The organism is Trinickia sp. LjRoot230 (assembly GCF_964253315.1).
Taxonomy (GTDB): domain Bacteria; phylum Pseudomonadota; class Gammaproteobacteria; order Burkholderiales; family Burkholderiaceae; genus Trinickia.
Genome location: NZ_CAXUQX020000002.1, coordinates 287,807 through 345,477, shown reverse-complemented (window position 1 = coordinate 345,477; position 57,671 = coordinate 287,807). Strand labels below are relative to the sequence as shown.

Sequence of the window (57,671 nt, the reverse complement as noted above, 5' to 3'; positions counted from 1 at the left end):
GACGAGCAAGCCAGCGCCGAAATGACGCTGCCGCGTTTCTGTCGTGCCCGCGAAGATTTCGGCGCAGTGCGTCGTGCGACTGATCACAACGTCGGCCGCACGCGTGCGCAAAGCACGGACATCGAGGCGCGGCGAGATCGGCAGCGCTGCGCCGTTGATGAGCAGCTGCGTCGAGCCGCTCAGGCCTCGCGTGCTGATGCCCTGGTGCCCCCCATCGCTCAAGTGCAGGCGATGGCCCGATTGCAGTCCTTCGACCACTTCCTTGAGCGTCGCATGTACTCCGTCGATGCTTTGTGCGTCTTTGACGCTCGTCGACGGGTGCGCCAGCGACATCAGATCTTCAATGAGCGGCCAAAATGCGTCATCGTCTGGCACGCCGGCCACTTTGCCCCACGCTGCGAGCCGCTCGATGCTGAACGATTGACGCGCTATCCGGCTAAACGGTTTGATATCGACCAATTCTTCGCCGGTCCTGCTTTGCCATTGAGCTGTAGCGTCGAGCATGCGTTCGATTTTGCGCGACATGCGTACGCTTTGCTTGCCTGTGCTGCTCGAGGCCGCCAATTGTTCGGCGATTTCGCGCGCGCGCTTCGCAATCGCGGCGAGTGCTGCCGCATTGGGCCGCCCGTTCGCGAAGCCGCCGCGTTCGAGCCAGATTTGCAGCGCGGCAAGCTCCACGACCGACTGTTGTGCTCGTGCATGCGTGATCAACGCGGATGGACGCATTGCCGACATCCGCATCAGCCGCCACATGGCCTGGCGCATCGTTTCGCGTACCCGGCCTTCGCGCGAGTCATCGTACTGCGCGCCGATTCGTTTCGTCGCGCGCTCGGCCATTTTGCGCGGCACATGGGCGTGAGCCAATACGGAGGACGAGTCCCAACCGATGCTTCGGTCGAAATCGGGTTGCGTCTCGGCCATTTTGTCGCGCAATGCGGCTTGCTCGTGCGCGATCGTTTTGCGCGGTACACCGCGGGTGCCCAGACGCAATGCCGATAGGGCGGACCCGCTCGTACCGCGGAAGACGCGGGGAATGCGCGATTTCCAGCGCGGTTCTTCGACGCGCGGAATCGTCTGAGTCAGAAACTTGTATAGGCGTTCGCGCGCTTGCGCGAGGTCGCTTCCGCGGTTGTCCTCACGAAAACCTTGTCGCCACGCTAATAACGCGCCACATTGGTCCGCTGTTAGCGAATCCGGGCCATCCTCGAGCAACGACACCGCTGCGTCGAATGCGCGCTTGGCAAGGGCGGTTGGCCCGGGCTCGATTGCGGCTAAACGCGATTGGCGCAAAAGGCCCATTCTCGCGGCGATGGCACCGGGCGAGTAATCGTGAATCGACCGCGCGCGCAACTCCTCTTCGGAATAGTCGAGCGCTGCGCCACTTTCGAGCAGCGTTTTCAGCGCTAACCGATGCATGTCGTTAGGGAACGGCATGCCTTCGTTCACACGCAGGCGTTCAAGTATCGAAAAACCACCGCTCGAGCGTGCAAGCAGATTGACGACATGCCAGGCACGGCGTTCACCGTGGTCTGCAAAGACGCGAGTGTGCGGGCGATCGAAATCGAGCTGGCCAATGCGCCGCAGCGTGTCATTGGCCGATGCAGTCTCGGTTGCTCCGGCTTCCCGTAGAGCTTCGATCAGCAAAAGCGCCCGCGATGCGGCCACCGACGGCGTTTCGCCCGTTGACGCGATGTCATACAGGTGGAAGGCAAGGGCGTCGATGTCTTTCGCGTAACCGGACGAACTCGTGAACACTTGCTCTGCGCGGGCAAGCACGTCGCGTTGTTTGCTGGCCGAATCTGATATCCACAAAGCAGGCTTCGCTGGTTTGCCGACACTCGCTTCTTGCTGCCGTGTCGCTTGCGGCGCGCGCACGCGCGCGATGGCAGCCGTCACGAGTTGTCCCGATCGCTTGCGTGGTTTTGCATGTTTCGGCAAAGCGGAAGCGGCATACACATGCGGGGTATCGCGTTCGTGATCATGCCGCGTGAAATGCGAGGGGCTCGACGATCGTCCGTATCGACTGTGCTGAGAGACGGCGCTGTTCAGGTCGACATGACGCGCTTGAAACGCCTTCTTCGAGCGTGCAAATGCCAGCTTGAGCCGCCGCAGCGGCTCGCTCGCGCTGATCGGCGCTGAGGGCGCAGGCGTACCGCCATCTACGTGCGGCTTTTCCGGCGCGTGATCGTACGCGACGACAACGAACGGCAGTGGCTGATCGACGCGGCGGTGTTTCCCCATTGCAATGCGAGAGAGTGAATCTGCATTGCACTATGGCGTTCGGATGTGACAAGCAATGTCACGCGAGACGCATCGGCGCGAAGTCATGCCTTCGAATACGAAGCGCGAGATACGCGCTTGGCATTTTCAACGTGTCGAATGCACACGCTATCGCGATGCCTGTTGTCCTTCCTCGGCTGCGAGCCATGTGGTCGCCGGAGTAGGCTTGGGTAGGCGGATGGTTCGTGTCATCGCATACAAGTAGCTGTCGCCGGCGATCAGACCGATGTTCGGACGCGATTCATAATTCGTCAGCTTCGCCTCGAGCGTAAAGCCAAGCTTTTCCATGAAGCTTTGCGCGGGCCCATCGGTTGCACAGCATGCAGTGACGCGATAGATAGATGGTTGCGCGATCAACCATTTCAGCATGCGGCGCAACATCTTGACCCACGCGCGACGGCGGCGTGTGCCTCCCACGCGGCTCGTGATCAAGCCGATTTCCGCACGTGGCGGCCGCGGCTCGAGTTGGAACAGGCCCGCGAGCTTACCGGTCGCTTTGTCCGCGAGCACCCAGCGCAGCATCGTGCCGCTTTCCCATCCTTGCTTCGATTCTTCAATGTATTCGAGGGTGTCGCTCAGTTCCGCATGGCGCGGAAAGGGCAGAAACCGCATGGTTTCCACATCGCTGAACATTTCATCGAAGAGCGCCTGCGCATCGTCCGGGGTGGGCGGACGCAGAAACAGTTCGTCCGTCTCGATCAGTTGGGGGGCGCGAAAGGGAAGCATCTGACGACTCCTACGAATCACCGGGGTTTGATTGTGCCCGGTGCGCGCGTAAGCTGTCGTTTGTGCGCGAAGCAAAGCGCGAGCCAGCGAATTGCGGATTGCGAGGCGGGCGAGGTGGGCAGTGCGGTGGGGATGAAAACCGCAAATCTCGGTGCTCGGGTTCGCATCGAGGGCCACTGCTTCGCGTTTTGCGGTCGCCATTGGCATCGGTGCAGTAAGGTGCATGACATGCGGACGATTCGTGCCGTGCTTTCTGTTGAAGGAGCATGCTGACTATGAAAGTTGTCGAGGGAACTATTGTTGGAGGCCCCGCGGGGGCCGATGCCGCGAGTCCCGGGTCCGCCCTGGTACCTGCGCGTAGAGGCGGAGCCCCGGGCGCACCTACTGCCATGGCGCGCCGTGCCGAGTTTGATGGAATGCCGGTGGCGGTGATGACGCGCACCGCTGGCGGCGGCGCAAGATTTGGCATTCCGGGTGCGGCGCTTTCACCGGCGCCGGTTGCCGTGGTGGCGATCCCGACATCGAGGGAAGTCAATTCCTATGCCGCATCGAGGGGGACATCCCCGGTGGTGGTGATGCCGATGCCTCTGCGTATGGGAGCAACGCTCGAGCGCATTGACGAGGCCCGTCGTGAAGCTCGCGAGGAGGAGTATACGCGCCGGCATGAAGATCTTGCCGATCGGCAGGAAGAGATGGTCCACGCGCAGCAGGATATGCTCAACGCTGAAATGCAGATGGAGACGATGAGAGCGGAAACTAGAATCGTCGGTATGCTGGCGGAGATTACAAAAGAGGGCTTCCGTAACCTCGCTGACGCGGCTAAGTAAGGCGACTGTCGATAGAGGATGTGCTCGGGGAGGCGGTGGCAGCGTCGCTTCCCCCTATCGCTATTTCGCCGCACCGATTTTAATCACGCCCGCAACCAAACATAATCCCCGGCAACAATCCCTTCGAACATTTCATCGGTCGATTCGATGATGTTCTGCCTCCAATATCGTCCATGCTCGGCGTAATGCGCGAGCAGATCGGCTAATACTCCACCATCGACATCGTGCGTCATCGGCAAACGCAGAATCAGCACGATCCCGCCCGTATCGGTGTCGAGCCCTAGCTGCGCTTGATCTTGCGCGTAGATGAGCAGATTGGCTTCGAGCATCAGGCGAAACACGACCAGCGTACGCCCGGCGGTCACCGTGCCGTAGTGAAAATTCGCGTACATCGCCTCCAGATCGTTTTCGAAATGCTCGAGCCGCACATCGAACCCCTCGACCTCGATCGAACGCGTGCGAAGCACGTGCTCGGCATCGGGAAGCCCGACGGTATAGCAGAGATCGCGAATCAGCTGTGCGTATCGTTCCGAGCTGGACATGGCGTGCGATGAAGTGCCGCCCGACGAGCGCAGATGGGGCAGGCAATAAAAAAGAAAACGGTGCGCGGCATAGCCGCGCACCGGTATCGCTGCTTCGATCGCTATTGTGAGCGAGCAGCGTCTTTGATGTTGTTGGCACCGTTTTTTGCCATACCCGACACAGCTGCGGTCGTAGCCTGACTCACATTCATAAGTGCCGCCGCTTTCGTGGCTTGGTTCGACGCGGCTGTGATAGCCCCCATCGACAAGACGGACTCAGCGGACATTCCACCAGCTGCTGCAGCTACCATAGACAGACCTCCATTGAAAAAATGACACCAATTGCAGCTCCGGGAGATTGAAGCGTCTGACGCGCTCCCGTAAGCAAGCCTCTTCCCGTGCGCTGCATGATCTACCGCTACATGCAACGCACGGGTGCGGCGGCGGCAGTGTCAAGCCGCGCCACGTTTTTCCTGTAGATGCGCAACGATGCGGCTGGCGGCCAGCATGCCGCGATACAGCTGCGCCAGTTGGTTACGCTCCATCTCGTTCGACCCTGTCTCTTTACTGATGTTCGCGGCGGTTGCCTCGAGCGCAGCGCGGATGGTCTCGATGCGCTCGGTGCTCGACGGGTCCGCGAGCATCTTCTGGAATTCGTTGAAGTCCGTCGCGCATGCTTCAATTGGTTCGTACATCTAGGTATCTCCCCCAAAAAAATTCATCTCGGCAGTGGCAGGTAGGCCGTCTTCGGCGGTGCGGGCGCGTGCGCCGGCTTGGACTCGGGCGGCCTGTTGGCGTTGTTGCTTTGCGGCGTCTGCGACGCTGCGGCGAGTGGGGCGGCAGGAGCAGCCGAGACGGCCGCAGCACCCGATGCAGTGCCCGACATCGCAGCGGCAACCGGCGCCGACGCCCCGGTACTCGCAGACGCCGCGGCTACAGCCCCTGGTGCCGCAACAGCACCTGGTGCCGCAACCGCACCCGATGCCGCGGTGGCCGCGTCCGTTGCCGCCGCGGCGCGGGACGCGCCCTCCGCGCTCGCGGCTTCGACATCGGACGCCGCGTCGTCGCCAGGCATGACCAGAATATGCTTCACGCCATCAGGGGTTTGCGCATAACGCACCGACTCCGAAGTCATCAACTCCGAGAACGATTCCGGCGGCGGCCCCCCCTCATCTGACTGCACGACCTGCACGCGCAATTCCTTGATGTTCGGGCTCATGTCATGACGCATACGCACGAGCCGCGCATCGACATCGCGCGGATTGGCCACGGAGCCTGTGATATCGAAGGACCCATGTCCCGCATATTTCACTTGCAATCCAGGGGTGTTGAGCGATTCCTCGAGATTGCGCACATCAATTTGTGCCACGTCGTATTGCCGGACGATCGCGTTCGGCGACAAACGGGCAAGCAGGGCCCGCACCGCGGCGTCGTCGTCCTGCGTCGGCACCATTCCGCTCACGATCACATGCGAGCCTTGAACACGCGCATGCAACTCCCTCATATGCGCCGAAATCAATTCCTGATTCACGCGCTGCGCAAGGTCAGCAGGCTCGTGCGGCAATGCGGCCCGGCTGACCGCCATCGTAATCAACACCGAGCCGATGACGATGATCGCGCCGAGCATCGAACACCCCAGCGCAATGCCAACGACCTTGCGCTTGCTCGATGCTTCAGCTTTCTGCCGGACTTCCTCGGGCTTGCTCAGCAGTGTGGAAAGCAGCTCGAGATCGCTCGGCCAGACCGCATCGGCCGGCCCCACGCACAGCACCGTGTCGTCGAACTGCATCGGCACGAAGTCGACCAACAGGACGGTGCCAGGGTCGATGGCCGCCGCGCCCTCCTGCGATGCTTCGTTCTCCTTAACGGTTCCCGACCCCGATGCTTGCCCCGCCGCATGCTCGCCCGCGACAGCGCCTTCCGAAATCGCTAGCTCCGGCTCAGGCACCAGCCGGTGCGCGCTCACGAGACCGATTTCGTCGATGTTCAACCGTACGTCGATACCGCGCCAGTCGGAGATGCGGATATCGGCATCGTCGTCCGCCCCTACGCGATAGGCGCCCGCGCCCAAGCGCAGTTCGGCGCCTGCATGCATGCCAGTCAGAATTCGCAGCAGTTTCGTCATTTGGCGGACAGGGCTCTCGCATGTTGCCGCGCGCGGATGCCGCGCAGCATGTCGTCATACTCTACCCGCGCTGGGTGGGCGGGCAGGGCGCCATGCGAAGCGGACATCGCATATGCGAATTTGTGCGCATGCTCAGTCGGTACTTCTCACCGCATGACTATCGTTTGCCATGCCGTGCAAGGATTCCGTTACGTATCGTCGTGACGGTATTTTTCGAGTGCTCGATCCGCGACGGCGCGGTCGGCTGGTCGTGGAGTTTTACGAAAAGCGGGAGTAGCAGATTGAACAACCCGATGCGGTCCGGCTCATGTGGCCCGCTCGCGCTGGCCTGCGCGGCCTGTGCAGGCTGTTGCCCCGGGCGCTTCGGCATCGGCTCGACCTGTTCCTTCAGCCACTCGCGCCATTGCTCAGCCCCTTTTGCGGGTGCGCAGCCGTACTCTTCCTGCGCGCGACGCAGATCCAAAACGAGTTCCTGCAACGCAGAATCGATTTCGCAAGTGGGGTTGGCCAGTAACTTTTTGCGTACATCGAGCACCGACGAGAACCATGCTTGGGCCGCCGAGCCGTTTTGTAAGGACTCCTTACCTTCCGCTGCGAGGTGTTTTGAGATTGCGCCGGGCTTGGGCGATGGAACAGGCGGCGTTTTCGGGACCGTCACAGCGAGCGGGGCGCTGTTGCCCGATCCGCCGCCGTGCTCGTCCTGGTGCGAATGGCCACCCGATCCGCCGCCGCCCCCTCCGCCCGCGCCGCCGCCGCGCTCCGCTCGGAGTGTCCCGCTTTGAGAGCCGGCGTCGCCAAAATCGTCAGCGTCATCGTCGCCGCCGCTTACGTTGCGGCGCTGACGCTTCGCGAGCGCCGCCTTGCGCGCCGCGATTTTCGCGAGCTGGCGTGCGCGCAACGAACCGCGGCCATCGTTGACCTGACCGAAGGTGGAATTCCTGAAGACGGTGGTTCCATACAGCACGGCAAATCCCGAGCCGCTCGGCGTTCCGCTGGCGGGCGCGCTGGTGTTCGATTCCGCCGGCCTGACAGACGCGGAATCGACGGGGGCGCCGGGAATACGTGTCATAGCGGGACTGCCGTGCGCATCACTTCGTTGGCAAAATGCAAGATTGCCGCGGCCGAAAACGGGGCGGCAATCACAATGGCAACTGTCACAGCAATGAGCTTGACGGCATGCGAAAGCGTTTGATCCTGCATCGATGTTATGGCCTGCAGAAACGAAACACCGAGACCGACCACTGCCGCAACGATGACGATCGGCAAAGAGACATAAAGGCACAGCAGCATGCCTTGCGTCGTCATGCGAACCAAGGTGTCGACGTCCATACCGGTTTCCTTAGTACTCCTAACGGTAAGTCATTACGAGACCGTGTACAAGCGTGGACCAGCCATCCATCACAACGAACAGCAATAGCTTGAACGGAATCGCGATATTGGTTGGCGTGACCTGATTGAGCCCCATCGCGAGCAGCACGTTCGCGATGATCAGGTCGATGACGATAAATGCGATATAGAGCAGAAAGCCGATCTTGAACGCGTCTGTCAACTCGGTGAGCGTGAACGCCGGCGCGAGTACGATCAGGTCGTCTTCTTTCAGACTGCTGGCCATTTGCTTGGGCCAGACGATATTCGCCGAACGCATGAAAAAGCGCTTTTCGCGTTCATTCGCATGCTTTTTCAGGAAGGTCCGAAACGGTTCGCGCGCGGCTCCAAACAATTGGATCACCGCCTGCGTGGGCTGCGGCGCAAGCGCTTGGCCTTGTAGCGATTGCAGCGCATTCATGCCGACAGGTGCCATGACATAGAGCGAGACGAGAATCGCAATGCCGTTGAGCACCATATTGGGCGGCACCTGCTGTACGCCGAACGCGTTGCGAAGCAGGCCGAACACGACCACGATCTTGGCGTAGGACGTTACCACCATCGCGACAAAGGGCACCAGGCTGATCGCTACGATGACGAGCAGCAGCCCTGTCAGATCACTGAACTGGACCATCGCCGTGTGCCATCCTCAGAATTCGAACGCCGAGATGTTCGCCGACGGTAACAAGTTCGCCAAAGCCGATGGTCTGCCCATGGGCCACGAGTTTCAACTGGGCATCGGCAACCGGTGTTTGCAGCTCGAGCACATAGCCTGGGCGCAGTGCGCAGAGTTGCGAAAGCGGCAGTGCAATCGTATCGACCTCGAACTGCACAGGCAGGTCCAACTCTCCGATGTCGATCGGATCGTCCGGTGAATCGCTTGACAGCGTCTCGTCCTGGTGAGTCGGGTCCAGCTCGTCGGTCATGGTCGGCTCCTTCATGACTAAAAGTTTGAGTCCGTCGATAGTTACCGGCGCTTGCAGCCGCACGAGGCCAGGCGTACCCCACGCGGCGATCGCTGTCGCGGAGGCTTTGGCATGGTGCGCCGCACCGCCGACGAGCGACGACAGGCAATTGGCCAGCGAGCGCAGCAACACGTCGCCGGGTGCTAGAGCATGCAATGTTTCGATAGGGAGGCGCCGCGCACCGAGTACGAGTCGCCCCGGCACGAGATGGTCCGCATACGGCGCGCGCTTGTCGGGCGATACCGCGGCCGACGATGCCACGGCCCATTTCGATGACGTGAAGCGCTGGGTGCGCAGCGTTTCGAGCACGTCGAGCAACGGAGGATCGACGCGCACGATGGCCGCGTGAACTCGCCCCTCGATGGTGAATGAGAGCGTGACGGGTGGCACAGGCGCCGTTTTCGTTGCTTGATCGGACGCCGGTTGCCCGCGCAGCACACGCACGACGCGAAAGTCGCCAAGGCCCACGGCGGCAAGCCGCTTGAGCAACGGTTCGAGTAGTACACCTGCGACGGCCGTGCGCAACGCCTGTTCGGCGTCGGGCGGGGCGGCCTCGCCGCGCGTCCACGCAGCGATATTGAGCGAAGGGTAGGCAGCAAGATCGATGGCCACGCGCATGGCGCCGCGCGGATGCGCGAGCTCGATGATGCCGGGTTCCTCGAAACTCGGCTGCGCGTCATGCTCGTCGGCGTGGAGCCCTGCTTGCCATGCCTCGACTTCGGGCAAGCGCCGCAGCAAGGACATCGTTCGGAGGTCGCCGACGACGCGCGCCGTTCGCGCGACGATCGGGTCGACTGCCGGCAGGGCGAGCTTTTCGATCGGCACGTCGAACGACGCCTGGTCGCCCAAGCGCATTTCGCGCTCGCCAGCATGGTCGGCTCCGCGGCCCTCAGCGGGGTCGACGCCAGGCATTTCAGCGATCGGGAAGCCCATACGTTGGTTTCTACGTTCCAATGAAGTTGCGGGTGCGCGTCACTCGGCGCACGGCTTACCAGACCGTCAATTCGATGTCGCGTGGTGTGCCCCACGCGCGCAGCAGCGAGTCCAGCTCGCGCTCCAAGAACGTGCTGTGGTCCAAGAGTAACTGTCTGGACAGTGCACTTTGGGTATCGAAACGAAGCGAGAGACGGAAAGGCGAAAGAGAGAGGTACAAAACGGTGTCAGGAAGAATGGTGCGATCGAGCGGAAGCTGCGCGTCCCAGTTACCGCTCGCCGTGATCGACGGGTCGCCGCAGAACGACGCCACTTCCGTGGCCAACGTTGCGGCGAGCTTGATAAATTGCCCCTGCGTGCGATACATCGCATCGACGATGGGCAATGTACTGCTCGAGATGCGTTCGGTGAGTTCGATTGCCTTTGCCGCACCGCGGCCATGAGGCAAATCGATGCCGTTGGCGCCACCGCGTTCGTCGTCCAGCCCGTCGTCCGCCGAGTGAAGAAAGAGGTCGGGAATGGGAGACGATTGCGCATCGGAGTCGGCGGACGCACCGTCATCGGCGCTCACCTGTTGAGCGAGCTTCGCGCGCGCACGCCGCGCGAGCGCGGCATAGTCGAAGCGCCGCGTGCTGCTGCGCTCGGCGCGCTCGCGCGCCTCTAATTGAGAGGCGATGATGCGCAACGGGCGGGGTTCGATCACGGGCATGGTCGATGTCGATACGAGCCGATCAGACCGTCACACGGCCAAGCGGCTGAAGTTCGACATGCTCGCCGAGCTCCTGGAACGAATACACCGATAGCCAGCCGAGCCGCGATTCGATCATGCGGCGCACGTAGCGGCGAATGTCCATCGATGTCACGAGCGCCACGCCTTCGCGCGGCACGTCGCCCACATACGATTGAATCTTGTCGATCAGATAGTTGACCTCGTCGGGCGGCAGGGCGAGGAAATTACCGGTCGGCGTTTGCTTGATCGCTTGACGAATATGTTGTTCAACCGGCAGATCGAGTAGCACGGCAGCCAACTGCCGCGCGCCGTTGGCTGCGCGATGCGCGAGCATGCGAGCGAGGTCGCCGCGCACGTACTCGGTGAGCATCAGCATGTCCTTTTCCTTGGCGCCCCAAACGATCAGGCTCTCGAGGATGCTGCGCATGCTGCGGATCGAGATTTGTTCTTCGAGCAGGCGCCGCAGCACATCGGCGATCCGTTGCGGCGGCAGCACTTTCTGCACTTCGGCCACGAGCCCCGGATATTCAGCGTTTTGCTGCTCGAGTATCCATTGCACTTCCTGGATGCCGAGAAAGAGCGATGCATGGCGGCGCAGCATCGCCACCGATGCGTGTGCGATGACTTGCTCGGTGCGCCACGCCGTGACCTTCGGCGGCAACGCTTTTTCGTCGATCCAGTAGGTCGGCCCGGCACTGCCGTCGAGGCCGGGGCGCTGCTCGCAGCGCTCCATCAATTCCAGCATCTCGCGATTCGACGTCAGCAACGCATCGCGCGTCACCGACTCGGCGAGCATGACCTTGCCCGGCGGCAATTCGAACGAGCAGTAGGGCACATCGTGCATCAGCAACTGGCAGGTTGATTCCGGCACAGTGTCGCTGGTCCACATCGTGATGCCGGGAAACGGCAGGCCCAGATACTCTTGCAATTGCGAGCGTTCAGACTCGAAAGATTTCTGAAGCGACGAACTCGATAGACGAGGCACGAGGTCCGGCGCCATTCTCACACCGAGCGGGCACGCGAATTGTGGCGGGCGCGTCAAGATGGCCGGTACGTCCACCTTGGCGCCGGCGCGTTGCATCGCGGTGACGGGCTCGCTGGCGTGCGAAGCCGCCTCCGGCTCGTGTTTGCTGAGCCGATAGCCGCAAAAAGCGAGCGTTGCCGAAAGCAGCAAAAAGAGCCCAGTCGGAAAACCGGGTACCGCCGCAAAGCCGATCAGCAGCAACGCGGCGAAAAAAAGCGCGCGGGAGCTTGCAGACAACTGACGGCTGATTTCATTGCCGAGCGATTGCGGCTTCGAATCGCGATCGTCGGCCACGCGCGTGATCATGACGCCGGCCGCAACCGACAGCAGCAGCGATGGAATTTGCGACACCATTGCATCGCCGATCGAGAGAATCGAAAAACGGTTGGCCGCTTCGCCGGCCGTCATACCGTGATAAGCGACCCCCACCGCAATGCCCGCCACGATATTGACCAACGTGATGATGAGCCCGGCGATCGCGTCGCCCTTGACGAACTTCATCGCGCCGTCCATGCCGCCGTGCAGCTGGCTTTCGATCGCGAGCGTCGCACGTTTGCGGCGTGCCTCTTCGGGCGTCAGCAAATTGGCGCGCAAGTCCGCGTCGATACTCATTTGCTTGCCGGGCAATGCATCGAGCGTAAAGCGCGCACCAACCTCGGCAACGCGTTCCGAGCCCTTGGCGATGACGATGAACTGTACGGTCGAGATGATCAGAAACACCACCAGGCCGACCACGAGATTGCCGCCTACGACAAGCTCGCCGAAGCTATCGATGATGTGCCCCGCGTTGGCGTGCAGCAAGATCGATTTGGTGGAGGCGATGTTCAGAGAAAGCCGGTAAAGCGTCGTGAAAAGCAGCAGCGAGGGAAACACGGAAAGCGACACGACGTTCGGCACGTACATGGTCACCATCAGCAGTGTCACGCTGATGGTGATGTTGGTGGCGAGCAGTACGTCGATGATGGACGGCGGTAGCGGCAGGATCATCAGCGAGATGATCGCGACCACCAAAAGCGCGATGCCGATTTCCCCACTGGCCGGAATCTTGAATGCCTTCAGCATCTCGGAACATCCTAAGCAATACTAAGTAAATGGTGCGAACGCTCGTTTGCTGCTTGTTTCGTGCTTTCGCGAGTCGCTATCTTTCGATCTTTATTCGTCACAATTCCATTCAGTTCAACGCCGAGGCTGGGGCCGCGCCGGGGGGCTTTGCCGTTTTGCTGCCGATGGACTCGACCCACCGCAAAATGGCCGCCACAGTTTCAAACAGTTCCTCCGGGATCGGTTCATCGACCCCGACTTTATAAAGCGCACGTGCGACGGGCGGATTGCCGATGATCGGCACGCTTGCTTCCTGCGCAAAACGACGCAGTTGCGCCGCGGTTTCATCCATGCCTTTGGCGGTCACGAGCGGCAGCGGGTGTTCGTCGGGCGCATAGCGAATGGCCACGGCGTAGTGGGTCGGGTTGACGATCAGCGCATTGGCCAGCCCGACGCGTTGCGCCGGCGCGGCGTTCATGACCAGTTCGCGGGCAAGGCGCTTGCGCTCGCCCTTGATGCGCGGATCACCCTCCTGGTCCTTGTGTTCCCGTTTGACCTCGTCTTTCGACATGCGCATTTTGCGCATGAACATGGTGCGCTGCAGCAGCACATCCACTGCGCCGATGATGATGAACACACCCGTGGCGACTGCGCAAAGCTTCAGCAGCAACTGCCAGAACGTCGTTGAAAGCTGCGGCAAAGGCTGATAAAGCGAGCCGACGATCAGCCCCAGCATCCGCGTAATCGTGAACCACATCACGCAGCCGATGATGATCGCCTTGACGAGCATCTTGCCGAGCTCGATCAGCGTTTTCCACGAAAAAATGCGCTTGATGCCTTCAACCACATTCAGGTGGTTCAAATCCGGCACGGCGGGCTTCGTCGCAATTTGGAAGCCGACCTGAATGCCGAGCGCGGCAACCGAGCCGATAGCCGCGGCAAGCAGGCATGGCCCCACCACGGTCGTGAATTGCAGGCCCATCGTCAGCATGCTGGCGTAGACCGTGTTGAGATCGCGATCGCCGAGCGGAAATTCAAGCGCTGTATGGACGATCAGCTGAAAGGCGCTGGTGAACATGCCCGTCGCGAAGATCAGCACGCCAATCGCTGCCGCCATCGAAACCGCTTCGACGAGATCGGTGCTTTTTGACGTGTCACCGTCGTCGCGCGCATCGCGCAGCTTTTTATCGGTTGGCTGTTCGGTCTTTTCGTCGCTCATCGATCGTTCCGGCAAAAAGGCGTGTCCCGACTGTCCATCGCGCACGAACGCATGGATTGTGGGTTGCTGCGCTTAGACGATATAGCAGCGGCATGGGGCAAGCGTGGCCGAAGCGAAGAGAGTGACTCAAACGCGAAGCGACCAGGGGGAAGGCTGGCGAAAAAATGCGCCGATCTCTATGGATTTTCGTAGGGTCGAGAGTCATGTATGCCATCAATTGGTGCAAAGCCCACTACGAATTTCACTGCAAAACCGCCCGAGACTTCGCGCAGGATGACCTTGCTTCGTGTCGGGCGGGTGGGGCAGCCGAACGGTTGGATATCTTTCTTGGGTGAACGCACCGCCGCGACGCCTGATCGGCGGAGGTCCCCGGTGGGGCTGTGCGCGCCGCCTATCCGTGTATTACATTGCAGGAGTTTTGCGCCATGAGCACTCCCTTGCCGACATATCTGAACTGCAGTCAGGACGTGGTCGGTGGTTTGATCGAAACCGTAACCGCGGCGCTTCTGAGCAATTTTCCGGTCATCGAGGGTGATCCCGAGGACATCGAAATGGTCCTCGACGTCTTACGCACGTTGCGGCCAAAGGTGGCCGAGCTCGAGACGTTTTCGGCCCTACTGAAAATGCAGCGCGGACAATGGGACGAAGCAATCCACATCTTTTCCCGCGTTGCCGCAAATGTGCCGCATTTCACCTATGCGAAGGCGCTGCTTGCTTTTTGCCTGTCGTTCAAGGGCGATCCGAATTGGCGGCAGACCGCATCGGAAGCCATGCATGAAAGCCCGAATCGCGAGACGCGTCAGCTTGTGCGGGCACTTGCCGCGCGCGACGATCTGCATGAGGCGCTGCGAGTGCACAAGGATGGTGCGCCGTTCGAAGTGCCGATTTCGGTTGCGACGTTGAGCGAGGATGTCGACGGCGAGCCGGACCTTTCGCTGCCGGCGCAAAGTGCGCCCGCCGCGCAGGGTCAGAACCAGGGTCAGGGGCAATCTGAGCCCGTGGCGCAGCCTGGATATTTGCGTATTTGAAGTCGTGTTATCGAAGGTTCATCGTTGGGATTCTTGCTGGGAGACGCGCCATGACTGTACCTGTAGCTGTTAGTGCGAAGCAGATTGAAGAGGCGCTGAACGCGGCCACGAAGCCGGGTGCGAGCGACGCGGCCACCCAGCAGCTTGGCGACAAGTTCAAAGCGATGATGGACAAGCCCAATATGGCTGCGCCGTCGACACATCAGAACGACGGCATGAACGTCGTTGCCGCGATGGCCGGCCAACAGGATGCGCAAATACAGCGCGCCGTCAGCGACACGATGACGATGCAGGAGCAGGCGCCCTATATGTCGATGCAGGAGATGAACGCTGCAACCATCCGCGTGACGATGGAAATCACGGGTGCGCAACTCGACATGGAGGCGAAAATGGGCATTGTCAATTCGTCGAAGTCGGCCGTCGAAACGTTGATGAAGAATCAATGAGCCATGCTTGATGCGACGGTAAGCGGAGTGAGGCATCGCGTGCGAACGGTCGGACTGTGCGCGCTTGCGCTCGTGTGTCTGCTTGCATTGGCAGGCTGCAAGAAGGAGTTGTACGGCAATTTGAGCGAGCAGGACGCCAACGAGATGGTGGTGGCGCTGCTCGAGCAAAATGTCGAGGCAGCAAAGTCGACCACTGACGACGGCAAGACCTGGACACTCGACGTCGATGACGCGCAACTCGTTCGCGCGATGCAGGTGTTGCGCGCGCGCGGTCTGCCGCATGCGAAGTACGACGACCTCGGGAATCTTTTCAAAAAGGACGGGCTCGTCTCGACACCGACGGAAGAGCGCGTTCGTTTCATCTATGGGCTTTCGCAGGAACTGTCGTCCACGCTGACCAAAATCGACGGTGTCATCGTCGCGCGTGTGCAGATCGTCTTGCCGAATAACGACCCGCTTGCGCAGCAGATGAAGCCGTCATCGGCCGCGGTATTCATCAAATATCGGCCCGATTCCGACGTCAGTTCGCTGGTGCCGCAAATCAAAACACTGATCATGCATAGCGTCGAAGGGCTGACCTATGATGCGGTCAGCGTCACAGCGGTACCTGCCGACCCAGTCGAATTGTCGCGGCACGCGCCGGCGAATACGGCGTCCACGGTGATTCTCACGGCGGCAATCGTATTCCTGCTGTGTGCGTCAGGGCTATACGTCTGGTTGAAACGCGGCGCGCCGGCTTCGTTTGATGTGCGCGCATTCGCGGCCGGCGTGCAGGCCAAGTTCAAGACCTTGATGGCACGCGTGCGCCGAACCAAGCCCTCGTCGGCTGCATGATGAATGCCGCAATTGCGTTTCCCTTCGCGCGTGCGGCGGCCGCGTTGGCAGCGTACGAGCGCAACGCGCGCGACGCCGCGCGCTGGGCCCATCTGAGTTGGTTTGCATTTTTGCTGCGTTCGGAGTTGCACGCGCTGGGGCTTTTTCGGCAAGCGCTCGACACGGCCAAGCGCAGCAACATCGATGCATGCTCGCAGGCGCTGTTGCGCGCGGCGAGCGTGATGCCGCCGAACTTCTCGGCACTGCGCACGCCCGGCGCGGCGTTGCTCGATTGTTTGCCGGCGGACACCGGCATCCGCGTGCTGCGAATGCGGGCCGTCAGCTTGCGCCGCTCGGAAGCAAGACGCCTGATCGAAAAACGCAGCCGGATGCAATTGTCGGAGTGGCTCGGCATTCCGCTCGATCATCTGGTCAGCCAAAGTGCGCAAAGCGGTGCGAATGCGCCGGACATCGGCCGTTATATTGCTCGCGACGAGATCCCGCCGCTCGACCGGCTCGACGCCGACGCGCTGACCTACGAGGGTTACGCGCTCGTCATGCGCGATTTGCGTTGCGTGGCAACACCATTTCCGTTGTTGCGGCTGGCATTGCCAAAGGCGATGCCGAATACCGCGTGGATGCGCGACAGCGCCGGCGCCATCGATATGAACGGCACGGCGGAATTGTTTGCGCAGTTGCCTAAGTTGCTTCCGGAGTGGGCATGGTTATTTGGCTGAGGTCGGATCGTATCGCGCCGGAACCGGATGCGGCGCGAGTGGGCGCACATGGCGACGTCGTCCCTCGCGACGCGTTTGGCGCATTAATGGAGATCGACGAAGCCTACGAGCAATTGGCGACCGACCGAGAGGCGGTGCTGACGGACGCGCGGCTCGAAGCCGAGGAAATTGTCAACCTGGCGCGCGAGCAGGCGCAGGCCATCGTGGCTGAGGCCCAGCGCGAATACGAGAGTGCTGCGGCGCGCGGCTACCGTGATGGCGAGCGTCGCGCGTTGAGCGAATGGATGGAGCGCCTTGCGGGCTCGTATGCCGACGAACGGCGGCTGCAATCGAAAATGCGCGAACGTTTGGCGCAAATCGTCACCGTGGCCGTCGAGCAGATCGTAAGCGTGCAGGAATCGAGCAGCCTGTTCGAAAAAGCACTGTCTTCCGTCGATCGCATCGTCGAAGGCGCGACTTATCTGCGCGTGTCGGTCAGCCCTGCCGATTACGATGTGGCGAACACGGCGTTCGAGCGGCTGGCGGCGCGCTGGCGCGAGCTGGGTCGCCCGTTTCCGCTGTCGGTCGTTGCGGACAAGCGCTTACCGCCGGGTAGTTGTCTGTGCGAATCGGACTTCGGCGCGGTCGACGCAAGTCTTGCGACGCAGTTGCGCGCGATGCGCTCGGCTGTTTCGCGGGCGCTCAAGCAATCGGTCAACGACGTGCAGTCGGCGCGCGCCGACGACACGGCGCCGCCGACTGATGAGGAGTCCGAAGTAAATTCGTTAGGACAACGATCTGCCGAAGCGGGCGAGCATGAGTCTGACGATGAGTTCGGGCTTGGCAATCGTGGCCAGCCGCTTCGTGCTGATGCCCCCTCGCGCGAACGCGCGCGCGATCTCGACCATGATGCGCTGCTCGGCAACGCGGACGAGTTTGATGAACTCAATGAACTCGACGACCTCGAGCACGGCTACGACGACGATGCCGATGCCGATGCCGATGCCGATACGGTAGCGAGGGAATATGCAGACTTCCGCGATGACGACCACGCCGCCTGAGCCCGCCGCGAATTACGCTGGCGCGCCCGGGCCGCGGCCCGGTGCGCTCGACGTCGACCGCCTGACCGAGGCGATCGAGCACGAGATTTTGTCGAGCTCGCACGTCGAGCGCACGGGCAAGGTGCTCGAAGTGATTGGCACGCTGGTCAAAGTCGCGGGTCTCGACGTATCGCTCGGCGAACTGTGCGAATTGCGTTCGGTGAGCGGCGCGTTGTTACAGCATGCGGAGGTCATCGGCTTTACGCGCGATGTTGCATTGCTGTCGCCGTTTTCCCGACTCGCCAATGTTTCGCGCTCGACGCGCGTGATCGGCCTTGGCCGACCGCTTTCGGTGAAGGTGGGCGACGGTTTGCTCGGGCGCGTCATCGATAGCCTTGGCGAGCCGATCGACGGGCTGGGACCAATCGACGTCGACGACGAACGACCGATCTTTGGTGATCCGCCGCAGCCGATGACGCGCCAGCTCATCGAGGCGCCGCTGATAACCGGCGTGCGCGTGGTCGACGCGATGATGACGATCGCCGAAGGCCAGCGTATGGGCATCTTCGCGCCTGCGGGCGTCGGTAAAAGTACATTGCTCGGCATGTTCGCGCGCGGCGCGCAGTGCGATGTGACGGTGATTGCGCTGATCGGCGAACGGGGACGTGAAGTGCGCGAGTTTGTCGAGCAGATTCTCGGGCCTGCCGGCATGGAGCGCTCCGTGGTGGTATGCGCAACGTCGGACCGTTCGTCGATCGAACGCGCGAAGGCGGCCTACGTCGCGACGGCCATTGCCGAACACTTCCGAGACCAGGGGCGGCGCGTGCTGTTGATGATGGATTCGCTGACGCGCTTCGCTCGCGCGCAACGCGAGATCGGCCTGGCTGCGGGCGAGCCGCCGGCACGCCGCGGGTTCCCGCCGTCGATCTTCGCCGAACTGCCGCGCTTGCTCGAGCGCGCCGGCATGGGTGCGGTAGGCTCGATTACGGGGCTTTATACGGTGCTGGCCGAAGATGAATCGGGCAGCGATCCGATCGCCGAGGAAGTGCGCGGGATTTTGGACGGTCACATGATTTTGTCGCGCGACATAGCCGCGAAGAACCAGTATCCCGCCATCGACGTACTCGCGAGCTTGTCGCGCGTGATGCCGCAGGTGGTGCCGCCGGAGCACGTGCAGGCGGCGTCGCGGCTGCGCGAGCTGATGGCGAAATATCGCGAGGTCGAGATGCTGTTGCAGATCGGCGAATATCAGCCAGGTGGCAACCCCGTTGCTGACGAGGCCATCGAGAAGGTCGACGCGATTCGCGCGTTCTTCTCGCAATCGACGCAGGAGTATGCCCCGCCCGAGGACACCGAGGCCCAGCTTTTCATGCTAGCCGACCGCTGAAGCGATGGATCCGGCCAGCATCGCCCGGCGCATTGCGGCCCTCGAACGCACCGTCTCCCGCAGGCGCCGCCTGGATGAAACACTGACGGCCGAGCTTGCCGCGCGCCGCGAGGAGCAGGCGCAATTGCAGCGGGAATGCGATGCCAAGCAAGAAGAAGTGCAGCGAGAGCGGGATCTGCTGCAAACGTATTACGACCGAATAGCGAACATGATGAGCGGCGGCTCGGTGGTTTCCGTCACGGAAATGACGGCGTGCATGCGCTATACGGACGTCGTCGCCGAACGTTTGCGCGCGCGGGAGGGCGAGCTTCAATCGATCGAGGCCGCGGTGCAGGACAAGGCGCAACAGGTGGCGCTCGCGGCGCGGGCCATTGCGAACAATCGAGGGCGTATCGACTTGTGCAAAGACCGGATCAAGGACCTTGAACGCGACCAACTGATGCAGGCAAGCGACGCCGCGGACGAGGAAGCAGAGGAGGCGGCACTTGCGCGCGCGCGGCTTGCGTCGGCGACACGTCATTAGGACTACTAACGAACATGCGCGTATGAGCGAGCTTCTCTTTCTGTTTTCTTCGCCCCAGACGAACCCCATTCGCTTGATGATGTTGCTGGGGTTGTCGTCGATACGACTTTACGTCATCTTCTCGATCTTCCCGCCGACGGCTGATGGCATCTTGCAAGGCGTGGTGCGTAATGGCGTCGTGCTGCTGCTGGGCTCGTTCGTGGCCTACGGGCAGCCGCTTTTCGTCATGGAAACGATGAGCACCACGATGATGATCGTGATGGCGCTCAAGGAAGCGCTCGTCGGCCTCGTGCTCGGCTTCGCCGCGTCGACGGTGTTTTGGGTGGCCGAATCGGCCGGAACTTATATCGACGACTTGACCGGCTACAACAACGCCCAGGTGACTAACCCGCTACGCGATGAGCAGGCGACACCGACCTCGATCCTGCTTTCACAGGTGGCCAGCGTTGCGTTCTGGACCTTGGGCGGGATGACGTTTTTGCTCGCGATCGTCTACGAATCGTACAACTGGTGGCCGATTGCGTCGAACGCGCCGATTGCGACCAATGTTGTCGAGAGCTTTGTGCTGAGCCAAACCGATACGCTGATGCAAACCGTTGCCAAGCTGGCGGCGCCCATCATGTTTGTTCTCGTATTGATCGACGTGGCATTCGGGTTCGCCTCGAAGAGCGCGCAAAAGCTCGACCTCATCAACTTGAGCCAGCCCGTGAAAGGCGCCGTGACCGTGTTCATCCTGGCACTCTTTGTCGGCATTTTCGTCGATCAGGTCAAGGATCAACTGGTGCTCAAGGGGCTCGCCGAGCAACTGCGAGCCATGGCCACATCGCCGGCACCCGCATCCGGACCCGCAGCCACCAAGTAGTGTCGGGTGAGCACGCCGCTTGCGCGAGGCTCGAATCTCAATCCTTCTCAAATGGGGGCTCCAACTCAGATTTGTTGAAGATGTTGGATCGCACACTTCGCTACATTGGGCTTACGCGGGCATCGGCCATCATGAATCATGCTGGCCGAGCATATTGCAGAAGATTGTCGTCCGCTCGCGTGCACGGTACGGGGCTCTTTGCCGTCACTTACTCTTATATGATCGAATGCCATGAAAAAAAAGCGGCTCGTTCGCGCTGCCTGTATGGCGGCATACCTTTCGTTGTCTCTGATTGGATCTCACGCTGACGCGGAGCCTATCCGCTGGCATGGCCAGCGCGTTCACCTGCAGGTGGAAGGCAAGGATCTCAAGGACGTCTTGCGCGATTTCACAGCGGGGCAAAATGTGCCCGCGACCATTGCGGGCGATGTGCATGGAACGGTGACCGGCCAGTTCGACATGTCGCCTCAGCGCTTTCTCGACACGCTGGCGTCGACGTTCGGCTTTGTGTGGTTCTATGACGGAAATGTGCTGTCGATCAGCGATGCCAACAGCGTCACGCGACAGATCGTCAAGCTCGATCACGCGAGTACCGACGATCTGAAAACCGCACTTGTGCAGTTGCGTATTACCAATCCACGCTTTCCGATCACCTACGACTCGACGCAGGGGACGGCGCTGGTGAGCGGGCCGCAGCCTTACGTGCAGATGGTTGCCGAGATTGCGCATCGGCTTGACGACCGTGCCGGCGAGCGCCTCGGTTCGTCGATCAGGGTGTTCTCGCTGCATCACGCCTGGGCCGACGATCATAACGTGCAGATCGACGGCAAGACCGTCACGGTGCCCGGTGTGGCAACGGTGCTCTCGAGGATGTATCACCCAGAGGGCGGTCATGATTCGCTCAATGGTTCGGCGGGGCTCGACGGCGGCGGCGGCAGACCCGCGCAAGCGCCGGCGATGCAGCGCATGCGACCGATGCGCGATGTCGCGGGCGGTACGGTGGGCGGCGGGTATGAGGGCGGTGGGCTGAACCCGCCGCTGCCGCAGTCGATGAACGGTGCGACAGCGCCGGCGTCGGGCCTCGCGGGCCTGTTGGGCGGAATGTCGGCCGGTGGCCCGCCATCTACCATGCCGCGGTTTGAAAACATGACGCTTTCGTCGAACGATAACTCCGGCGGCACCGGCACGACAGATTCGAACGCGATTGTCGGCAGCAAGTCGCTGCCGGTCATCGAGCCTGATCCACGCACGAACTCGGTGCTCATTCGCGATGTGCCGCAGCGGCTTTCGCAATATCAGGATCTGATCGACAGACTCGATGTGAAGCCGAAGCTGATTGAAATCGAAGCGCATATCATCGAGATCGACGACGGCGCGCTCAAGCAAATCGGCGTCGACTGGCGTGCGCACAACAGCCATGTCGATTTCCAAACCGGCAATGGCACGACGCAGCAAAACGGCTATAACGGCAACATCAATCCGACCTTCGGCACGCAGACGCTGCAAGACGGCACGACGATCATCAATACGTCGCCGATTGGCGCCTCGCTCACCGCGGTGCTCGGCAACGCGGGCCGTTATCTGATGGCACGCGTGAATGCGCTGCAACAGAGCAATTTGGCCAAGATCGATGCGAGCCCGAAGGTTGCGACACTCGACAATGTCGAGGCCGTGATGGACCACAAGACGCAGTTCTTCGTACGGGTGTCCGGCTACACGGCCGCGGACTTGTATAGCGTCGAGGCGGGGGTATCGCTGCGGGTGCTGCCGATGGTCGTCGAAGAAAACGGTCAACAACAGATCAAGATGAAGGTGAATATCGAGGATGGCACGGTGACTAATCAGCAGGTCGACAACATTCCGATCATTACGAGAAGCACGATCAACACTGAATCGTTCGTGGGGCAGGGCGAAAGTCTGTTGATCGCCGGGTATCGCGTCGATAGCTCGACCAATGGCGAGACCGGCATCCCGTTGCTTTCGAAGATCCCGGTGCTCGGTGCACTCTTTCGCTATCGCTCGAATGAGCGCAGCCATATGGAGCGGCTCTTCTTGCTGTCGCCGCGGATACTGGAGTATTGATCGAGGTAATGATGAAAGGGGCGCGCGAAGCGCCACGCCCCACGCAGTTCGCTGTCTGCGTGGGGCGTGGGGTACATGGCGGACAACGAGACGACGAAGGAAAACCTTCGCCGCGACCGTTTCAGTCGCCGGCTCAGTGGCTGTTGCCGCGCCTGTGTACGGGCTCGCCGACGGCGCACGACAGCACGCGCGGCCCGGTGGGCGGTGTGCAGACGGCAAGCACATCGGCGCAGTCGGCCGCAGTCCATGCGCGCGCGCTGAGCGCCGTTTCACTATTGGCAGCATGCAATTCGGCACGCGAAGAGGTGCCATGGAGCGTGAAGCCGTCGACTTGTGCCGTGGCCGCCACACTTTCGGCTTGCGTGCAGCGTGAGGCGATAGTGGAGAGCACGTCCTGTGCCTCCATCGACATCTCGACCGCCATCTCCATCTTGGCGGACGCGGGCGTCACCGCAACCGCTTGCCGCCGCGGTGCTTCACGCAGATCACGCACATTCTTTTCAACTTCGAGCTCGATACGGTAGCCATGGGCGTACATCGTGCGCAGGCGCACATCATGCGAACCGTTCAGGCTGAGCTTCTTGCGCAGTTTGTAGATATGTTGCTCGAGCGTTCGCCCGACGATGTCTTCCGAGCTGCTCCATACCGCGCCTGCGATTTGTCGCCGGCTGACATACTCGCCTGGGCAGGAGAACACGAGCCAGGCGATGGCGAACTCACGCGAGGTCAGCCGCACCGGTTCGTCGTCGACCCAGACAGTGCAGGTTCGACGATCGAGCAGATAGGGGCCGCACTCCAGACGGTCAGCGGTCTCGGCAGTTTGCTGCGGTTGAAAGCGACGAACGGCAAGATGAACGCGGAGCACGAGTTCAGCCGAGTTGATCGGGCACAGTACGATATCGTCCGCGCCCGCGTCGAACAGATCGACGATGCTGGCGCGATCCTCGTGTGCGCCCACGACGATGAGCGGAGCACGGCGGTCGGCATAGCACGAACGGCGTGCCAGCACGGGCCGCATCGGGTTCATGCCGGTTTCGGCGTCGATCAATATTGCGGCGTAGTCGTCGCGATAAATGGCGCGGGCGAAGACTACTTCGTCAGAAAAGCGCGTGCATTGCGCGCCGTCGGATTCGAAGCATTGACAGATCAACCGGAAGAGCGCCGTGCTTCTGGTCATGACTGCGAGTTTCATCTTCCCTCCAGTGGTTCCTGTCGCACGATGTGCTCGCACGAAGGGAAACAACATTCCGGCTTCATTAACTGCGAATAACCGGACAGTAAACGTTTAAACGCCATTAGGATGTAACGTTTTGTTTCAATCGAATTGACCTGATGGAGTGCTCAATGATAAGTCACGGTGCCAGAAACAAATGATGGCGAAAATCCGTAGGTTAAGCGTGAAGCGTTGTCGCGAAACTCCGGATGTGCGCGTCTGTCCGTCGGCTGTTTGCCCCCGTGGGTAGGGCCTATACGCCGTTTTTGCCGGATGGGGAACCCGATTTGCGTAGATTCGTAGTATTTTGATTTTTCGGTAATCTTATTGACGGGACAATAAGACGCCGCATGCATAGTTTTCGCGTCGTGACTAATCACCGTTATACAGTGGGCTTTGTCGGGCGGGACTAAGGCCTCATAACGTTGAAGAAAAACGGTAGCCCACCTGCACTTGATTCCGACACCGAAGCAACCGTTAAAACAGCGCCAGACGAAGGCCGGCTCGATGAGGAAGCCGCGGGAGCCGGTGCGACAGTGCCTTCTGTTTTGGGCGCAGCCAGCGGCATTGTATTTGCCGTGCGATAGAGCAAATACGTAGCGGAATAGGGCACGAGCATCGACATCCCTTGCTGCGTGCAGCGGGTTTGCGGCGGCAACCCGCCGCTCGTGCGCACTTGCTGCACCGACGTGACCTGCGCGAAGCGTCCCTTGTGCTCTTCGCCGCCCTTGCGGCGCGCAATGATCAACTGCCATGGCAACGCATCGGTCGCTACGATTTCCTCCGCCGCGATGTGTCCCATCACGAAGCTGCCGTCGTAAGCCATGAAGCGGGGCCCGGGCACGATCGTTCCGACGGTGCGCCGTCCTTCATCGATCAGCGTCGCCTCGGTCCCTTTTTTGACCCAACTCAGTTGGCCGTCAGTGCGGCGGCAACTGTAGATGGATTCGCCGACGGCCGTCAATGCATCCTGCAGCACTTCCTGTGGCGGCGTGCGCAGTGACTCCGGCAATGTACTGTTGGCCGGCGGCACCTCGCGCGTCGCGCACGCTGCAAGCGAGCCGACGAGTGCGGCCGCCGCAGCGACGCTGCACAATGAACGGACAAGACCGTCCATCGCTGCCGGCGACGGATGCATGAGCGAAGCGCACGAGCTGATTGGCGAGCGGGTCATCGGCAAGATGAGAGCGTGAGGTACCGCGCAGCATACCGGCAATCTATCGGCCAAGGAGGGCGGGCGAAACGAAGTCATGTATGGTAAAGCGCATCTATGCGAATACGTAGGATGACAAATGCGGAAATCGATACCTCGCTGCGCGCCAGTTCGTTTTTTCGCACACTGCTGCGCTTTGCGCTCGTTGGGTGCACCCGGGTTCCGTAGAGTTAGGGGCAGGAGGTGCCACGCGGCAGGGAGGATGACGCCGCGAGCTTGTATGGCATTTGAAAGCCTTTGCCTTAATCCCGGAGTGTCACTATGGGTACGGTCGATTTGATGACAAGAAATGATTTGTCGATGCTGTCGGCATATCAGCCTACTGCGCAGCGGGCGAAACACATCAAGCAGACGCCGCTTGTGCAGAACGCGTACATGAATAATTTGGTCAATACGGCGCTTACGCCGGACCAAGGGTCGAATGCCACGTCGGGGAACGACGATCTCGACATGTTGTTCTCCTTTATCATTTCGCTCTCCGCGCTACGCAATATCGCGTCGGATGACGATGACGGCATGCCGAATCTGGACACGTCCGGCATGTTGATGTCGTGTCTCTTCTCGAGCTTGGCGGGTTCGCAGAATTCCGAAACCGGCGTAGGAACGAGCGCTCCGGGCGATTCGAACGTTGCCCCGGTGGGCGGCGGCAATCCGGCGGGCATCGCGCAAGGGGTGCGCGGGCAGTCGGCGGCCAGTTTGATGGCAAGCCAGAACGTGCCGATGGATCGGGGCATTCCAACAGATGTGTGCTGCGCGAATTTCGTGTCGGCGTGCCTGGTGAAGGCTGGACTCTTGCCCGCGTCCGCCCATACGAACGGTGTTGCGCAGCTGAAAAGCACGCTGCTGGGTCGGGGCTGGCACTCGGTTAGCCGCTCGAACGCCAAGCCGGGCGATGTCTGTATCGTGGAACCGGGTAAGCATACCGAGATTGTCGCGAAAAACGACAACGGTCGGATCACGCTGATCGGCTCCAACAACACGCAAGGCGGTAGCGGCCCACAGGTCGTGTCTTACGATACGTGGACCGGCAATCGGGGCAACGTGACGTTTCTCAGTCGTTAGAACCTGGCTGCTCCATCGCCAATCTGACTCAACCGATGCGATCCAAATGAATGTGGCGTCGACAGACTGTCGACGCCACATTTCAACGCGTTTAGCGGGCATGAAATGACAACGGCGGTGGTGCACCGAATATCGATGCCGCCACCGCCGTTCGTTAATCCGTCACTGCGCTGCGCATCATCGATGCGCAGCGCTCGCCTTACACCCTTACACCTCCTGCAGGTTGAGCGGGACGATCGGTTGTTGCTGAACTGTCGCGTTCACTATGGTCGGCGAGCCGGTTCGCTGCTGCGGTACTTGCGGAAGGTCGCCAGCATTTTCCGTGATTTCATCCGGCTTGAAGGTGGCGTTGCCATTGTCATCGCGGCGCCAGTCAAGCAATGCGCCTTGCAAAAAGCCGGGCGCGTCACTCACGCCGTGTTCGAGTTTCGCTTGTTCTTCCTTCGCATCCGAATTGAGTGTCAGCGATCCGTCTTGATTGAGCGCGCCTACGCTCTTGCCTTGCATGTTGTAGACCGCGCGCGTATCCGGGTTGTACTGAAGTTGAAGCGGATCACCATGTTCCGTCGTGATCTTCATCGTAGGAAGCTGTCCGTTGACGGGCGCCGCATTTTCCATGCCGGGTATAGCGACGCCGCCGGGCATGTTGTAGCCCACGCCGCCCCCCTGTTGCCATACCGCGGACTGAACCGGAATCGCCCCGGTGGTTGTGCCGTTTCGCGGGGCCTGAGGAAGATCTCCTGCATTTTCCGTGATTTCATCCGGCTTGAACGTGGCGTTGCCATTGTCATCGCGGCGCATGTCAAGCAATGCGCCCTGCAAAAAGCCGGGCGCGTCACTCACGCCGTGTTCGAGTTTCGCTTGTTCTTCCTTCGCATCCGAATTGAGTGTCAGCGATCCGTCTTGATTGAGCGAGCCTACGCTCTTGCCTTGCATGTTGTAGACCGCGCGCGTACTCGGGTTGTACTGAAGTTGAAGCGGATCACCATGCTCCGTCGTGATCTTCATCGTAGGGAGCTTGCCGTTCACCGGCTGCATATTTTGCACGCCGCCGTACTGTCCGTATTGATTCAAGTCAGCCGGCCAGCCCTGTGAAGATGAACCGTTTGAACCGTTCATCCCGCCCGTGGGGGACTGATTGCCGCTGCCGCCGAAGATTCCTAGTTGCGCCAGAAGCGCTTCAATTACTCGATTGTCGTCTGCGCCTCCTGTGGATTGCTGATATCCCGTCCCCATGCTCTGCATAAACGAATTCGAGATGGGATTGGACGAGGACGACGAGCCGGTTTGGAACGGAAAAGTTGTGACTGTCATGGTTGTCTCACAGGTTGCTGGTTGCGCGCTATGTGTATCTGATCGGGTAACTGACTAACTGGCAGGTTGAACGTTTTCATCCCGAAGGGTAGGGGAATTGACAGGGAATGCGCCCCCCGATGCGAAGCAAAGTCGCGCAGACCGAATTTTTTCGCATGCCTCCACGATTCATCGATACCCGCACCCCAAAGCAGCGCAGCCTCGGGTGACAACGAGGCCTCGTAGTTTTGCGTCAGCTTCGCTTGTGTGGCGACGGCTTCGCGTTCCCTTCGCGAATGCTGACAGCACCGCAGCAGAATGGCTAATTAAGGGGCTGGACGAGACGCGCGCGACTGCAGCGTTCGACGCTTTTTCGTTGGCCCGGAAACCTCGGGGACGAGCCATGGTAGATATTCGCTGCAACGCGGTCGTACTCAATTTTCTGCTGACGATCTTCGCAGGCGGCTTGCGCGTGCAGGCTCATGCAGAGGCGGAGGAGTTGCTGCTCGCGTTGCGCTTGTTGCATCCGAATCAATTGGTGGCGGACCTGTGCGAGGTCAGGCTGCTGGTGAACGCTCAGCGCTGGGTGGAGGCACTGCGCCTGTTGCGGCAAATCGAAGCGCAAGGCAACGGTTCGCCTGTGGTGTCGGCACTCGAAGGATGGTGCCTGCATGTGATGGGTGACGAAGGATGGCGCCGTTGCATCGCCGATGTGCTCAAGAGCAGCGACGTCACTGGCATCACGATCGCGAGCAAGTTTCTCCAAGTGACTGACGAGCCACTCGCCGAAGGCATCGCGCAAAAGGTGGGCGCGGACTATCTATGAGTGGTGTTGGTGTTGCTGTTGCGCGCGTGCATTACGATGAATTGCGTATTGCCGCACGTCGCTTCGCATGCGTCGTCATGCGAAACATGATGCGGGATACATTGTTGGGGCGGAACTGCTAAAGGCCGCCAGTTCATTGAATGCAGTTTCTTACTTCGTATCAGGAGAGCTATATGGGACTTCTCGATGGTTTAGGGCAGGCGCTGAGCGGCGTGCTGCACTTGGATCCCGCCAAGGCGGTGGAAGGTGTGGGCAATATGGTCACGGCGCCGCTTCAGGCGGCGCAGTCGCTATTGATGGGTAGCAGTTCCCAGTCGCTGGGCGGCGGAACGGGCGGGCTTCCACCGTCAGTTGCGTCCGACATGACCGGGCCGATCTGAGGAATAAGCTCACATGTCCGCGAATTCGTCGAATCCACCGGAAAGCGGCCCGCTCGTGCGAAAGCTTGTCGAGGCGATCGAGAGCGACCGTCTCGACGAAGCAGACGGGCTGTACGCTCAACTCTGTGAAGTCAACCCTGCAGCACAGGATGCGTTGGTCTTTCCAACGGTGATCGCGATTCGCCGCGGCCAGACGCTGGATGCCCTGCATCGTCTGAATAGCTTCCCCGAAGGGCGTTATCACGAACTGAAGGCACTTTGTCTTTATGCACTGGGCGATCCGACATGGAATCGCTATGCCGAGGAAAAAGTGGAGGACCCTGATCCTTTTGTGCGTCAGGCTATGCAGCAGTTGCTTGGCCGCACAGAGAATCAACACGCCTCATCCTGACTCACGTATCAAGCGCAGTTCGTTCCCGAAGCGGGTGATGACCTTCATGGTCCTCACCCGCTTTTATCGTGCGCTCTCGTATTCGGACACGGTCCCCGCGATATAGGCCAACTGCACGCGGTTGTGCGCGCGGAAAAAACTCAGTAACTGACGCACATGCTGGGCAACGCGATGCGGTTGCATACCGACGCTCGCCGCGATTTCGCGATCGCTCATGCCCTCGGTCACACATTGCAGAATCGAGCGCTGCACAACGCTAAGCCCATCGACGCTGATACGCGAAAGCAACTGGCTGGCGTACGGATCGACCCAAGCGTGCAGGCCGATCGCGATTGCATAGGCAGTGCCTGCGGTCGTATCGGCAATCCACGAACGCCCCGCCTGGCTGCTCGACAAAATTGCAAAGCAGCGCTCGAGCGGATTCGTCGTGCCAATGCCGATACACACGCCACTGCGCATACCAGCCGCGTTGGCCGCGTCGGTGAGTGGTTGGATTCGCGCTGTGCGCGATGGCGCGGGCGCTAATGAGGCGAGGCTGTCCACGTCCCACAGAAATGGCCATTCGACGCGGCAGGCCACATCGACGCGTGGGTCCACGGCAAAGAGGCTTTCACTGCAATAACGAGCGGCCCAGCCAGGGGGCGAATAGGTATCGAACCAGGCGAGCTCGACCACGCGCTGGCCGATGCGCAAGATCCGGCAGTAGCACAGCCAATCGAACCCGGCGCGGCGCAGGATATTGCGCATCAGTGCGCGCCGTTCGGAGCCTTCCTTCGTATCGTTGAGCTGTTGTGCGATTTGTCCGAGCGGCGCATTGCGCGGAATGAAAAGCGAGGACGGCCGCTCGGCGGTATGGGCGGCAACATCGTCATCACCGAAGAGGACCACATTGGCGGCTGCGCCGGTTGCAGGTTTTTGTCGGATCGTGGTGGTGTTCATCACATCACTCCCAGGCGGCCAGCCATGAATGCCAGCCGGGCTCGATTGGTGACGCCGAAAATTTCGCGCAGGCGGCGAAGCTGATAATCGACGTTATAGAGCGTCATGTCCAGACGTGTCGCGATTTCCTTATCGGATAACCCGTCGGAAACCAATGTGAGCACCCGCCGCTGCATTTCGGACAGCGCCCCACCTGAAATATCTTGATCGATGGCCCGCACATAAGCCGAGCAGCGTTGCTGAATCGACAAGCCGAGCGTCAGCACCTGAACCATGACGCTGTCTGTGATCCAGCCGGAATCGGCGTTGTAAGCAGACATGCTGACGACAGCACAAAGCGAACTGCCTGGGATGCGCATCGAGAATGCCAGACCGCTGATCTTTCCGTCGGTGTGCAACAGCGTCAGCCAGTCGCGGTAAGAACTGGGCCCCGACCCCGCGCGCCAGAGCCTGACCAGTTGCGGGATATCCCACGCGCACGGCAACGGGCTCGATATCAGCGCCTTGAAGCGTTCGTCGTTCAGGTAATGCCCATCGTCGAAGAAACGCGAGTGCGGCGGAGCAAGGTAGCTCTCCATCAGATAGATGCGCTCGGCTTCGCCGGACGGCGTCAAGCGCGCGGCGAAGTAGCGCAGCGAATCGAATCCGATCGCTCGAATCATGCTGCGCAACAGGCGCGACTTTTCATCGTGCGTGACGGCCGCCCCGAGCTCGGAAGCGATGTGCGTGTCTGCTCCAAGTTCCTCCTTGGAGATGTATCGCTGCATGTCCGTTTCTCGAAAGCGGATGACCTGCGCAACATGTGGGTGAGTGTGGCTTGACCTACTGACTGACTCCACGCGGCATCCTTTGTATCGTGTATGTGCATTGCACAATGCTTGCCATTCGCCGGGCGCTGTTGCGTCGCCGTTTGCGAGCTTGAACTTCGTCTAACGGGGGCGCAAGCGGGGAATGACCGTACCAATTATCGAATTCGGAGAAGCCATTGGTACAGATCGGAAAACATTGCTGAATCGAAGGCGATTACGTCCAGTTGTCATGCAATTAATTCCGTCAACTGCGTCTTTTGCATGAATGACAGCCGGCGGCGTCGCGCGACAAGCGCACAACGCATGACAACTTTTGCTGCCATCGGAAGGTCTTTGGGCAATGATCGCGCGATTGCCGACGAAGAGGCCGCGAGCCGGAATCGGTGCCGGAACAGGAACGAGTCTAACAAATTACATTCATTACGCATACGCTGAACGACAACAAAAATAGACGAACCAGTCAAGTCAGTCAGGCGCGGGCGCGCCGTACTCGGCACTTGACCAACGATAGGGCTGCCTTGGGATGTACATGCCATCGGCGTGGCGTGGCGGGCTCGCCCGCGATCAGCGGCGCGAGGTGCGCACGAGGGGAGCCGGTGCGAGCGGGTGAACTCGCAACCGTGCGTTTCCGATAGCCGGGAATCTGCGCGCCGATCGATCCGCGCTCGGCGGGGCTCGGCACTCCAGTGGCAGTGAACAATGCGCGGATCGAGGCCGGAGATCGACCATTTGCTGTAAGCGAGGTCGGCGTGTCGCCGCGCTGCTTACCTGCGCAATCCGATCCATTCAAGCGCTTTCACGCGACACCGTATTTGCGCGCAACTTTACTGCGGGGACGAGATGCAATGCGCGGCCAGATGCGAACACGTGCGCATTGCAGCGCAAAAATGCTCATTATCCAGCGCGATATATATGCGTATCGAATAAAACGATAAAAATTTTAAATGCGCAATGTTGGATAGACTTAATAAAATCTCATTATTCTGATAATAAACGCGTCATTCATCAGTGAATTAATCGGCTGAATTCGCGATCACATACATTTGTTCGCGGCAATGCACCATATTTTCCCATTCCTGTTATTAAATGGTGCGGAGCATGCATCAGAAAGGGGATGGCGGCATGAAGCGCGCAGTAGTGGCAGTCCCGCTCCCCCCTGGCGTTTGGGGAGAGCGGGCGTTCGCAAGATCAGACGATCGCTTTCGGGGGATTGTGCGCACGTTTGAATGTCAGTTCACGTTCGCCCGTCATTATGTTGGTTTTGGTTCTTCTCACCAGGAAATTGAACCCGCGGGTTCTTTGAATTCCATTCTCCTCAAATCCATACAGCAGCAAGCGCTCGAAGCTATTCGGGTCCTCGAGCATGGCCGCCACTTCGGCTTTTGCGTTGTCGATGGCTTGGCGATCGGCGTCGGTCAACGGGCGCCGGCTGTTCTCGAAGGAGCGCACGAAACTGAGCTTTTTGTTGATTTTCTCCGCCGCATCAGGCGACAGGTTCAAGCGCTCGCCGTAGACCTGATTGCCGCTCCTGTGCGTGAGCTTGACCCTGGTCAGAAACGTGTTGAGTTCTCGCTGGTTGCCTCCGAACGCGTCGCGCCAGCCGTCGTTATTGTTATCGACATAAGCGAGAAAATCTTTCGGACGGGGAAATTGCACATCGAGAAAGGTCTTGTCGGCGACGATCAGCCCATCTTCGTAGTAGGTGCGCAGCACGGCCATCGTCGATTTTTTGAACGCGGTGGCGCTCACACCGAGCGGTGGCAAGCTCGGTACCGAAGTCGATGCAACTGGCCCAACCTTCGCGTCGATCGAAGGGGCTGCCACGACAAGCGACGCCGCTCCTGTAACGCTCCGACCTTTTTCGCGGCCGTCAGTGGCCACGGTCAGGCTCCCCTTGGTATCGCGGCGTTTTTCGGTGCTGCGAAACCGGTTGCCGACGGCCGTGAGGAACGTGCCCCCTTTGTAGCCTGTAAGGGTCGTCGCCCGCAGCCCTCCCGAAACATTTGCGGAGCGGACTTTGGTCGATCCATCGCGTTCGATCCAGTTCACCGACAAGCACGGGTCTTTATAATGTGCGTCGGCAATTGCATTCCACAGTTCTTCCCGGGTGCGCGGCAACCCTCCGTCCGGCCCGCACGTCGACATGACGTGGATCAGATTCTTGAGCGTTTTGCGCCAGGCCGTGGTATTGACCGGATCGTCGTGGCTGGCGAGACGCGCACGGAATATGACACCGCGCTCGTTCACTTTCTCGGAGCCAGCCGAAACGCCGCCGTGCACGCTGGCGACCGCCACGCCGGCCGTCACGCCGGCATACACGCCCACTCCGCCGCTACGGACCCGACGCTCCTTCATGACGAGCTTCAGATGACCCGCGTGCGCCGTCGAGCCGATGCCGATGGCAAGTCCATTGCCGTTTGCAACGGTAACGTCGGGCCATGCCGCCGCACCGATAGGCAAGGCGGGCGTGCCGAAGTTCGAACCAGAGTTCGCCGTGAACGGCGTACCGCCTCCGTTCACGCGCTCCGCGCCTGCGCTATATTCCCAGGTCGGCGGGATGTGTTCGACAAACTCGTCCAGCACGTCGAAATTGCCTTGCGGTTCTTCGGGCGGCAGATAGTTGCGTTCGTGCATCCGCACCATGCGCGTCAGACATTGGTCCAACGTGGTGGGTGCGGGGCCATCGGTTGCATGGGAACGATGGCCATGGACGATAACCGCATCCATATCTGCGCCGAATTTCTCGGCCAGATCACGGAGGCGTACCGCGCTCATCACCTTGGGAACCCGACACAGCCTGCGGTTGGCAAGAATGTATTTACGATCGAGGTTCAGCGACTCTGCGACATCGCGGAGGATTTGCCTGCGGGCCTTTCGTCCAATGGGCAAGTCGTCACGCCAACGGCCGGTGTGGATGATTCTCTCTTTCCAGTGCCTGCACACCGCCGCGCCGATCGCAGCCTCCACAACGGCTGGGTCCGGCCTTTCGCCCGGCTTACGCGCCGGCTCGGCCAGTACAGAATTGTTGAGTTCCTTGATGACAACATCGATTGCGTGCGCCTGGCCGAAATCCTTCTCGGGGTGGTCAAGGAATACGCCGCCGGTGCCCAGTGCGAATGCAGCGAATGGAGAGTCTTCGGCGTTGCGCTGTCGAGCCATCGCGTCCTTGAATTCTTTCACGAAGGTCTTCATCCGCGATTGCGTCTCGGCGTTATCGCGCACATTCTTCTGCGCGGCCGTCACAATTCGAAATGTTCTCGATTGGATGATCGGCAAATCCGCTTCGTCAATATTATTTCGGAATGCGAAATATCCGCTGCGCATCGCAGAGGGCGGCTCAGCTGTAGGGTCCGCCATCAATTCCCGGCCGCAAAGCAACGCGCGAACGGCGATTGGATGCTCCATCAGCGCGTCGCGCAAGGGCTCGTCCAACGGACGCTCAAACCAAGAGAACCCGTTTCCCCCTTCGGGCGGCAGCGCGCGCCGTGCCGTCGCGACCAGTTCATCGAGATTTCGAGGCGGCGGAAATTCCGCAGGCCAGGCTTGCAACAATTCATGCGCTGCACGCAGCGTATAGATATGCGCATCCCGATGCACCTTCTCCTCGGTTTTGCTGCTGTATACGGTACAGCCCGTCATCGTGTTAGGCGCGATTTCGAGCAGTGCATCGAAACTGGTCGGGTCGAGCGCCAGCTGGCACTGCAGTGCGAACCGGTCATGCTCCAGCGCATCGTCGGCGACTGCAATCCGCCCTTGGAGCGCGCGGAACATGTCTCGCGCGCGCGGCACATCGCCATTCGATACTTCAGCGAGTGCGTTCGCCACCAGGACCGGCCTCAGATAAGGCATTTCTGTTTGCCCTTCGTTCGCAAACGCTGCTCGAATCTCGTGTGCGAAATCGAAGGCGTCGAGAGTTGCCGCCGTGGTATTGCCGTTGAACAATTGCTCGATGTACGCCGTTGCCTCGAACGGATCGCTGAGCATGTCAGGCGTGGATGCTGCAACGTCGCCAACATTGCCAAACAGCGCCTGAGCATTCTCCCTGCGCTGCTTATCGACAAGTTTCTGGCCGCCTGGCGCATTCGGCGTGCGCAAATGACCCCGAGTCAGTTTCAATTCGGGCTCTGCTGGAGCAGGCTTAATTTTCTGCGTCGAGCCGAGCGGGGTTGAAACAGTCACCCCGTAGGGCCGAGCAATGCGGCGCACCTTTTCGCGAAGCACCGTCCCAACGCTGGGCTCGGCGACGTCGCCGTTGCCCTTGTTGCGCGTCAACAGACTACCGAGCACCGTGCCCGGGCGACGTTGCATCGGCAGCGGCTCATTCGGCTGCGCGATGTTGTTCTGCGGGGCCTCGTTGCTCGGAGTTGCCCCGCTGCCGCTAGGCAGCAAACCATGCCGGATCGTTTTCCAACTCACTTCGCCTCTCCCATAACCTGTTCAGTCATGCCGGCTGAAGGTCTTCCGGATAGCCGTGTACGCTGCCCGGCCGAGCGTTGACCAGATGACTGACTATAAAAGTGGCCAAATGTAGTCACTTACACCGATGCGATGTAGTGACTTAAAAAACGAAGGGGAACATGCGCGCAAATGTTCGTTTGAACATTAAATGAGACTCATTCGATACTTTTGCGCTGCTGAAGGGGGGCGCGCAAGAGCCGAGCGCCCATGTCGGGCGTTCGATCTCTTGCGATGCGGTGGAATGTGATGCGAGGCGATGCAGCCGCTCAGGCTACCGTCGAGCTATGCGGCGCGTTCGAGGCGACGCTTGAAGTTGCACGCGCGATGTTGCGCTGCAAACCGCAGTCCTGGCGCCAATCGTCGCGGCAACCCGCAAGATAGGCGAGGTGCACGCGGTTTTGTGCGCCGTAGCGGCGCTTGAGCTGGCGAAGATGATAATCGACGTTGTAAGCGGAGGTGCCGAGTACGTCGGCGATTTCCTTGTCGCTCAGGCCCTGCGTCAATGCGGCGAGAATCTTGCGCTGCGTCTGCGTAATAGGCTTCGTAGGCGGCGCTTCGTCAAGAGAGGGCGCGTGGGCCAGCAAATATTCGTGCAAGGCTAGACCCACAGCATAGGCCTGGCCGACAACCCTGTCGCTGATCCATTCGCGTGATTCATTCGCCGCGCTAAAGCAGATTACGCTTTGGAACGGGCTGCGCGGGTTGGCCAATCCGAATGTGACGCCGCTTCGCAAAGCGGCGCGGTCGGCGTCGGTCAACAAGCTGTGCAGCCGGGACTGATCTCCTCCCGGCTTTTCGGCATGCGGCGCTTGCGCGAGCGAATTGAGGTCCCAGATCAGCGGCCATTCGCACTGGCACGCGAACGCCACGCGGGGATCGACTTCGATGTAGCGTTCGTTGATGTAATGCTCCGGCCATTCCGGTGCGGAGTACTCACGCACATATAGCGCGCGCGTCATCAGGTCGCCTGTGCGTGCGAGACGCCAATAGCAGACCCAGTCGAAACCGATGGTTCCGATTGTTGCCGAAATAACCAACCGGCGCTGCTCCGGTCCGTTCGCCGCGCTCAGCGCATCGACGATGGCTGAGCGGCCCGCCGTTGAAGATCGTTGCACGAATTCCGGCAGGCAATTCTGGCGACCGTCCAACATCAGCAGGCTGTGTTGGATGCTTTTACTGGTTTTCAAACTCTCCTCCTTGCCACGCTCGTCTTACTAATTTAGCGGGCGATGAAAAGGTCGACGCTCTTATATTTCGTAGTTATTGAATGTTGGAGCGCCGAATTTCTCGTTTGCCGTAAAACTGGCTGTTGCGGATATTCGAGGAGATGGGAAATCGAGCCAGATATCCCAGATAAATCTCCGTCGGATAAAACCAGCCGCCAATTAAAATCGATTGAGTTACTCTAAAGCCGCAAGGTGCGGTGATTTCTTTCTCGCGCGAAGTGCGATGCCGCTGAACGAAAATCCTGCATTGGATTTCGAATTGAAATATTTGAAAGCGTTTGGTGTTTTTTAATTACTTAGTTGTGCTTATTAAGCGGGTGGGCGGGTTTCGTTGTGCGGTTGTTGCGGGTTTCATCGCATCCGCGGCCGCTCGCCGGATGGACGAGCGGCTGCTTGTTCAAGCTGTCAAATCGTAAGCCAAATCGTAGGCCGCTCTATAGCCAGGCGGCACGATGCTGGCAGAACGTTTGAATTGCGCTGCCACTGATTGTTCCGCCGGGCCGGCGTGTTGCGCCATCGTGTCTTGCACTTCGGAGAGCAACTGCGCGAGTTGCTCGGAAGTGATCGCATTTTGCGTTCTTAACGAATGCGCGGTGCTCAGCAAGCGTTCGTAAGCCACGGCCCTATCACGCTCGCCGAGGTGGCCGGTAGCGGTGGCCAGCGCCGCAAGCGCGGGTAAACGTCGGCACGCAGGTTGAACGGCATCGGTTGCATCGAATACTTCGCAAAACGCCGCGTTGGCCTCATCCGGTGCGAACACGCTGATTCGACTGGCCAGCACGGCAAGCGGCTCGGGGCGGGGCAGCATCGACAATCCCAAGTTGCCGTCGATGTCCTGAGAAATGAAGCCCAGCGTATCGTCGGGGACGCTTGGCCCTTGAATACCGGGTTCACTCAGACGCGCGCGCAAACCAGACAAGTCGCGCACGGAAGATGCGGCCTGTTCCAATTGGGCGCTTCGGTCGTACGCGGCCTTGACATCTGGCGCCAAGAGATCGTGCGCCACCGCATGATCGAGCATAAAGCCCGGATATTCGGCCATGGGCCCGGACAATGTGTCGATTGCCTTGGATATCTCGGCATGCGCTTCACGCCAATCCTCAGGTGGGAAGGTCGAGATCTGGCCCACCGCCGCGGCCAGAAAATGAGCGCGCGCGAGCTCGCTCAAATGGTCGGTTTTCAGATTGGGATTGCTGGGGTCGAAGGATGTGAGCAGATCCTTTAACACGTCCAGCGAGTCGATACTCTCCGCCAGGCGCTTCATCCGAGGATTAATCACCTCGTCATGGGCCTTGCCGATGGCGGCTTCCAATTCAGGCGTTCTGAGATCCTTGGGCAAATCTTCGAAAGCAATGCGCCCCTGGCGCAGTGCTTCGAGTTGACCGTTCGTGGATGGCCATGCAATGACGCGCCTGGTGGCAACATCGAGCGCGGAAGCCGGGTTCGGCATCGAAGCCGCCTGCTTCACCGCTTCTCGGACGTCGTCGAACAGCGCTTGCAGCCCATCCTGATCCGGCCCTGCCGAAGCGGGTCGAGATGCGCTGCGCGATTCGCCCGCTTTGTTGGCGTAACCGAAGCGCGAAACGGCGCCGGTCTGGGAGCCGTGGTCCTGAATGCCGGCGAGGCGTGGGTCACGCCGCTGCGGTACAGCAGCCCCGGCCGGTGGCCGGGCGCCGTCTTGAGCGGGGTCCGAGGCGGTTTGGCTCGGCGTTCCGTCGATACGTGGCGCGATGCGGGTGGTCATGATTGCTTGGCCTGCTGGCTATGATGTGTCGAACTCTACACCGAGTCTTGCGCGAGACGCTCCGGATGGCGAACCGATGACGTCGCGTGCGCAAAATTCGGCCGTTTTTCGCCAATATCAGGGTGGCGAAGACCCTTTTTCATAAATGCGATCTCGAGCCCGTCGATCCATTCGGTATGCGTCAATGCATAGCCGCGTCGTTCGTAAAAGCGTCGATTCGCAACCATTTCCTGATTCAGGCATAGCCGCAAAGCAGGGAGGCGCAACTGCCGCGCCTGCTCTTGAGCAAATTGCAGCAATGCGCTTCCGAGGCCTTTCGCTTGCCGCGCGGGCGACACGGCGAGATTGGCGATATGCAAGTAATCGGGTGTGGCGACCAGCTCCAGCATCGCATCGATTGTTGCGTCGTCCGGGCTATAAACCCATACAGCATGGTTGCGCAACACCCATCCATAGTCTCGGCCAAGCGGTTCGGGCGCCGTGCCCACGATCGGAATCCACGGAGCGTAGGCCGCCTCGACCAGTGCGCGAATCGAAGGTTCATCCGCGCTAGTCGCGCGACGAAAGTCCATCGTCTTCAACACGTGCTCTCCTTACTGGATGGGCGGTATTGCGCACCGCACATAATCGGAAAGAAATACCGTAGAAGCAGACGCCGGGTTGCATTGGCGCCGAATGTGCGATTGCAAAATAGCGCGTGCGTCGAAGGGGCTTGGTGCGCTGGGCGAATTTATGTGTTGATGTGCGAACCGATCTCCCGGGCGGGCTATTAATTAATGTCGAATCCGACTGCATCCGGCGTTTGAGTCACTACGGCTAAAGGTTGGCGATCAATATTCCCGCTCCCGCCATCGCGAGCCCAGTCACCTGCGGCCACTTGAGCTTCTGATCCTTGACCATGTACATGAAGGTGGCCATCCATGCGAGGTCGACGAACTCGATGGGGCCGCGCACCGTCATCAAGTTGATGTGATTGTCTTGCGCGACGCGGTCGGCAATCGCCAAATAAACATATTCGAAGAATGCCCACTTCCAGCTGAACACCACGCGGGAGGTGGCGTCGACGATCTTTTGCAATTTGGGTTGTTTGAACGACAGCCACTTCGGCCGCATTTCGTCAGCCGTTTTCGTCGTGTGTTTGTACCAAGCGATATTTTTCAGCCCGGTTGCGGCGATCATCACCGGCACAAGACTAACGGCGGGATCGACCTTCAGCGCAATAGCGGTGGCGGCGGCCATCAATGCCTCGGTGCTCCACAAGATCGTATTGAAGCGCTTTTTCATCTTCTCCGACTTGGCTGCGGACGCGTTCTCGGCGTCGCTGGCAACCTCGCCGAGTTGCTCGGACATCTTCGGGATGGCTTTCAGCAATTTGTCGCAGCGCCTTAACTGCCGCTTTAATTCGGCGACATCGACGTCCGGCGGAAGTGCCTCGGGCGCCGACAAAATGCCCTGTATCCCGTCGCGCAACGATTGCAACTGCGTGCAGACCTCGCCATTCAGATGCTCGACGAGCGCACGCGCGTCCTTTTCGCGCTCTCGCAACGCGATGTGCGAGGTACGCGGATCAGCGTTCTTTAAGCCGGGCGTGACGTTGCGTACAGCGGCGAGCATGCGGGATAGCTTCGAGTCGCGTGGTTCGAGTTCGTGCAGTATTTGATCGATCCGCGGCAATTTGGAGTCGGGCTTGTTTGCGACGATGGCGCCGCCCACTACCACCGCGAGTCCCGCAAAATTCTGCGCTTCGAGCGGCTCGTGCTTGAGGAATTCGAGAAACACCGTGAACCAAGCCAAATCCATTGTTTGGCCGATCGCCCGAACCTTCGAAAGGTCGCCTGATTTATCGGCAATGTTATTCGCGCTGGTAACGGCAATGTATTCGAGCAGCGCGGGAACGGTCCAACTGCTGAGCGCCTTCAACATCGTCGCCACGGCTGTCCTTGCCGCTGAACCGGTGAGCCCTGCAGCGCCGAAAAATGCCAGTACGTTGTCGTCGGTAAAGACGGGCAACGTTTGCCCATACCACGCCGCGGTTTTCAAAAAGGTCGCTATGAAGGTAAGCGCGATCGCCTGAAATTTAGGAGACCTAATCATCCGCATCATCAGGCGATGTCGTTCGGACTCGTCAATATCGGCAAGTGCGTGGGCATTGATATTCGTAGTGGTGGGGTCGTTGGCCGCCGGCCCAAGCACGACGAATGACCTGATAACGTTCAGCAACTCATCCGCATTCGCGGCGAATTCGTCTGCGCTGGCAAATGTCGTCAGGTTGAGCTTCGCGGCGATATCGGGGGGGAGTTCCTGCTGCAGAAACCTAACGCATTGGTTCAGCTGATCGAGGCTTTGGCTGAGTTCGCGGGCCGCGTCCAACGGGGTAGGCGAAATAGCCCGCGCAGCGTGAGCGCTTGAGAGCCGTTCGATTTCCGTTTGGGGGAGTGCGTCCGATGTTCGCGCACGCTCCAGTGCCTTCGGGTCGGGCTTTCTTATGCTGCTGCCACGCGAGCTCGATGCGCCTGCGGTGTCACGATGCCTTCTCAGCGGCAGACCGGGAAAACGCGGTTGGTTTGTACCGCTACTCGAAGGTTCGCTCGGCAACGGATGATCGTTGGGAAGATGATGCGGATCGATGGGCCCCTGGTTATCCGAATTCCGAGACGGTGGCGTAACGCCCATAGCTATTCCTGTTGTTGTCGTTTCCGTAGCGGTTGCGGCAATGCGTCCGCATTCGTTGAGAGACAAGGGACAACCGATTCAAATCGGCAGATATCCTTTTTCCCAAACGCGTACGTTGCCTGACTCGGGCCTCGTCGGACCGAAATAGGCGTCGTAGTTGCGAACGCGATTAGCATCCGGCATCAGAATGGACTGCAAAAAGAACGTTTTGCCGTCGACCTCCAGGCGGCCGCTATTGTCCAGCGACAGTTGGGTTCCCTGTCGCTCGGCGTTCGTGAGACTGAAGCGTCCGACCGTGAAACCTTTCTCGTTTCTCAGGATGATCCCTGCGATTTTCTCGGGAAGCGTCACGGCATCGCCGGTGCGGCCGTGCACATACTTGACGTTTGCGGGTACCGGGAGCGCTTTTTCCGGTTCGGGGACAACGATGGGTTCGCCAAATTTCCCTGATTGGACTTCGTAGAACCTGCGGCGGCCGGTCTCATCGAGATTGACGACGCGAAAGCGCGCGACGCGCTTGGGATCGCTTCCGATGGTTTGGTCCGGCTGAGTGAGAACGGTCCATTGCGTGCATCGCGCCGCGACATCCCACGGTTCGCCATCAACGGTGACAGTGTTCCGCAATCGGAGCATATCCAGCGTCGGGTTGTCCGTCTGCGGAGTGGCGGTGGGTTCAGATTCCTTAGGCGCGCGCGCAGAATACTCGTGCGGTGGTAACGCACCGTCGCCCGGACGCGCGGCACCGGGGCCGCCGGATGCTGAAATCGACATAGAGCCTCCTTGAGAATGGCTCAGATCGTATTTCAAGCAGGGCATGCGGCAAGCCGGTCGAACGAACAACGATGCGGTTACGCGAATGAAACGATGTCAGGAAACGCGTTTGAAGGTATCGGCGCTAGTCGTCATCGAGCGCCACCAATTGAGCTTTTTCACCGCAGCCGGTTCTCCGGCAGCCGACGCTGTCAGCGCCGCGTCGGCTACGACAAACCACAGTGTTTCCATACGCCCTTCGCGGATCATGCCGGTATACGAAACGATGACGTCGCCCGCCGGCCCTTGTCCAGCTGCCGCAAAGCACACGCAGTTTCCTTGATGGATGCCCGAAATTCGAACGTCCTGCCCGTAAAAGGCACTATCAGGTAACGCGGTTCGAAACATGCCTGCCAGCTTTCCATTGGCGTCGTCGATGATCTCTACGATCGACCCATACTGATTCCGCCATTTTCCAATCCAGTTCATCGCTAAAGCCTCCTAATGATGCAGGGTGCCTCGATGAACCGCATCGCACGTGCCCGCATCGGCGGCGACGAATCAACGGCTGCGGGTCAGCGGCTGCGGGTCAGCGGAACGAAGCGCGCGTGCACGACCAAATGAACATCGTCGCCCACGGTCGCGGGCCAAGATGTCAAGCCGAATACGGATCGGCTGAAATGTCCGTCGGCCGAGAACGAAAGGGCATCGCCGTGCGCGAGCATGTCGTGAGCATTGGGTTCGAATAAAACGACCAGTGTGATGGGCCGCGTGGTGGTGCGTATCGTTAAATTGCCGCTCAAAATCGCTGAATCGGCGCCAGTACGAACGAAGCGTGTGCTGATGAAGCGGATGACAGGGTAACGATCCGCATTGAGAAATCGTGGGCTCTTCGCGACGCGAGCAGCAAACAGTGCCGTTGTATCGAGGCTTTGCGCATCGATGTTCGCGGCCAAGCGCAGTGCGCTGACGCCCCCCGCTGGCTGCTCGAGCAGGGCGTCCACGCGGCGAAAGTGCAGGGTCAAGCGCGAACGTCCGGCAAGTTCGAGCGCGAAAGCGATGTTCGAATGTTGCGGTTCCAATCGATACAGCCGCGGTGTCTCAAGCTGCTCCGCTGCCTTGGTTGACCACGTCGTGAGCAATAGCAGCGCTGCACATGCGTTCGCCACGCAACACATGAAGAAGGCTGACGGGCGAGTCATATCGGGTGCTCCGTTTTCGTCTACGCAACGCAAACACGCCGCGATGCCGTTTTATTCCGGCTTAGAAACGGTTAGGGCTATTGCTTGCGCAAGGCCATTGCTTGACAGGCGGTAATTCGACATTATTCGCAGGTAGCCCATGCAGACCGGTCCGCCCGTGGACGGCGCAAGCGAGACATGAGAGGAGTTCGCATGAATAATTCTTTCCGTTTTCAAACTGTACCGACGCTTATCGTCGAATTCGGTGCGGCGCGTCGCATTGGCGCGCTACTACGCGAACGCTATCCGTCGCACCAGCGGCTCGCCCTCGTCACGGACGGTTTTTTGCACAAGAGCGGGTTGTTGGCGCCGGCGCTGGCCGACTTCGAAGCAAACGGGTGGGGCGTAACGATCATCGATAACGTCATTGCAGACCCAACCGAGGGTGTCGTGCTTGAGGCCGCGTCGATTGCTGCGGGTGCCGATAGTGAGATCGTCGTCGGGTTAGGTGGCGGATCGTCGATGGATGTGGCGAAGCTGGTTGCCGTCTTGCGTGCAAGTGAACGTCAGGCACTGACAGACATGTACGGCGTGAACAAGATCGTGGGGTCGCGTGTTCCGCTCATCCAGGTACCCACGACAGCAGGCACCGGTTCCGAGGTTACGGCCGTATCGATCGTCACGGTAGGCGAATCGAAAAAGATGGGCGTCGTGGCGCCGCAGTTAGTGGCCGACCTCGCGATTCTCGATGCCGAGCTCACGCTGGGACTGCCGGCTGCGGCGACGGCGGCAACAGGCATCGATGCGATGGTGCATGCAATCGAAGCCTATACGTCGGCGCGGCTCAAAAATCCTTTGTCCGATATGTTGGCCATGAAGGCGCTGCAGTTGCTCGATGCGAATTTGCTGCGCGCGTGTCGCGACGGTCAGGACCGTCGAGCTCGGGAAGCGATGCTGCTCGGTGCGACATTGGCGGGTCAGGCGTTTGCGAATGCGCCCGTGGCGGCCGTGCATGCGCTGGCCTATCCGATCGGCGGTATCTACCACGTACCGCATGGTCTTTCGAACGCGCTTGTGTTGCCCCATGTGATGAGATTTAACGCAGAAGTGGCGGCGCCGCTTTATGCGCAGCTTGCAGGGGCGATTTTGTCGGACGTGTCAGGAAGCGTCGAGGCCAGGGCGCAGATGCTGATCGAACATTTGGAACGGATGATCGAAGCCACGGGCATTCCAAAGACCTTGCGCGAAGTGGGCATCGAACGCAGCGGGCTCGATCGTATGGCGAAAGATGCGATGTTGCAACAGCGTTTGTTGATCAACAATCCGAAGCCGATGACGGAAGTGGATGCGTTGGAGGTGTATATCGCGGCATTTTGAGCGGGCTAAGTTAAAACCGCAGGCACCCGTACCCATCCCTCCATCAACACGCGCGCGCTGCGGCTCATGACGGCCTTCGTCACGACCCACTCGTCGTTTTGCCGCTTCGCCTGCGCACCCACGCGAAGCGTCCCTGATGGGTGACCAAAGCGCACCGCATCGCGCTCGCCACCGCCCGCGGCGAGATTGACGAGCGTGCCCGGCACCGCCGCCGCGGCCGCAATCGCGACCGCCGCCGTGCCCATCATGGCGTGATGCAATTTGCCCATCGACATCGCGCGTACAAGCAGATCGATATCATGCGCCGCAACCCGCTTGCCGCTCGACGTTAGATAGTCAGCAGGCTTTGCGACGAAGGCAATCTTCGGCGTATGTTGCCGCTTGGCGATCTCGTCGACATTCTTGATCAGCCCCATGCGCAACGCACCATATGCCCGAATGGTCTCGAACTTGGCTAGCGCTTTCGCGTCGCTGTTGATCGCATCTTGCAGCTCCGCACCGGTGTAGCCAATTGCCGCCGCATCGACAAATATCGTCGGAATGCCCGCGTTGATCATCGTTGCTTTCAACATGGCAAGCCCCGGCACATCCAGATCATCGACAACATTGCCGGTCGGAAACATCGCACTACCGGCGCCATCTTCTTCGGCTGCCGGGTCCATGAATGCCAACTCGATTTCGGCCGCGGGAAACGTCACACCGTCGAGTTCGAACTCTCCCGTTTCCTGCACGGCGCCCTGCGTCATCGGCACGTGCGCGACGATCGTCTTCCCGATGTTGGCCTGCCAGATACGCACGGTCGTGATGCCGTCGTGCGCGACACGATCGACATCGATGAGCCCGCTGCCGATCGCAAATGGGCCCACCGCTGCCGACAAATTGCCGCAATTGCCGCTCCAATCGATGAACGGTTCATTGATCGATACTTGCCCGAACAGATAATCGACATCGTGGCCGGGCCGCGTGCTCTTGGCCACGATGACGACCTTGCTCGTGCTCGATGTCGCGCCGCCCATGCCGTCGATGTGTTTTCCGTATGGATCAGGGCTGCCGATCACACGCAACAACAATGCGTCACGTGCTGGCCCTGGCACACGTGCGGCCTCGGGCAAGTCCTGCAGGCGAAAGAACACGCCTTTACTCGTGCCTCCGCGCATATAAGTTGCGGAGATCTTGATCTGCGGTGCGTGAACCATAAATTAGGTGTCCTAAGCAAATTCAAAAGCTATCAAGCTGAAGCGCTCGCCGCCGATGCGAGAAAGTCCTGCGCAAAGCGCTGCAATACGCCACCGGCCTCGTAGATCGACATTTCCTCGGCTGTATCGAGCCGGCATGTCACCGGTACCTCGATACGTTCGCCATTTCGTCGATGAATCACGAGCGCGAGATCGCCGCCAGCGTCGCGCTCGCCGATCACATCGTAGGTCTCGGTGCCGTCGATGCCCAACGTGATGCGATTGACGCCGGGCTTGAATTCGAGCGGCAGCACCCCCATCCCGACAAGATTCGTGCGATGAATCCGCTCGAACCCCTCCGCGACGATTGCTTCGACACCGGCAAGCCGCACCCCCTTGGCTGCCCAGTCGCGTGACGACCCCTGGCCATAGTCGGCGCCTGCGATGATGATCAGCGGCTGCTTGCGTGCCATGTAAGTTTCGATGGCTTCCCACATGCGTGTGACCTTGCCTTCAGGTTCGATGCGCGCGAGCGAACCGGCCTTCATCACGCCGTTCGCCACCACCATTTCGTTTTTCAAGGTCGGGTTGGCGAACGTGGCGCGCTGCGCCGTCAGATGATCGCCGCGATGCGTTGCGTATGAGTTGAAATCCTCTTCGGGCAAGCCCATTTTCGTCAGATATTCGCCTGCGGCGCTGTCGGCAAGAATGGCGTTCGACGGCGATAGGTGATCGGTCGTGATGTTGTCGCCGAGCACCGCGAGTGCTCGCATGCCATTAAGCGTTCGTTCGCCGGATAGTGCACCTTCCCAGTACGGCGGCCGTCGAATATAGGTGCTGCTCGGCCGCCAATCGTAAAGCGCACTGACCGGCTCGCTCGAATCGGCCGAGCGCGCAAACATCGGCTCGTACACCTGACGAAATTGCGCGGGCTTGACGCTCGACTCAATCAGAGCGTCGATTTCCTCGTCGGTCGGCCACAGGTCTTTTAACGTGATCGGCTGGCCGTTTGCATTGACGCCAAGCGTATCGTTCTCGATGTCGAAGCGGATTGTGCCCGCAATCGCATAGGCAACAACGAGCGGCGGCGAAGCAAGGAAGGCCTGTTTGGCGTACGGATGAATGCGCCCGTCGAAGTTGCGATTGCCCGAGAGCACGGCAGTGGCATAGAGGTCTCGCTCGACAATCTCTCGTTGTATCGCCGGATCGAGTGCGCCGGACATGCCGTTGCACGACGTACACGCATAGGCAACCACGCCGAAGCCCAAACGTTCGAGCTCGGGCAGCAGGCCGGCTGCTTCAAGGTAGAGCGTCACGGCTTTCGAACCAGGCGCGAGCGAGCTTTTGACCCAGGGTTTGCGCAGCAAACCGTGCCGGTTGGCATTGCGGGCGAGCAGGCCCGCCGCAATCATGTTGCGCGGATTGTTGGTATTGGTGCAGCTCGTGATGGCGGCGATGATGACGGCCCCATCGGGCATCTTGCCGGGCTCGTTTTCGACCTTGCCGCTGATGCCGTGTGCCGCGAGTTCCGAAGTCGGCACGCGCTTGTGTGGATTCGAAGGCCCGGCGATATTGCGTGTCACCGTGGACAAGTCGAATCGCAATATGCGTTCGTATTGCGCATGCTCGAGGCTCTCCGCCCACAATCCAGTGGCTTTCGCATAGATCTCGACGAGTTTGACCTGTTCATCATCACGCCCGGTCAGCTTCAAATATCGGATGGTTTGCTCGTCGATGTAAAACATCGCGGCGGTGGCGCCGAACTCTGGCGCCATGTTCGAGATCGTGGCACGATCGCCCAGCGTCAAGCGCGCGACTCCTTCGCCGTAAAACTCGAGGTATGACGAGACCACTTTCTCGTTGCGCAGAAACTCGGTCAGCGCGAGCACGATGTCCGTTGCAGTGATGCCCGGCTGCCGCGTGCCGGTGAGCTCGACGCCGACGATATCGGGCAGACGCATCCATGACGCACGGCCGAGCATCACGCTTTCCGCCTCCAGCCCGCCCACGCCGATCGCTATCACGCCGAGTGCATCGACCATTGGCGTGTGCGAATCGGTGCCGACGAGCGTGTCGGGGAACGCCACGCCATCGCGCATCTGAACGACTGGGCTCATTCGCTCGAGATTGATCTGATGCAGGATGCCATTGCCGGGTGGAATGACGTCGATGTTTCGAAAAGCCCGCTTCGTCCAGTTGATGAAGTCGAACCGATCCTCGTTGCGCCGATCTTCAATAGCCCGGTTTTTAGCGAACGCATCTTTGTCGAACCCGCCGCATTCGACGGCCAACGAGTGGTCCACCACCAGTTGCGTCGGCACCACGGGGTTGATCAGCGCGGGGTCCCCGCCTTGCGCGGCGATCGCGTCACGCAGCCCCGCCAGATCGACGAGCGCGGTTTGGCCGAGGATGTCGTGGCAAACAACGCGCGCAGGGAACCACGGGAAATCGAGCTCGCGTTTTCGCTCGATCAACTGCCCGAGCGCGGCCTTCAACAGCGTTGGATCGCACCGTCGCACGAGGTTCTCGGCGAGCACACGCGAGGTATAAGGCAGCGTTTCAAAGGCGCCCGGCGCAATGGAATTAACGGCGGCGCGCACGTCGAAATAGTCGAGGCGGGTGCCCGGCAGTGGTTTGCGATGTTCGATATTCATCGGGTGATCAAGACGTTATTGGTCGATGGCGGCCACGGAGCCGGCCCGTTTACGAAGCTCGAATTTTTGGATCTTGCCGGTCGCCGTCTTCGGTAACTCGCAAAATTCGATGGCGCGCGGCACTTTGAACCCAGCCAAGTGCGCCTTGCAGTGCGCGATCAATTCGGCGGCGGTTACCTTCGCACCCGCTTTCAGTTCGACGAAAGCGCAGGGCGTCTCGCCCCATCGTGCGTCGGGCTTCGCGACCACGGCTGCGGCCAGCACATCGGGGTGGCGGTACAACACATCTTCGACTTCGATGCTCGAAATGTTTTCGCCGCCCGAGATGATGATGTCTTTGCTGCGATCTTTGATGCGGACGTAACCATCGGGATAGATCACGCCGAGATCGCCCGAATGGAACCAGCCCGCGCGGAACGCCTCTTCGGTTGCCGTCGAATTCTTCAAATAGCCTTTCATCGCGATGTTGCCGCGGAACATGATTTCGCCGATGGTCTCGCCATCGGCCGGCACCGGTTGCATCGTGTTCGGGTCGAGCACGGTAAGGTCGTCTTGCAGATGATAGGGGACACCTTGTCGTGCGTTCAGGCGCGCACGCTCGGAAATATCGAGCGTGCGCCACGACGGCTGCTGCGGGCAGACTGCAGCGGGCCCGTACACTTCGGTCAACCCGTACACGTGCGTGAGTTCGAAGCCGAGCCGTTCGAGGTTCTCGATTAGCGCAGCAGGGGGCGCCGCACCGGCCACCATTGCGCTGACGCGGTGCGTGATGCCCGCTTTCAATTCGTCCGGCGCATTGACAAGCAGGTGATGGACGATCGGCGCGCCGCAGTAATGCGTCACGTGTTCGTTGCGGATCAAGTCGAAGATGGCTTGCGCTTCGACTTTGCGCAGGCAGACGTTTACGCCTGCGCGCGCGGCAACGGTCCACGGGAAACACCAGCCGTTGCAGTGAAACATTGGCAGCGTCCACAGGTATACGGCGTGCTTCGGCATATCCCATTCGAGGATGTTGCTGATGGCATTCGTATAAGCGCCGCGGTGATGGTAGACGACCCCCTTCGGGTTGCCCGTCGTGCCCGAGGTGTAGTTCAGGCTGATCGCGTTCCATTCGTCGGAGGGCAGTTGCCATTCGAATGTCGGGTCGCCGCTTTCGAGCAGCGCTTCGTATTCGATTTCTCCGATTCGATCGCCGGAGCCGGTATAGACCGGATCATCGACGTCGATGACGAGAATCGGCCGCTCGACCGACGGTAGCACCGTGCGCATCAGGCCCGCGAACTCGCGATCGACAAGCAACGCCTTGGCCTCGCCGTGATTGAGCATGAAGGAGAGGGTGGGCGCGTCGAGCCGCGTATTGAGCGTGTTGAGCACCGCCCCGGCCATGGGAATGCCGAAATGCGCTTCGACCATGGCCGGAATATTCGGCAGCATGACGGCGACCGTATCGCCGATGCCGATGCCGCGCGCATGCAGCGCCGACGCAAGGCGGCGCGTTCGCGCATACGTTTCCGCCCAGGTTCGTCGCACGTTGCCGTGTACGACGGCGAGCGCGTTCGGGTACACGTTTGCCGTGCGCTCGATGAATTTCAACGGCGTAAGCGCGGTGAAATTCGCGGCGTTTTTGCCGAGCCCTGCTTCATACATTTCGGCGCTCATGGACCTTCTCCAGTCGGTGTGGCCGGTCTCGTCGATCAACGCTTCTCGATCGGCACAAACTTCATATTTTCGGGACCGGTGTAATTTGCGCTGGGCCGGATGATCTTGTTATCGATACGCTGCTCGATCACATGCGCGCTCCAGCCCGAAGTGCGCGAGATGACGAAAAGCGGCGTGAACATCGCGGTCGGCACGCCCATCATGTGATACGACACCGCGCTGAACCAGTCCAGATTCGGAAACATCTTCTTCGCGTCCCACATCACGGCCTCGAGCCGCTCGGCGATATTGAACAGCTTCATGTCGCCGGCTTCCTTCGACAGCTTTTTCGCGACCTCTTTGATGACCTTGTTGCGCGGGTCCGAGATTGTATAGACCGGATGCCCGAAGCCGATCACCACTTCCTTGGCCGCCACGCGCTGGCGGATGTCGGCCTCGGCCTGGTCCGGGGTGGTGTAGCGTGATTGGATCTCGAATGCCGCTTCGTTGGCGCCGCCATGCTTTGGCCCGCGCAATGCGCCAATCGCGCCTGTGATGGCGGAGTAAAAGTCCGAGCCGGTTCCGGCAACCACGCGCGCGGCAAACGTCGACGCGTTGAATTCGTGTTCGGCGTAAAGATTGAGCGAAGTATGCATCGCGCGCACCCACGATCCGGACGGCGCCTTGCCGTGCAGCAGATGCAGGAAGTGCCCGCCGATCGAATCGTCGTCGGTTTCGACTTCGATGCGCCGGCCGTTGTGCGAGTAGTGATACCAGTAAAGCAGCATCGAGCCGAGCGAGGCCATCAGGCGATCGGCGATATCGCGTGCGCCGGCGATCGCATGATCGTCCTTTTCCGGCAGCACGGTGCCAAGCGCCGATACGCCGGTGCGCATCACATCCATCGGGTGCGCCGCGGCCGGTATCCATTCGAGCGCGGCTTTCACGTTCGCGGGCAGTCCGCGCAACGCCTTGAGTTTGCTTTTGTAAGCGGCGAGCTCGGCTTGCGTGGGCAGCTTTTCGTGCACGAGCAGGTAAGCGATTTCCTCGAATTCGCAGGCGGTGGCGAGATCGAGAATGTCGTAGCCGCGATAGTGCAAGTCGTTGCCCGTGCGCCCAACAGTGCATAGGGCGGTATTGCCCGCGCTCACACCCGATAGCGCGACCGATTTCTTGGGCTTGAAGCCGCCTTGTGCCGGTGCTTCGTTACCTGCTTCACTCATGACATCGTCTCCAAATCATCGATTACTTTTGGGCGGCAAACAACGCGTCGAGCTTGTCCTCGTACGCGTGATAGCCGAGATATTTGTATAAATCTTCGCGTGTTTGCATGGTGGGCACCGCGGCTTGTTGCGTGCCGTCGCGCAACACCGTCTCGTAGAAATTGAGCGCGGCCGCATTCATCGCGCGATACGCGCCGCAGCAATACAACGCGATATCGACATTGGCCTGCCGTAATTCATCGACCGTAAAAAGCGGTGTCGAACCGAATTCGGTCAGATTCGCGAGAATCGGCACGTTCACCGCTTGCTTGAAGCGGCGGTAATCGTCGAGCGTCTTCATGGCTTCCGGGAAGATCATGTCGGCGCCCGCTGCGACATAGGCCACTGCGCGCTCGATGGCCGATTCGAGCCCTTCTGCCGCCGCCGCGTCGGTGCGGGCCATGATGACGAATGAATCGTCGGTGCGCGCATCGACCGCCGCCTTGATGCGATCGACCATCTCGGCAGCCGGCACGCATTCTTTGCCGGGCCGGTGCCCACAGCGCTTTTGTCCGACCTGATCTTCGATATGCACGGCCGCGACGCCCGCCTTGATAAACGAGCGGACAGTGCGTGCAATGTTGAATGCGCCACCCCAGCCCGTGTCGATATCAACAAGCAGCGGCAGCGAGCAGGCGTCCGTGATGCGGCGAGCATCGATCAGCACGTCTTCCATCGTGCTGATACCGAGATCGGGCACGCCCAACGAGTTCGCGGCAACGCCGCCGCCCGAGAGATAAACGGCCTTGAAGCCGACGGCTTCGGCCATCTTCGCCGCATACGCGGTAATGGCACCGACCACTTGCAGCGGTTTCGCATCGGCGAGCGCGGCGCGAAACGCGGCGCCTGCGCTAGCTGATTGCTGTTTGACTGAGTTCAACGTCGATTCCCTCCCATGAAGGCGGACTGATTGATATGGTCGGCAGACAATAGCAAGGTGCGGACCAGGATTACAAAGGACTCCTAACTTATTGATTAAACAGACTATTGAATCCAAGCGGATGCGAATCGATATTTCATCTATGAAATTTTGCATTTCATAAACGAAATGATCGGGCTCATAATGAGCACTTTGTCGTCGCATCAAGGTATTACATGAGCCGCGCTATTTCCGATCTTGCTCCTCGGCCCGTCATTTGGGCATTCGGTATCAGCCGCCTGCGCGATCTTTTCTTCGAGATTGTCGGCGAGTACGAGGCCCGCGCTGACTTGCGCATCATCGCGCGCGCTTACGACGATGCCGTTCATGAAGTTGACGCGGCTGGTGCGAGGATGCCCGATATCGTCGTCGCGGGCGGCTCCAACGCCGCATACCTGAAAACGCGCATTCCCGTGCCAGTCGTCCAGATCAACCCGAGCGGTCTCGACATCATGCATTCGCTCGCGCGGGCACGCCGCCAATCTGCGGCGGTCGCGCTTGTCAGCCCCGGAGAGACACCGCCCGAGATTCGCGACTTCGTTGCCGCCTATGGGCTCGACGTCGTGTTTTCGTCATATCGTTCGGCGCCGGACGCGCAAGCCTGCGTTCTCGATTTACGCGAAAAGGGTGTGGAAGTCGTGGTGGGACCCGGGCTCGTGGCTGATCTGGCCGCGACGGCCGGAATGAGCGCCGTGTTCCTCTATTCGCATGCGTCGGTCCGCGCCGCCTTCGATGCAGCGCTCGAAGTAGCCGAAGCAACACGTAGTGAGGCCAGGCGCCGCCAGCATGTCGACAATTTGCTTCAACACTTGCGCGACGGCGTCGTTGCGCTCGATGCGCAGGGGCGCGTAGAAGCGATTAATCGACGCTTGGCGGCCGCGCTTGGCATCGATCCGATAGCGGCGCCCGGCAAAGCGCTATCCGAACTCGCGCCAGCCCTTGTCGGCTCGTTACCCGAAGTAGACGGCGATGTCCTGCTATCAGTTCGCGGGGTCAGCTATCTCGTGCACCGGAGCCCGCTGGCAGCAGGCGGTGAAGAACAGGGCGCGGTGCTCACGTTCCAGGAATCACGAGCGGTGGAGCGGCTCGACCGTACGTTGCGCTCGAAACAGTTCACGCATCAGTTTGCGGCGCGGTATCGGCTCGAGGATCTCGTCGGGCAAAGCGCATCGATGGAGCACGTGCGCGCGCTCGTGCGCCGTTACGCGAAATCGGATGCGACCGTCCTCGTGCTCGGTGAAAGCGGTACCGGTAAAGAAATGGTGGCGCAGAGCATGCATCGATTGAGCGCACGCCGCAAATTCCCGTTTGTCGCCATCAATTGCGGGGCATTTCCGGAAGCGTTGCTCGAGAGCGAATTGTTCGGCTATGAGGAAGGGGCGTTCACCGGAGCGCGCAAAGGCGGCAAGGCGGGATTGATCGAAGCGGCGCATCGCGGCACGCTCTTTCTCGATGAAATCGGTGAAATGCCGTTGCCGCTGCAAAGCCGGCTGCTGCGCGTGTTGCAAGAGCGCGAAGTCGTGCGCCTCGGTGCGACCGAGCCGACGCTCGTCGATATTCGTGTCGTCGCGGCAACACACAAGGGTTTGTCACGGGCGATAGAGGACGGCACGTTTCGCGCGGACCTTTACTACCGGCTCAACATCCTCAGCATTGCGCTGCCGTCGCTGCGTGAACGCGGCGCAGATCTGCTCGAGCTCGCGACTGAATTGTTGCTGCAAGCGGCACGCCGCGAACCTCGGCTCAATGCGCGCATACACAACGCCGACGATGCGCAGCGGCTGCTCTCGCCAATCGAAGCGCTGGTGCGTGACTACGAATGGCCCGGCAACGTGCGCGAATTGCAAAATGTCATCGAGCGGATTGCCGTGGAGTTGGCCGATGCGGATACGCTCGCGTCGACGCGCGGACCATTGACGCGCGAGGCTATGCAGACCATCGCGCCGGAGCTGTTTGCCCGGCAGCGACGTCCCGATGCCGACAGCCAAACATTGCGCGAGCGCAGTCGTCATGTCGAAGCGAGCGAAATCCGCGCCGTGCTCGCCGCATGCAACGGCGATCGCGATGCGACGTGCAGGGCGCTCGGGATAAGCAAAACCACGCTGTGGCGCAAGCTGAGCGGTGCGCGATAGCGGTACGGCTATGCGGTTGTTTCGTACTACGAAATATGAATACGTCTAAGGAAAAGGCGGAGAGCCAGTTCCTATACGGCAAGGACTAAATTCCCAAACGATTAAGCAAGACATCGCGAATTCGCCAGTGCCAAATAACATCCGTGGGGGCAAACATTGCCGCGATGCTAATTAGAAGCGATCGAATCTCCAACTCGGGCGAAATTACCGGTTAATTCGCAAGCCGCGATTGCGCGCCGATGCATTGCACCCTGCGCGCCAACAACGGAGTGACCGTTCGATGAGGTCGTTGTATGGCGGTTACACGTCGCTGGCTGGCGTATGGCGCCCGGGCGCTGTGTGGATACAACAGGTACATTCACCGATCAAGTTTTCTTCCCTCTGGGGCATCGTAGCTAGTCAGGCATAACTGGCAAGGCGGCAAACGTTTGCGTTAAAAAATGTTAATTCTTTACGAACGTCAACTCGGCAATCTACGGGCCGCAATGTTTTACTTTTCGTATTGACGTCGTATAGAATCCGCCGGTCTAGCAAAAAGCAAAAAGAAATAACGCGGCAACACGTTGGCCCTTGTTTCAAGCCCATGTACTTGCCGTGACCGGTTCAGCGAACCATGATCATCGGCTTACGGGGTGTGACTTGAAGACCAAGCAGCGAGCGGGGATCTGCAGTTGGACATTGGCGTGTGCGATCAGCGCGCGGCATGCCCTCGTGCTCGCCGCGGCCATTGTCATGACCACGGCCGTGTCGGCTGCTCCGGCCGTCCGTAGCCACGTCAACGTTGCTTTTTTCAATGGCGACAAGCCTCCTGTCGACGCACTGCAAGCGTTCGACGCTGTTGTGCTCGAACCGTCGAGCCATTTCCAGCCGGTCACGCAAAAGCTGGCTCACACCACCTGGGTTGCCCGCATCGCGCCCAGCGCAAGCGCCTCGCCCGCAGAGATCGTCGCGCAAGAAGTGGAGCCGCTTTGGGCGCGCGGCTATCGCGGGTTTCTGCTCGACAACGCCGCGGCTATCGCGGCGTTCGACGCGATTTCGACCGCGCACCCCGACGCGCGGCTGCTCGTTGGCGGCCCTGACGCACTGAACGCCGCGCTTGCTCATGCGCGCTCGACCTATGCCGTGCTCGGCCAGCCGTTGGCAAGCGGTTGGGACGAGCAGGCCGCGCGCATAGTCGAGGTGCCCGCGGCGGAGCGCGCGACGCGCGCAGCGGCCGCCCAGGCATTCATGCGGCAGACGGGCGTGCCGGTGTTGTCGCTCGAATTCTGCGAGCGTGCAGATCGCCAATGCGCGCGCCGCACGGCAATCGATGTCGTTTCCGCCGGCGTGACACCTTATGTGACCGACCCGGGCCGCGATGTCGTGGGCATCGGGGCAATCGAGGTCTTGCCGCGCAAAGTGCTCGTGGTTCAGGATACGGCGCCCGATCTGCCGCTCGATTTGACGCCCGGGGTGCGCAATCTAGCGATGCCGCTGAACTATCTCGGCTATGACGTCGAATACGTCAACGTCAACGAACGCTTGCCTGATGACATCACGCCCGATCGCTATGCCGGCGTGGTGGCATGGCTCGAAGGTGTTGGCGTGCGCGATGCGAACGCGTGGCGACGTTGGGTCGACGCACGCGTGCAAGCGCACGTGCCCATCGCGTTCGTCGGCCAATTCGGCTTCGAGGCTGCCGCCGACGAAGGCGCGGCGCTCGACTTGAGCCCGGTCGCGGGCCCTTTTAGCGGGCAAGTCGAGACAGTGATGCGCGATGCGATGATCGGCTTCGAAATCGATCCGGGGCTCGATGCACGCGACGTAGCCGCACTCAAGGTCGGCGCGGCGAGCCGTCCGCTGCTGCGCGCGCGCGTCGGCGGAGCCACCGTCGATCAAGCAGCCATTACTCCGTGGGGCGGGTTTGCGCTGAGCCCGTACACGGTCGTGCCGTTGACTGGCATCGAGCAGGAGCGCTGGGCCATTCAGCCAATCGCGTTCTTGAAGGAAGCGTTGCGCTTGCCCGCCATGCCATCGCCGAGCGTGACGACCGAAAATGGACGGCGGCTGTTGATGGTGCACGTAGACGGTGACGGTTTTGCATCGCGCGCCGAATTCCCCGGCGTCGATTACTCGGGCGATGCGCTTTATAACCGAATCTTCACACGCTATCGGATTCCGATGACGCTATCGGTCATCGAGGGCGAAGTGGGGCCTGCCGGACGTTACCCCGAGCTTTCCCCTCGTCTCGAAGTCATCGCTCGCAAGATGTTCGCGCTGCCCTATGTCGAGATCGGCACGCACACCTATTCGCATCCATTCGACTGGACGCTCGTCGACGCGACTACGGGTGCGCGTATTGACCGGGGTGGCGGCGACACCGCCTTCTCCATCGAGATCCCCAACTACAAGTTCAATATCGATCGCGAGATACGCGGTTCGATCGACTACATCAACACGCGGCTCGCGCCGCCCGGCAAACAGACCGCCGTGCTGCAATGGCCCGGCAACTGTCAGCCGCCGGAAATGGTTGTGCACAAGGTCTATGAAGCGGGTGTCGCCAATATCAATGGCGGCGACACCGTGATCACGAAGCGGGCGAGCAGCTGGACGAACATCGCGCCGATCGGTGTCGACAAGGGGCCGGGCGCTTATCAGATCTATGCGCCCAATCAGGACGAGAACGTCTATACGAACGACTGGCTCGGCCCGTTTTACGGGTTCACGCGCGTGCTCGAGACGTACGCAATGACCGACGAACCGCTGCGCTTCAAGCCGATTGATATCTACTTCCATATGTATAGCGGCACGAAAATCGCCTCGTTGCGTGCGCTCGATGAGATCTTCTCGAACGTTCTCAAGCAACCCGTATTGCCGCTTCATGTGACCGACTACACCAACAAGGTGCTCGACTGGCGCTCGTTTGCGGTGGCGCGCGAGGTGGAGCCTGCCAGCAACCGGTGGATTGTGCGCGGCGACGGCGCTGTACGCGAGTTGCATTGGCCGGGCAGCACCGTGCCCGATTTGCAGGGCGCTTCGGGCGTTACGGGTTTTGCGACAGGCCCCGATGGCACCTATATCCATATCGATGGCGGCGCGGCCGCGGTATCGCTCGATTCGAATCAACGCGGTTCGGCGGCGCCGGCGTCATCCGCCTCGTTGCCTTATATCGCCGAGGCCAACGGTTTTGTGCGTCACTTCGTACGCAAGCCGCACGCGCTGTCGTTTGAATTCGGCGGCTACTACCAGCCGTTCATCAAGCTTGCCAGCGCACGCAGTTGTCGTGCAACGGTCGCAGGCAAGCCCGTGGCAGTGCGCCGCGACGGAGGCGACGTGAAGATCGATATGCCCGCGACCGAAGGGCAGCGCGTCGAGTATCGACTGGTCGAGATCGATTGTGAACACTAAACCGCCACGTATCGCCTCATCCTGGCTCATCGCACTGCTCGCCGGTGCGGTGCTGATTGCGCTTTATGTCCTTACGCTGCGCGGCGGCATTCGCGAACGCGTGGCTTCCGTTGGTGCACCGAGTGCGCTCAGCGTTGCCTATCTCGAAGCTTGGTCGAGAGTGCAGCCGCATAACGAGGAATTCATTGCGATGCTGGCGTCGCAGTACGCGTCGTTGGGTCGGATCGACGATGCGCAACGAATGGTCGCTAGGCTTGAAGCGAGCCATGCGCCTCAATCGCAGCGAGTTGCGGCTTTCGTGGGCGTATCGATCGCC

The 57,671-nt window shown here is 60.3% G+C and carries 47 protein-coding genes and 1 pseudogene (2 of these 48 running past the window's edge); 18 read left to right on the top strand and 30 right to left on the bottom strand.

Translation table 11 applies throughout. From position 1 onward, the window contains the following. Both ACSQ20_RS20610 and ACSQ20_RS20605 read right to left on the bottom strand, forming a co-directional pair. On the bottom strand, positions 1–2,241 hold the 5' portion of the coding sequence (locus ACSQ20_RS20610) for an autotransporter (protein ID WP_436023727.1). The gene continues 1,236 nt to the left of window position 1, outside the view; 2,241 of the gene's 3,477 nt are visible here — the first part of the coding sequence; it begins with the start codon at positions 2,239–2,241; the stop codon falls past the left edge of the window. Between the two features lie 147 nt (positions 2,242–2,388). After that, positions 2,389–3,006: a GNAT family N-acetyltransferase gene (locus ACSQ20_RS20605; protein WP_436023725.1), complete on the bottom strand. Its 618-nt coding sequence runs from the start codon at positions 3,004–3,006 to the stop codon at positions 2,389–2,391. 389 nt (positions 3,007–3,395) lie between these two features. Between ACSQ20_RS20605 and ACSQ20_RS20600 the strand changes: the two genes are divergently transcribed. Beyond that, complete coding sequence (locus ACSQ20_RS20600; protein ID WP_436023723.1) at positions 3,396–3,833, top strand: hypothetical protein; 438 nt, start codon at positions 3,396–3,398, stop codon at positions 3,831–3,833. A gap of 83 nt (positions 3,834–3,916) precedes the next feature. On the opposite strand, the gene ACSQ20_RS20595 is transcribed toward ACSQ20_RS20600, so the two are convergent. The 10 genes from ACSQ20_RS20595 to sctU form a co-directional block, all read right to left on the bottom strand. Then, entirely contained in the window at positions 3,917–4,375 is a 459-nt protein-coding gene (locus ACSQ20_RS20595; protein ID WP_436023721.1) for a CesT family type III secretion system chaperone, read from the bottom strand. 431 nt (positions 4,376–4,806) lie between these two features. Then, entirely contained in the window at positions 4,807–5,049 is a 243-nt protein-coding gene (locus tag ACSQ20_RS20590) for a type III secretion protein (RefSeq protein WP_436023719.1), read from the bottom strand. A gap of 23 nt (positions 5,050–5,072) precedes the next feature. Continuing rightward, positions 5,073–6,479 (bottom strand): secretion protein, encoded by a 1,407-nt coding sequence (locus tag ACSQ20_RS20585; protein ID WP_436023717.1) that lies wholly within the window; start codon positions 6,477–6,479, stop codon positions 5,073–5,075. A gap of 157 nt (positions 6,480–6,636) precedes the next feature. Then, positions 6,637–7,548, bottom strand: a complete 912-nt coding sequence (locus ACSQ20_RS20580) for a hypothetical protein (protein ID WP_436023715.1) — start codon at positions 7,546–7,548, stop codon at positions 6,637–6,639. Further along, entirely contained in the window at positions 7,545–7,808 is a 264-nt protein-coding gene (sctS, locus tag ACSQ20_RS20575) for a type III secretion system export apparatus subunit SctS (protein WP_436023713.1), read from the bottom strand. The genes ACSQ20_RS20580 and sctS overlap by 4 nt, the downstream gene beginning before the upstream one ends. 19 nt (positions 7,809–7,827) lie before the next feature. Continuing rightward, a complete protein-coding gene (gene sctR / locus ACSQ20_RS20570; RefSeq protein ID WP_436023711.1) occupies positions 7,828–8,478 on the bottom strand; it encodes a type III secretion system export apparatus subunit SctR in 651 nt (216 codons plus the stop codon). Continuing rightward, a complete protein-coding gene (gene sctQ, locus ACSQ20_RS20565) occupies positions 8,462–9,721 on the bottom strand; it encodes a type III secretion system cytoplasmic ring protein SctQ (protein ID WP_436023709.1) in 1,260 nt (419 codons plus the stop codon). Before sctQ ends, sctR begins: the two co-directional genes overlap by 17 nt. A gap of 76 nt (positions 9,722–9,797) precedes the next feature. Continuing rightward, on the bottom strand, positions 9,798–10,451 hold the full coding sequence (gene sctP / locus ACSQ20_RS20560) for a type III secretion system protein SctP (protein ID WP_436023707.1): 654 nt from the start codon (positions 10,449–10,451) through the stop codon (positions 9,798–9,800). Between the two features lie 22 nt (positions 10,452–10,473). Continuing rightward, entirely contained in the window at positions 10,474–12,558 is a 2,085-nt protein-coding gene (sctV, locus tag ACSQ20_RS20555; RefSeq protein ID WP_436023705.1) for a type III secretion system export apparatus subunit SctV, read from the bottom strand. Between the two features lie 109 nt (positions 12,559–12,667). Then, positions 12,668–13,756, bottom strand: coding sequence for a type III secretion system export apparatus subunit SctU (gene sctU / locus ACSQ20_RS20550; protein ID WP_436023703.1), 1,089 nt, complete (start codon positions 13,754–13,756; stop codon positions 12,668–12,670). A gap of 425 nt (positions 13,757–14,181) precedes the next feature. Here sctU and ACSQ20_RS20545 point away from each other — a divergent pair, with 425 nt between their 5' ends. From ACSQ20_RS20545 to sctC, 9 genes and pseudogenes are all read left to right on the top strand, one after another. Further along, positions 14,182–14,784 (top strand): HrpB1 family type III secretion system apparatus protein, encoded by a 603-nt coding sequence (locus ACSQ20_RS20545; RefSeq protein ID WP_436023701.1) that lies wholly within the window; start codon positions 14,182–14,184, stop codon positions 14,782–14,784. 50 nt (positions 14,785–14,834) lie between these two features. Then, complete coding sequence (locus ACSQ20_RS20540) at positions 14,835–15,230, top strand: type III secretion protein HrpB2 (RefSeq protein WP_436023699.1); 396 nt, start codon at positions 14,835–14,837, stop codon at positions 15,228–15,230. 3 nt (positions 15,231–15,233) lie between these two features. Continuing rightward, positions 15,234–16,064, top strand: a complete 831-nt coding sequence (sctJ, locus tag ACSQ20_RS20535; protein WP_436023697.1) for a type III secretion system inner membrane ring lipoprotein SctJ — start codon at positions 15,234–15,236, stop codon at positions 16,062–16,064. Then, entirely contained in the window at positions 16,061–16,780 is a 720-nt protein-coding gene (locus tag ACSQ20_RS20530) for a type III secretion protein HrpB4 (protein WP_436023695.1), read from the top strand. Before sctJ ends, ACSQ20_RS20530 begins: the two co-directional genes overlap by 4 nt. Then, positions 16,765–17,589, top strand: a pseudogene (gene sctL / locus ACSQ20_RS20525) (type III secretion system stator protein SctL); the annotation flags it as partial. The gene ACSQ20_RS20530 and the pseudogene sctL, both read left to right, overlap by 16 nt. A gap of 196 nt (positions 17,590–17,785) precedes the next feature. Further along, positions 17,786–19,186: a type III secretion system ATPase SctN gene (gene sctN, locus ACSQ20_RS20520; RefSeq protein WP_436023693.1), complete on the top strand. Its 1,401-nt coding sequence runs from the start codon at positions 17,786–17,788 to the stop codon at positions 19,184–19,186. Positions 19,187–19,190: 4 nt separating this feature from the next. Beyond that, entirely contained in the window at positions 19,191–19,709 is a 519-nt protein-coding gene (locus tag ACSQ20_RS20515) for a type III secretion protein SctO (RefSeq protein WP_436023691.1), read from the top strand. Positions 19,710–19,731: 22 nt separating this feature from the next. Continuing rightward, entirely contained in the window at positions 19,732–20,571 is an 840-nt protein-coding gene (gene sctT / locus ACSQ20_RS20510; RefSeq protein ID WP_436023689.1) for a type III secretion system export apparatus subunit SctT, read from the top strand. Positions 20,572–20,802: 231 nt separating this feature from the next. After that, positions 20,803–22,653, top strand: a complete 1,851-nt coding sequence (gene sctC / locus ACSQ20_RS20505; RefSeq protein WP_436023687.1) for a type III secretion system outer membrane ring subunit SctC — start codon at positions 20,803–20,805, stop codon at positions 22,651–22,653. Positions 22,654–22,786: 133 nt separating this feature from the next. Here sctC and ACSQ20_RS20500 read toward each other — a convergent pair whose 3' ends face one another. Continuing rightward, positions 22,787–23,845 carry a response regulator transcription factor gene (locus tag ACSQ20_RS20500; protein WP_436023685.1) on the bottom strand — a complete coding sequence of 353 codons (1,059 nt, stop codon included), beginning with the start codon at positions 23,843–23,845 and terminating at the stop codon, positions 22,787–22,789. Positions 23,846–24,275: 430 nt separating this feature from the next. Further along, positions 24,276–25,004, bottom strand: coding sequence for a DUF3455 domain-containing protein (locus ACSQ20_RS20495; RefSeq protein WP_436023683.1), 729 nt, complete (start codon positions 25,002–25,004; stop codon positions 24,276–24,278). Positions 25,005–25,340: 336 nt separating this feature from the next. On the opposite strand from ACSQ20_RS20495, the gene ACSQ20_RS20490 reads away from it, so the two are divergent. After that, on the top strand, positions 25,341–26,141 hold the full coding sequence (locus ACSQ20_RS20490; protein ID WP_436023681.1) for a CHAP domain-containing protein: 801 nt from the start codon (positions 25,341–25,343) through the stop codon (positions 26,139–26,141). A gap of 207 nt (positions 26,142–26,348) precedes the next feature. On the opposite strand, the gene ACSQ20_RS20485 is transcribed toward ACSQ20_RS20490, so the two are convergent. Next, positions 26,349–27,455 (bottom strand): hypothetical protein, encoded by a 1,107-nt coding sequence (locus ACSQ20_RS20485; protein ID WP_436023679.1) that lies wholly within the window; start codon positions 27,453–27,455, stop codon positions 26,349–26,351. 382 nt (positions 27,456–27,837) lie between these two features. Here ACSQ20_RS20485 and ACSQ20_RS20480 point away from each other — a divergent pair, with 382 nt between their 5' ends. The 3 genes from ACSQ20_RS20480 to ACSQ20_RS20470 all read left to right on the top strand — a co-directional run bounded on the left by ACSQ20_RS20480 (position 27,838) and on the right by ACSQ20_RS20470 (position 29,031). After that, on the top strand, positions 27,838–28,260 hold the full coding sequence (locus ACSQ20_RS20480; protein WP_436023677.1) for an HrpB1 family type III secretion system apparatus protein: 423 nt from the start codon (positions 27,838–27,840) through the stop codon (positions 28,258–28,260). A gap of 173 nt (positions 28,261–28,433) precedes the next feature. Then, positions 28,434–28,640: a hypothetical protein gene (locus tag ACSQ20_RS20475; RefSeq protein WP_436023675.1), complete on the top strand. Its 207-nt coding sequence runs from the start codon at positions 28,434–28,436 to the stop codon at positions 28,638–28,640. 13 nt (positions 28,641–28,653) lie between these two features. Beyond that, complete coding sequence (locus tag ACSQ20_RS20470) at positions 28,654–29,031, top strand: HrpB1 family type III secretion system apparatus protein (RefSeq protein ID WP_436023673.1); 378 nt, start codon at positions 28,654–28,656, stop codon at positions 29,029–29,031. A 63-nt stretch (positions 29,032–29,094) separates the two neighbouring features. Here the strand turns inward: ACSQ20_RS20470 and ACSQ20_RS20465 are convergent, their stop codons facing one another. The 10 genes from ACSQ20_RS20465 to ACSQ20_RS20420 all read right to left on the bottom strand — a co-directional run bounded on the left by ACSQ20_RS20465 (position 29,095) and on the right by ACSQ20_RS20420 (position 42,832). Next, on the bottom strand, positions 29,095–29,970 hold the full coding sequence (locus ACSQ20_RS20465) for an autoinducer binding domain-containing protein (protein WP_436023671.1): 876 nt from the start codon (positions 29,968–29,970) through the stop codon (positions 29,095–29,097). Then, the gene (locus ACSQ20_RS20460) at positions 29,970–30,737 is read right to left on the bottom strand and encodes a helix-turn-helix transcriptional regulator (protein ID WP_436023669.1); all 768 of its coding nucleotides are present in this window, start codon (positions 30,735–30,737) and stop codon (positions 29,970–29,972) included. The genes ACSQ20_RS20465 and ACSQ20_RS20460 overlap by 1 nt, the downstream gene beginning before the upstream one ends. A 1,230-nt stretch (positions 30,738–31,967) precedes the next feature. Further along, entirely contained in the window at positions 31,968–35,195 is a 3,228-nt protein-coding gene (locus ACSQ20_RS20455; RefSeq protein WP_436023667.1) for a hypothetical protein, read from the bottom strand. 308 nt (positions 35,196–35,503) lie between these two features. Further along, positions 35,504–36,424 (bottom strand): autoinducer binding domain-containing protein, encoded by a 921-nt coding sequence (locus tag ACSQ20_RS20450; RefSeq protein WP_436023665.1) that lies wholly within the window; start codon positions 36,422–36,424, stop codon positions 35,504–35,506. A gap of 436 nt (positions 36,425–36,860) precedes the next feature. After that, positions 36,861–37,775 carry a hypothetical protein gene (locus ACSQ20_RS20445; RefSeq protein WP_436023663.1) on the bottom strand — a complete coding sequence of 305 codons (915 nt, stop codon included), beginning with the start codon at positions 37,773–37,775 and terminating at the stop codon, positions 36,861–36,863. 467 nt (positions 37,776–38,242) lie between these two features. Beyond that, positions 38,243–38,791 carry a GNAT family N-acetyltransferase gene (locus ACSQ20_RS20440; protein WP_436023661.1) on the bottom strand — a complete coding sequence of 183 codons (549 nt, stop codon included), beginning with the start codon at positions 38,789–38,791 and terminating at the stop codon, positions 38,243–38,245. A 232-nt stretch (positions 38,792–39,023) separates the two neighbouring features. Next, positions 39,024–40,577, bottom strand: coding sequence for a DMT family protein (locus ACSQ20_RS20435; RefSeq protein WP_436023659.1), 1,554 nt, complete (start codon positions 40,575–40,577; stop codon positions 39,024–39,026). Between the two features lie 381 nt (positions 40,578–40,958). Beyond that, complete coding sequence (locus ACSQ20_RS20430; protein WP_436023657.1) at positions 40,959–41,651, bottom strand: hypothetical protein; 693 nt, start codon at positions 41,649–41,651, stop codon at positions 40,959–40,961. Between the two features lie 96 nt (positions 41,652–41,747). Continuing rightward, a complete protein-coding gene (locus tag ACSQ20_RS20425) occupies positions 41,748–42,119 on the bottom strand; it encodes an avidin/streptavidin family protein (RefSeq protein ID WP_436023655.1) in 372 nt (123 codons plus the stop codon). An 86-nt stretch (positions 42,120–42,205) separates the two neighbouring features. After that, the gene (locus ACSQ20_RS20420; protein ID WP_436023653.1) at positions 42,206–42,832 is read right to left on the bottom strand and encodes a YceI family protein; all 627 of its coding nucleotides are present in this window, start codon (positions 42,830–42,832) and stop codon (positions 42,206–42,208) included. A 192-nt stretch (positions 42,833–43,024) separates the two neighbouring features. Here ACSQ20_RS20420 and ACSQ20_RS20415 point away from each other — a divergent pair, with 192 nt between their 5' ends. Next, the gene (locus tag ACSQ20_RS20415; protein WP_436023651.1) at positions 43,025–44,188 is read left to right on the top strand and encodes an iron-containing alcohol dehydrogenase; all 1,164 of its coding nucleotides are present in this window, start codon (positions 43,025–43,027) and stop codon (positions 44,186–44,188) included. Positions 44,189–44,193: 5 nt separating this feature from the next. Here ACSQ20_RS20415 and prpF read toward each other — a convergent pair whose 3' ends face one another. The 5 genes from prpF to prpB are packed head-to-tail and all read right to left on the bottom strand — an operon-like array spanning position 44,194 to position 51,797. Beyond that, entirely contained in the window at positions 44,194–45,384 is a 1,191-nt protein-coding gene (prpF, locus tag ACSQ20_RS20410; protein WP_436023649.1) for a 2-methylaconitate cis-trans isomerase PrpF, read from the bottom strand. A 32-nt stretch (positions 45,385–45,416) separates the two neighbouring features. Then, positions 45,417–48,017, bottom strand: a complete 2,601-nt coding sequence (gene acnD / locus ACSQ20_RS20405; RefSeq protein ID WP_436023647.1) for a Fe/S-dependent 2-methylisocitrate dehydratase AcnD — start codon at positions 48,015–48,017, stop codon at positions 45,417–45,419. A 15-nt stretch (positions 48,018–48,032) separates the two neighbouring features. After that, on the bottom strand, positions 48,033–49,676 hold the full coding sequence (locus ACSQ20_RS20400) for an acyl-CoA synthetase (RefSeq protein WP_436023645.1): 1,644 nt from the start codon (positions 49,674–49,676) through the stop codon (positions 48,033–48,035). A gap of 35 nt (positions 49,677–49,711) precedes the next feature. Beyond that, positions 49,712–50,878 (bottom strand): bifunctional 2-methylcitrate synthase/citrate synthase, encoded by a 1,167-nt coding sequence (prpC, locus tag ACSQ20_RS20395; protein WP_436023643.1) that lies wholly within the window; start codon positions 50,876–50,878, stop codon positions 49,712–49,714. A gap of 22 nt (positions 50,879–50,900) precedes the next feature. Next, entirely contained in the window at positions 50,901–51,797 is an 897-nt protein-coding gene (gene prpB / locus ACSQ20_RS20390; RefSeq protein ID WP_436023641.1) for a methylisocitrate lyase, read from the bottom strand. A 215-nt stretch (positions 51,798–52,012) separates the two neighbouring features. On the opposite strand from prpB, the gene prpR reads away from it, so the two are divergent. The 3 genes from prpR to ACSQ20_RS20375 all read left to right on the top strand — a co-directional run. Then, positions 52,013–53,968, top strand: a complete 1,956-nt coding sequence (prpR, locus tag ACSQ20_RS20385; RefSeq protein WP_436023639.1) for a propionate catabolism operon regulatory protein PrpR — start codon at positions 52,013–52,015, stop codon at positions 53,966–53,968. A gap of 732 nt (positions 53,969–54,700) precedes the next feature. Then, positions 54,701–57,355, top strand: a complete 2,655-nt coding sequence (locus tag ACSQ20_RS20380) for a polysaccharide deacetylase family protein (RefSeq protein ID WP_436025767.1) — start codon at positions 54,701–54,703, stop codon at positions 57,353–57,355. Further along, positions 57,345–57,671 carry the 5' portion of a tetratricopeptide repeat protein gene (locus ACSQ20_RS20375; protein ID WP_436023637.1) on the top strand. The gene runs 3,600 nt beyond the window's last position, so the window shows 327 of its 3,927 coding nt (coding positions 1–327); the start codon lies at positions 57,345–57,347; the stop codon falls past the right edge of the window. The genes ACSQ20_RS20380 and ACSQ20_RS20375 overlap by 11 nt, the downstream gene beginning before the upstream one ends.

Bases quoted from the DNA above. Each gene is read 5' to 3' on its own strand.
- prpR (WP_436023639.1), top strand. From the start codon at position 52,013: ATGAGCCGCGCTATTTCCGATCTTGCTCCTCGGCCCGTCATTTGGGCA.
- ACSQ20_RS20485 (WP_436023679.1), bottom strand. From the start codon at position 27,455: ATGACAGTCACAACTTTTCCGTTCCAAACCGGCTCGTCGTCCTCGTCC.
- ACSQ20_RS20495 (WP_436023683.1), bottom strand. From the start codon at position 25,004: ATGCATCCGTCGCCGGCAGCGATGGACGGTCTTGTCCGTTCATTGTGC.
- ACSQ20_RS20515 (WP_436023691.1), top strand. From the start codon at position 19,191: ATGGATCCGGCCAGCATCGCCCGGCGCATTGCGGCCCTCGAACGCACC.
- ACSQ20_RS20400 (WP_436023645.1), bottom strand. From the start codon at position 49,676: ATGAGCGCCGAAATGTATGAAGCAGGGCTCGGCAAAAACGCCGCGAAT.
- sctT (WP_436023689.1), top strand. From the start codon at position 19,732: ATGAGCGAGCTTCTCTTTCTGTTTTCTTCGCCCCAGACGAACCCCATT.
- ACSQ20_RS20425 (WP_436023655.1), bottom strand. From the start codon at position 42,119: ATGAACTGGATTGGAAAATGGCGGAATCAGTATGGGTCGATCGTAGAG.
- sctU (WP_436023703.1), bottom strand. From the start codon at position 13,756: ATGAGCGACGAAAAGACCGAACAGCCAACCGATAAAAAGCTGCGCGAT.
- ACSQ20_RS20600 (WP_436023723.1), top strand. From the start codon at position 3,396: ATGGCGCGCCGTGCCGAGTTTGATGGAATGCCGGTGGCGGTGATGACG.
- prpF (WP_436023649.1), bottom strand. From the start codon at position 45,384: ATGGTTCACGCACCGCAGATCAAGATCTCCGCAACTTATATGCGCGGA.
- ACSQ20_RS20420 (WP_436023653.1), bottom strand. From the start codon at position 42,832: ATGACTCGCCCGTCAGCCTTCTTCATGTGTTGCGTGGCGAACGCATGT.
- ACSQ20_RS20430 (WP_436023657.1), bottom strand. From the start codon at position 41,651: ATGTCGATTTCAGCATCCGGCGGCCCCGGTGCCGCGCGTCCGGGCGAC.
- ACSQ20_RS20480 (WP_436023677.1), top strand. From the start codon at position 27,838: ATGGTAGATATTCGCTGCAACGCGGTCGTACTCAATTTTCTGCTGACG.
- sctR (WP_436023711.1), bottom strand. From the start codon at position 8,478: ATGGTCCAGTTCAGTGATCTGACAGGGCTGCTGCTCGTCATCGTAGCG.
- acnD (WP_436023647.1), bottom strand. From the start codon at position 48,017: ATGAATATCGAACATCGCAAACCACTGCCGGGCACCCGCCTCGACTAT.
- sctC (WP_436023687.1), top strand. From the start codon at position 20,803: ATGAAAAAAAAGCGGCTCGTTCGCGCTGCCTGTATGGCGGCATACCTT.
- ACSQ20_RS20580 (WP_436023715.1), bottom strand. From the start codon at position 7,548: ATGACACGTATTCCCGGCGCCCCCGTCGATTCCGCGTCTGTCAGGCCG.
- ACSQ20_RS20605 (WP_436023725.1), bottom strand. From the start codon at position 3,006: ATGCTTCCCTTTCGCGCCCCCCAACTGATCGAGACGGACGAACTGTTT.
- ACSQ20_RS20465 (WP_436023671.1), bottom strand. From the start codon at position 29,970: ATGAACACCACCACGATCCGACAAAAACCTGCAACCGGCGCAGCCGCC.
- ACSQ20_RS20490 (WP_436023681.1), top strand. From the start codon at position 25,341: ATGGGTACGGTCGATTTGATGACAAGAAATGATTTGTCGATGCTGTCG.
- ACSQ20_RS20415 (WP_436023651.1), top strand. From the start codon at position 43,025: ATGAATAATTCTTTCCGTTTTCAAACTGTACCGACGCTTATCGTCGAA.
- ACSQ20_RS20460 (WP_436023669.1), bottom strand. From the start codon at position 30,737: ATGCAGCGATACATCTCCAAGGAGGAACTTGGAGCAGACACGCACATC.
- ACSQ20_RS20590 (WP_436023719.1), bottom strand. From the start codon at position 5,049: ATGTACGAACCAATTGAAGCATGCGCGACGGACTTCAACGAATTCCAG.
- sctS (WP_436023713.1), bottom strand. From the start codon at position 7,808: ATGGACGTCGACACCTTGGTTCGCATGACGACGCAAGGCATGCTGCTG.
- ACSQ20_RS20545 (WP_436023701.1), top strand. From the start codon at position 14,182: ATGAGCACTCCCTTGCCGACATATCTGAACTGCAGTCAGGACGTGGTC.
- sctN (WP_436023693.1), top strand. From the start codon at position 17,786: ATGCAGACTTCCGCGATGACGACCACGCCGCCTGAGCCCGCCGCGAAT.
- ACSQ20_RS20475 (WP_436023675.1), top strand. From the start codon at position 28,434: ATGGGACTTCTCGATGGTTTAGGGCAGGCGCTGAGCGGCGTGCTGCAC.
- ACSQ20_RS20540 (WP_436023699.1), top strand. From the start codon at position 14,835: ATGACTGTACCTGTAGCTGTTAGTGCGAAGCAGATTGAAGAGGCGCTG.
- ACSQ20_RS20470 (WP_436023673.1), top strand. From the start codon at position 28,654: ATGTCCGCGAATTCGTCGAATCCACCGGAAAGCGGCCCGCTCGTGCGA.
- sctQ (WP_436023709.1), bottom strand. From the start codon at position 9,721: ATGCCTGGCGTCGACCCCGCTGAGGGCCGCGGAGCCGACCATGCTGGC.
- ACSQ20_RS20585 (WP_436023717.1), bottom strand. From the start codon at position 6,479: ATGACGAAACTGCTGCGAATTCTGACTGGCATGCATGCAGGCGCCGAA.
- sctJ (WP_436023697.1), top strand. From the start codon at position 15,234: ATGCTTGATGCGACGGTAAGCGGAGTGAGGCATCGCGTGCGAACGGTC.
- sctV (WP_436023705.1), bottom strand. From the start codon at position 12,558: ATGCTGAAGGCATTCAAGATTCCGGCCAGTGGGGAAATCGGCATCGCG.
- sctP (WP_436023707.1), bottom strand. From the start codon at position 10,451: ATGCCCGTGATCGAACCCCGCCCGTTGCGCATCATCGCCTCTCAATTA.
- prpC (WP_436023643.1), bottom strand. From the start codon at position 50,878: ATGAGTGAAGCAGGTAACGAAGCACCGGCACAAGGCGGCTTCAAGCCC.
- ACSQ20_RS20595 (WP_436023721.1), bottom strand. From the start codon at position 4,375: ATGTCCAGCTCGGAACGATACGCACAGCTGATTCGCGATCTCTGCTAT.
- ACSQ20_RS20530 (WP_436023695.1), top strand. From the start codon at position 16,061: ATGATGAATGCCGCAATTGCGTTTCCCTTCGCGCGTGCGGCGGCCGCG.
- ACSQ20_RS20380 (WP_436025767.1), top strand. From the start codon at position 54,701: ATGACCACGGCCGTGTCGGCTGCTCCGGCCGTCCGTAGCCACGTCAAC.
- ACSQ20_RS20500 (WP_436023685.1), bottom strand. From the start codon at position 23,845: ATGAAACTCGCAGTCATGACCAGAAGCACGGCGCTCTTCCGGTTGATC.